Below are 57,671 nucleotides of genomic sequence, written 5' to 3'. Positions count from 1 at the left end.
GAATGTTAGTCGAATCTGGCTGATAGCATGCATGGAAAGAAAGGTTCGTTAGTTGAGCTGAATACAGTGGTGGGGGCGGCCCCAGAGCTTTTCAACCCCGACTGCTTGGTCACCTTGACTATCGGCAAATCAGTGTTACAACCAATAGAGCCCACGGTGGGTAAAAAAGGTCCGCACGGCCAACCCCATTTCAGGGTTGATGCGGATTAACTGGATGATACTCCAGTGATGGAGTCTGTTGCAGAGGGATATGAGCATGGCTAGCGGTAAGGTCAAGTGGTTCAACAATGCCAAGGGATATGGCTTCATCAACGAGGACGGCAAGGACGAAGATCTCTTTGCCCACTACTCGGCCATTAAAATGGACGGCTACAAGACCTTGAAAGCAGGCCAACCCGTGAATTTCGAGATCATCCAGGGCCCCAAAGGCCTGCATGCGATCAACATCGACTCAGCTACAGTAAAGGCCAATGCGCCCGCGCCTGCGACGACCGTCCAGCACGAGCGCGTGTTGAGCTGATACCACCAAACTCAGAGACATAAAAAAACCGGCCGACTCATCATTTGAGTCGGCCGGTTTTTTTATTTAATGCAAATCAGCTTACATGTGCGAGATCAGCGCATCGCCGAACGCGGAAGAAGACAGCAGTTTGGCGCCCTCCATCAGACGTTCGAAGTCATAGGTCACGGTCTTGGCCGAGATTGCGCCGTTGGTGCCCTTGATGATCAGGTCGGCCGCTTCGGTCCAGCCCATGTGACGCAGCATCATTTCAGCAGACAGAATCAGCGAACCCGGGTTTACCTGATCCTTGCCGGCGTACTTCGGTGCAGTGCCGTGGGTGGCTTCGAACATCGCCACGGTGTCGGACAGGTTGGCACCTGGCGCAATACCGATACCACCCACCTCAGCCGCCAGGGCGTCGGACAGGTAGTCGCCGTTCAGGTTCAGGGTCGCGATAACATCGTATTCAGCCGGGCGCAGCAGGATCTGCTGGAGCATGGCGTCGGCGATGGCATCCTTGACGATGACGTTCTTGCCGGTTTTCGGGTTCTTGAACTGCATCCACGGGCCGCCGTCGAGCAGGGTTGCGCCAAATTCTTCAGCGGCCACTTCGTAGGCCCATTCCTTGAAGGCACCTTCGGTGAACTTCATGATGTTGCCTTTGTGGACGATGGTCAGCGAATCGCGATCATTGTCGACAACGTATTGCAGGGCCTTGCGTGCCAGACGCTTGGTGCCTTCCAGGGAAACCGGTTTGATGCCGATACCGCAGTTCTGGTCGAAACGGATCTTGGTAACGCCCATTTCTTCTTTAAGGAACTTGATGACCTTGGTCGCCTCCGGCGAACCGGCCTTCCATTCGATACCGGCGTAGATGTCTTCCGAGTTCTCGCGGAAGATCGTCATGTCGACGTCGCCAGGCTTCTTGACCGGGCTCGGCACGCCTTCGAACCAGCGCACCGGGCGCAGGCACACATAAAGGTCGAGTTGCTGACGCAGAGCAACGTTGAGGGAACGGATACCGCCACCGACCGGCGTGGTCAGCGGGCCCTTGATGGAAACCACGTAATCTTTGACTGCGTCCAGAGTTTCCTGAGGCAGCCAGGTGTCCTGATCGTAAACCTGAGTCGCTTTTTCCCCGGCGTAGACTTCCATCCAGGAAATTTTGCGCTCGCCGCCGTAAGCCTTCTTAACAGCAGCATCGACAACCTTGATCATGACCGGGCTGATATCAACGCCGATACCATCACCTTCAATGAAAGGGATGATCGGGTTGTTAGGAACATTGAGAGAATGGTCTGCATTGACGGTGATTTTGTCGCCGACTGCTGGAACCTGAATCTTCTTGTATCCCATGCTGAACTCCATTGTTTGGATTGAACATCTGGCTTCGTCCGAGCGTACCCCAGTTAAATCGGCACGCAAACCCTATGTTCCATCCATCTGCCGCAAAGCTGCACAGTTCGCGACGTACAAGTCTGAAAGCAAAGGGAAAAGCGCCAAACTCAAGCACGGTGGACGACTCTACGCCGCACGCACGCCTGCGACCTTTAGACCAATGGACGATATTCGTTGCATATGAACCATCGGCAGATTGCCAGCTACCTATGTATAATGCCGCCGCTGACCGCAGGGTCACGCAGGCGAAGCTCCTGCTTCTGGATAAAAAGCTACGAGACTTTACGCCCGATAAGCTGGACTGTTACCGCAGTCCACCCGCTTGACGCTCGACTGATGCACCCAACATCACCGCGAAGAAACCTCGACATTCGGCTCATGGATGACTTTGAACGAACGCGCTTACCCGGCGCCCCTCGAGTTTCTGCGCACGCTTTAGCAAAGAAGAGAGTTAATCCGAATATGCCCAACCGCTCGAAGATCATCTATACCTTCACCGACGAAGCCCCAGCCCTCGCCACCTATTCACTGTTGCCTATCGTAGAGGCCTTCACCGCCTCCGCTGATATCGCCGTGGAAACCCGCGATATCTCTCTTGCAGGGCGCATCCTGGCCAGCTTCCCCGAGCAATTGGGTAATAAAGCCGTAGCCGACCACCTCGCCGAACTGGGCGCGCTGGCCGTCACGCCTGAAGCCAACATCATCAAGCTGCCGAACATCAGCGCTTCGGTTCCGCAACTGCAGGCCGCGATCAAAGAGCTGCAAGCCCAGGGCTATGCACTGCCGGACTACCCGGAAACCGTCACCAGCGACGCCGACAAGGACGCCAAGTCCCGTTACGACAAGATCAAGGGCAGCGCGGTAAACCCGGTTCTGCGCGAAGGCAACTCCGATCGTCGCGCACCGCTGTCGGTCAAGAACTACGCTCGCAAGCACCCGCACAAAATGGGCGCCTGGGCAAAAGACTCCAAGTCTCACGTTGCCCACATGAGCACCGGCGATTTCTACGGCAGCGAAAAAGCCGCCCTGATCGACGCCGCTGACGCCGTGAAAATCGAACTGATCGCTCAAGACGGCACCACCACCGTCCTGAAAGAAAAAACCACCGTGCAAGCCGGTGAGATCCTCGATTGCGCCGTGATGAGCAAAAATGCCCTGCGCAGCTTCATCGCCGCTGAAATCGAAGACGCCAAGCAAAAAGGCGTACTGCTGTCGGTTCACCTGAAAGCCACCATGATGAAGGTTTCCGACCCGATCATGTTCGGCCAGATCGTTGCCGAGTTCTATAAAGACGCCCTGGCCAAGCACGCTGACGTGCTGGCACAGATCGGCTTCAACCTGAACAACGGCATCGGCGACCTGTACGCCCGTATCAAGGCGTTGCCTGCCGAGCAGCAAGCCGCGATCGAAGCGGACATCCAGGCGGTCTACGCGGTTCGTCCGTCGCTGGCGATGGTCAACTCCGACAAAGGCATCACCAACCTGCACGTGCCGAGCGACGTCATCGTCGACGCCTCGATGCCAGCCATGATCCGTGACTCCGGCAAGATGTGGGGCACCGATGGCCAGTTGCACGACACCAAGGCCGTGATCCCGGATCGCTGCTACGCCACCATCTACCAGGCGGTGATCGAAGACTGCAAGCAACACGGCGCCTTCGACCCAACCACCATGGGCAGCGTGCCAAACGTTGGCCTGATGGCGAAAAAAGCCGAAGAGTACGGCTCCCACGACAAGACCTTCCAGATCAAGGCAAACGGCGTGGTTCGCGTTTCCGACAGCGCTGGTCGCACTCTGCTGGAGCAACCGGTTGAAGCCGGCGACATCTTCCGCATGTGCCAGACCAAAGACGCGCCGATCCAGGACTGGGTCAAACTGGCGGTCAACCGTGCTCGCGCAAGCGCAACGCCGGCGATTTTCTGGCTGGACCCAATGCGCGCCCACGACGGCGTAGTGATCGAGAAAGTTCAGGCTTACCTGAAGGATCACGACACGTCCGGCCTGGACATCCGCATCATGTCGCCAGTCGACGCGATGACCTTCACCCTGGCCCGCACTCGCGAAGGCAAGGACACCATCTCGGTGACCGGCAACGTACTGCGCGACTACCTGACTGACCTGTTCCCGATCATGGAACTGGGCACCAGCGCCAAGATGCTGTCGATCGTTCCGCTGATGAATGGCGGCGGCCTGTTCGAAACCGGCGCTGGCGGCTCGGCACCGAAGCACGTTCAACAGTTGCTGGAAGAAAACTTCCTGCGCTGGGATTCCCTGGGTGAGTTCCTGGCCCTGGCCGCCTCCCTTGAGCACCTGGGTGTTACTTACAACAACCCTAAGGCGCTGGTGCTGGCCAAGACCCTGGATCAGGCCACCGGCCAGTTCCTGGACAACAACAAGTCGCCATCGCGCAAAGTCGGCAACATCGACAACCGCGGCAGCCACTTCTACCTGGCGCTGTACTGGGCTCAGGCCCTGGCCGCCCAGACTGAAGACGCAGCGCTGCAAGCGCAGTTCAGCCAACTGGCAAAAACACTGACCGAGAACGAGGCAACCATCGTTGCCGAGCTCAACGCCGTTCAGGGCAAGCCAGTCGACATCGGCGGTTACTACCACGCCGACGCCGAGCTGATCAGCAAGGCCATGCGCCCAAGCAACACCTTCAACGCGGCGATTGCTGCGCTGGTTTAAGGTTGTAAGGGAACACCAGARACCCCGGCCCGCGCCGGGGTTTCTGTTTTTGCCCTTCACATAACTCCAACACGAACACCGGACCAATGTGGGAGCGAGCCTGCTCGCGATAGCGGTTTATCATTCAACACTGATGTCGACTGACCCGCTGCAATCGCGAGCAGGCTCGCTCCCACATTGTTTTTTATTCCAGCATTAGATCGAGGAGACCTCATGGATTGGCTACCCCACATCACCGTCGCCACCATTGTCGAAGACAATGGCCGCTTCCTGATGGTCGAAGAACTCAAGGCCGGACGCGCGGTGCTCAATCAACCGGCCGGGCACCTGGACCCGAACGAGACGCTGACCGAAGCCGCCATCCGCGAAACCCTCGAAGAAACCGGCTGGGACGTTGAAGCCACCGGCGTAGTAGGCATCTATCTGTACACCGCTCCAAGCAACGGCGTGACTTACCAACGCGTGTGTTTTGCCGCCAAAGCAGTGAAGCACCACCCCGATTATCAACTCGACGACGGCATCGTCGGCGCAAAATGGCTGACCCGCAACGAACTCCTTGCACAACGCGACCACTGGCGCAGCGAGCTGATTATTCGCTGTATCGACGATTACCTGAGCGGTAAACTCTTCAGTCTCGAACTGATCCGCCCTTCTCTTTAGCCTTGCAGGCTCGGGCCTGATAGAATCGCGTCCTTTTTCAAGACACTCATTAAATCCCTATGCGTGATCCAGCCCCTTCTGACACACAAAAGAAGCGCGTCATTGTCGGCATGTCCGGCGGCGTGGACTCTTCCGTTTCTGCCCTACTGCTGATCGAGCAGGGTTATCAGGTGGAAGGCCTGTTCATGAAGAACTGGGAAGAGGACGACGGAACGGACTACTGCACCGCCATGGACGATCTGGCGGACGCTCAGGCCGTGTGCGACAAGATTGGCATCAAGCTGCACACCGCCAACTTCGCCGCCGAGTACTGGGACAACGTGTTCGAGCACTTCCTGGCTGAGTACAAGGCCGGCCGTACGCCGAACCCGGACATCCTGTGCAACCGTGAAATCAAGTTCAAGGCGTTCCTCGACTACGCCATGATGCTCGGCGCCGACCTGATTGCCACCGGCCATTACGTGCGCCGTCGCGACATCGATGGCCGCACCGAATTGCTCAAAGGCCTGGACCCGAACAAGGACCAGAGCTACTTCTTGCACGCCGTGGGTGGCGAACAGATCGCCAAGACCCTGTTCCCGGTCGGCGAACTGGAAAAACCCGAAGTTCGCGCGATTGCCGAGAAACACGCCCTGGCCACCGCGAAGAAGAAAGATTCCACCGGTATCTGCTTTATCGGTGAGCGACGCTTCAGCGACTTCCTCAAGCAATACCTGCCGGCACAGCCAGGCGAGATCAAGACCACCGAAGGCAAAGTGATCGGCCGCCACCATGGCCTGATGTACCACACCATCGGCCAGCGCCAGGGCCTGGGCATCGGCGGTTTGAAAGATGCCGGCGACGAGCCATGGTACGTGCTGATCAAGGACCTGGAACGCAACGAGCTGATCGTTGGCCAGGGCAATAATCACCCTACGCTGTTCTCCCGCGCCCTGCTTGCCTCGGACATCTACTGGGTCAACCCGGTCGACCTGAGCTCGCCACGCAAACTCACGGCGAAAGTACGCTATCGCCAGTGCGACCAGCCTTGCACCCTGGAAAAAACCGCCAACGGCTACCGCGCCACCTTCGATGACCCGCAGCGCGCGGTCACCCCAGGTCAATCGGTGGTGTTTTACGACGGTGAAGTCTGCCTCGGTGGCGGTGTCATCGAAGTCGCCGAACCCTGGAGCAGCAAGGATTCGTGCGCATGAGCCCGACTCAGGAACAACTGATAGCGCTCGGCGGTGTGTTTCTCGCCGCCGTGCTGGTCGACAAGATAGCCAAGACCGGGCAGGTCAGCGAAGCCGGCCTGACCTGCATGCTTGGCAGCTTGTTGATCATCGACCCCAAGGACACGCTGGAGGTCTACGGCGGCGACGATATCAATCTGCGCGAAGGTTATCGCGCGTTGATCGGCGCCCTCGAACGCGATCCGAGCACCCTGCAGCGCGAACCCCTGCGCTATGCCCTGTCGATGCTCGGTCTCGAGCGGCAACTGGCCAAGCGTGGCGACATGCTTGAAGTAATCGGCAAGCGCTTGCCGCAGATTCAGTCCCAGGTCGAGCATTTCGGCCCGGCCCATGAAAACGTGATCGCCGCCTGTGGCGCGCTGTATCAGGACACCTTGAGTACCCTGCGCCAACGCATTCAGGTGCACGGCGACATGCGCAACCTGCAGCAGCCAAGCAACGCCTCGAAGATCCGCGCCCTGTTGCTGGCCGGTATCCGTTCGGCGCGCTTGTGGCGGCAGCTGGGCGGTCATCGCTGGCAGTTGGTGATCAGTCGCCGCAAACTGCTCAAAGAGCTTTATCCGCTGATGCACAGCAGCTGAACTGCGCCTGTAATACTGATTTTTAGCCTGTAACGCGTAAGACGCTGGTCAGTTGGCAACGGACCAGCGGAACTTTTTCATGTATGATACGCGCCCCATTTCGTTGCCCGACTGTCCGAGAACACCCCATGCAGCTCTCTTCGCTCACTGCGGTTTCCCCTGTTGACGGCCGCTACGCCGGCAAAACCCAGGCCCTGCGCCCAATTTTCAGCGAATACGGTCTGATCCGTGCTCGTGTCCTGGTTGAAGTGCGCTGGCTCCAGCGCCTGGCCGCTCACCCTGCCATCAGCGAAGTTCCGGCGTTCTCCGCCGAAGCTAACGCCGTGCTGAACACCCTGGCGGAAAACTTCTCTCTGGAACACGCCGAGCGCGTCAAAGAGATCGAGCGCACCACCAACCACGACGTTAAAGCCATTGAGTACCTGCTCAAGGAACAAGCTGCCAAGCTGCCTGAGCTGGCCAACGTCAGTGAATTCATCCACTTTGCCTGCACCAGCGAGGACATCAACAACCTGTCCCACGCCCTGATGCTGCGTGAAGGCCGTGATGACGTGATGCTGCCGCTGATGCGCCAGACCGCCGAAGCCATCCGCGAGTTGGCCATCCGCTTCGCCGACGTGCCGATGCTGTCGCGCACCCACGGTCAGCCGGCTTCGCCGACTACCCTGGGCAAAGAACTGGCGAACGTGGTTTACCGTCTGGAGCGCCAGATCGCTCAAGTCGCTGCCGTACCGCTGCTGGGCAAGATCAACGGCGCCGTCGGCAACTACAACGCCCACCTGTCGGCTTACCCTGAGATCGACTGGGAAGCCAACGCCCGCGCCTTCATCGAAGACGAGCTGGGCCTGGGCTTCAACCCGTACACCACGCAGATCGAACCGCACGACTACATCGCCGAGCTGTTCGACGCGATCGCGCGCTTCAACACCATTCTGATCGACTTCGATCGCGATATCTGGGGCTACATCTCCCTGGGCTACTTCAAGCAGCGCACCATTGCCGGCGAAATCGGTTCCTCGACCATGCCGCACAAGGTCAACCCGATCGACTTCGAAAACTCCGAAGGCAACCTGGGCATCGCCAACGCACTGTTCCAGCACCTGGCGAGCAAACTGCCGATCTCCCGCTGRCAGCGCGACCTGACCGACTCCACCGTACTGCGCAACCTCGGTGTCGGCTTCGCCCACAGCGTGATCGCGTACGAAGCAAGTCTCAAGGGAATCAGCAAGTTAGAGCTCAATGTTCAGAAGATTGCTGCAGACCTGGACGCGTGCTGGGAAGTTCTGGCCGAGCCGATCCAGACCGTGATGCGTCGCTACAACATTGAAAACCCGTACGAAAAGCTGAAAGAACTGACGCGCGGCAAGGGCATCAGCCCTGAAGCGTTGCAGACTTTCATCGATGCACTGGACATGCCTGCCGAAGCCAAGGCCGAGCTGAAAAAGCTCACCCCGGCCAACTACATCGGCAACGCCGTGGCACAAGCCAAACGCATCTGATCGACCGCTTGACCCTTTGAGACGCCCGGCAGCGCCGGGCGTTTTTATTCCCGTCTGAAAAGTGCTTTTTTTCAATAGGTTACACATGAATCCTGATACTCCTCTTCAACTTCTGGGCGGCATCACGGCACGGGAATTCCTGCGCGACTACTGGCAGAAAAAACCGCTGTTGATCCGCCAGGCGATCCCTGACTTCGAAAGCCCGATCGACGCCGACGAACTGGCCGGTCTGGCGCTGGAAGAAGAAGTCGAATCGCGCCTGGTCATCGAACACGGCGAGCGCCCTTGGGAACTGCGTCGCGGCCCGTTCGCCGAAGACGAATTCAGCAAGCTGCCAGAGCGCGAGTGGACCCTGCTGGTGCAGGCTGTCGACCAGTTCGTGCCGGAAGTCGCCGAGCTGCTGGAAAACTTCCGCTTCCTGCCGAGCTGGCGCATCGACGACGTGATGATCAGCTTTGCCGCCCCGGGTGGCAGTGTCGGTCCGCACTTCGACAACTACGACGTGTTCCTGCTGCAAGGCCACGGCAAGCGCAACTGGAAAATCGGCCAGATGTGCGATTCCGACAGTCCGCTGCTGCAACATGCCGACCTGCGCATCCTCGCCGACTTCGAAGCCACCGACGAGTGGACCCTGGAACCGGGCGACATGCTGTACCTGCCACCGCGCCTTGCCCACTGCGGTGTGGCCGTCGATGACTGCATGACCTACTCGGTCGGTTTCCGCGCCCCAAGCGCCGCCGAAGTGCTGACCCACTTCACCGACTTCCTCAGCCAGTTCCTGCCTGACGAAGAGCGCTACACCGATGCCGACGCACAGCCAGCGATCGACCCGCACCAGATCCAGCACGATGCGCTCGACCGCTTGAAAAGCCTGCTGGCCGAGCACATGAGCGACGAGCGCCTGTTGCTGACCTGGTTCGGCCAGTTCATGACCGAGCCACGCTACCCGGAATTGGTGGTTGGCCCGGAACTGGAAGAAGACGACCTGCTGAGCAGCCTTGAACAAGGCGCTGTGCTGATTCGCAACCCAAGCGCGCGCCTGGCCTGGTCCGAAGTCGACGACGACCTGCTGCTGTTCGCCAGCGGCCAGAGCCGTTATCTGCCGGGCAAACTGCGCGAACTGCTGAAAATGATTTGCGCCGCCGATGCGCTGCACGTCGACAACCTTGGCCAATGGCTGAGCGATGAAGACGGCCGCAGCCTGCTGTGCGAACTGGTCAAGCAAGGTAGCCTGGGATTTGCCGATGAATAAGATTCACGTACGTGTCGCAGACTGGCAAAAGGACAACGCCGAGATCCGGCGCATTCGTGAAACGGTGTTCATCGCCGAGCAATCCGTTCCACCTGAACTGGAATGGGATGCCGACGACGCGAGCGCCGTGCATTTCCTCGCCTTCGAAGGCGACTTTCCGATTGGCACCGCCCGCCTGCTGCCCGATGGTCACATCGGTCGGGTGTCGGTACTCAAGGACTGGCGCGGCCTGAAGGTCGGCGACAAGCTGATGCAAGCGGTGATCGGTGAAGCCGAGAAGCGCGGGCTCAAGCAGCAGATGCTCAGCGCGCAGGTGCAGGCCACGGCGTTCTATGAGCGCCTGGGCTTTACCGTGGTCAGTGAAGAGTTCCTGGAAGCAGGGATTCCTCACGTGGACATGGTGCGTCATTCGGCTTGAGACCTAGGCGCGGCCATCGCGAGCAGGCTCGCTCCCACAGGGATTACGCCGAACCTGTGGGAGCGAGCCTGCTCGCGATGAGGCCCGACAGAACACCACAAAACGCCTCGACATTTTCCGATGTCGGGGCGTTTTGCTGTCTACGATTCAACTTGCCCCATCGCAGGCCGACAAACTGGCAAACTCAAGCCTTTGATCGCGGAGATAACGGACATGTCCCTACGCACCCTGCTCACCACGCTGCTGCTGACCTGCAGTTTTTCGGTCGTCGCTGCTACCGAGGTGGTGCAGCTCAACAATCGCACCAGCGCCGACCTGCTGCCGGTGGCGCAGAATTTTATCGGCAGGGACGGCAAGGTCAGCGCCTACGGCAACCAACTGATCGTCAACGCCGAACCCGACAAAATCAACGAACTCAAAGCCCTGATCGCACAGCTCGACACCGCACCCAAGCGCCTGCTGATCACGGTCGACACCAACGAAAACAACCAGCAAAACAACGCCGATCGGCAAACGCAGATCATCACTTACAGCACCGATAGTCGTGAAGGCGGCATCCAGCAGGTCCAGACCAGCGAAGGTACGCCCGCCCTGATCCAGATCGGCCAGAGCGTGCCGCTGACCACCACCCAGACCGACACCTACACCAGCCTGCCAAACCAGATAAACACCTCCCGCCAGCCCCAGGCCAATACCTCCGGCCAATCGCAAAACCCGCTCAACAACTACGCTCACCAGCAAAACCAGACCCAATACCGCAACGTCACCCAGGGTTTCTATGTCACCACCAGCGTCACTGGAGACATCGTACACCTGGCAATCAGTACCAACCGTGACCGGATGAGCCAGGAACGTCCCGATGTAGTGAACGTGCAAAGTACCGACACAACCGTCAGCGGTCGCCTGGGCGAGTGGATCACTCTGGCTGGCGTCAACCGCCAGACTCAAGCCGATAAACAGGCTATGAGCCGCAGCTACTCTACTCAGGGGCGGGATGACATGACGTTGCGAGTCAAAGTCGACACCTTGGACTAGCACACCAAAAACTGACTGATTAGTCGTATTAGACTAAAGATGTAGTGCTTGAAAAATAGCACTACAAAACGTTTGACGAGCCAAAAAAGCGAAGGCATGATGGCCTCGCTCCCGCTAATCAGGGGCCCTGGCAAGGGCCTTCGGGTCGCGCTCTAACCTTACCGACCTGAGCCGATTCGTGTCTGTACCGCCCACAAGGTGTGTTTGACGAGGTTGCGACTGGAACGAAGTTGTCCCGAGGGACGGAAGCGTAATAGGTAGCCCGGCAACACACTGATGATCGTATAAAGGCCCACGACGCCCGAATGCGCCCGCCAGTTCGCCCTTACCTGCTCAGCTTTCATCCTCGAGCCCATCGTTCATCCCGTCGCCTTCCCCGCCAGACCCGACTTGACCGCCTAAGCTTCTGGTCAGCGAGCAGCCATCTACGCCCTATTTGAATGTGCGTATCTGGCAACAGGAATTTTCCACCTGACCTATGCGACGAGGTTTATCTCCATGGCACTGACACGCGAACAGCAAATTGCAGCCCTTGAAAAAGACTGGGCTGAAAACCCGCGCTGGAAAGGCGTGACACGCACTTACTCCGCTGCTGACGTCGTCCGTCTGCGTGGCTCGGTTCAACCTGAGCACACCTTTGCAAAAATGGGCGCCGAGAAGCTCTGGAACCTGGTTACCCAGGGTGCCAAGCCAGCGTTCCGCCCCGAGAAAGATTTCGTCAACTGCATGGGCGCCCTGACCGGCGGCCAGGCGGTACAACAAGTTAAAGCCGGTATCCAGGCGATCTACCTGTCGGGCTGGCAGGTTGCTGCAGACAACAACTCTGCAGAATCGATGTACCCGGACCAGTCGCTGTACCCGGTCGATTCCGTACCGACCGTGGTCAAGCGCATCAACAACTCGTTCCGTCGCGCCGACCAGATCCAGTGGAAAGCCGGCAAGAACCCGGGCGACGAAGGCTACATCGACTACTTCGCACCGATCGTTGCCGACGCTGAAGCCGGTTTCGGTGGCGTTCTGAACGCCTACGAGCTGATGAAGAGCATGATCGAAGCAGGCGCTGCCGGCGTTCACTTCGAAGACCAACTGGCTTCCGTGAAAAAATGCGGCCACATGGGCGGCAAGGTACTGGTTCCAACCCAGGAAGCCATTCAGAAGCTGATCGCAGCTCGTCTGGCAGCCGACGTTGCCGGTACTCCGACCATCATCCTGGCCCGTACCGACGCTAACGCTGCTGATTTGCTGACGTCCGACTGCGACCCGTACGACCAGCCATTCGTGACTGGCGAACGCACCCAGGAAGGCTTCTACAAAGTACGTGCCGGCCTCGACCAGGCTATCGCTCGCGGCCTGGCCTACGCGCCGTACGCCGACCTGATCTGGTGCGAAACCGCCAAACCGGACCTGGACGAAGCCCGTCGTTTCGCTGAAGCGATCAAAAAGGAATACCCGGACCAACTGCTGTCGTACAACTGCTCGCCTTCCTTCAACTGGAAGAAAAACCTGGACGACGCGACCATCGCCAAGTTCCAGCGCGAATTGTCCGCCATGGGCTACAAGCACCAGTTCATCACCCTGGCCGGCATTCACAACATGTGGCACAGCATGTTCAACCTGGCGCACGACTACGCCCGCAACGACATGACTGCCTACGTGAAGCTGCAAGAGCAGGAGTTCGCTGACGCGGCCAAGGGTTACACCTTCGTGGCGCACCAGCAGGAAGTGGGCACTGGCTACTTCGACGACATGACCACCGTGATTCAGGGCGGCTCGTCTTCGGTGACTGCACTGACCGGCTCCACCGAAGAAGAACAGTTCCACTGATCCGCTTCACCTGAGCAAACGGCCCTTCCGGACCAGCTAAAAAACTAACCGGTATGCCGCACATCTGACGCCCCGACTGGTTCGGGGCGTTTTTTTGCCCGCAATTTGAAAGGAGCCCCCCCCTGTGGGAGCGAGCCTGCTCGCGATAGCGGCCTTCCAGTCGATACTGTGCTGCCTGACAATCCGCCATCGCGAGCAGGCTCGCTCCCACAAGGGATGATGGCGAACAGAGGGAAACATTGATCCAGGGCGGTATTTCGATCGGCAAAACAGGGTAAAACGGCCCCGCGCGCTACTTGCAGTAGCCGGTATGTAAGCGCAACTTTCCAGCCACCACCCCGACTAACAGTTCAAAAACCACTACAAACAATATTGATTATCATTTGGCGTGATTCATGTTCGTTACAACACGCACAAAACATTATTGACAAAACCCCGGCTAATGCCCGCAATGCATGGGCTGCAGGCCTTTTGAGGTGCGCTATGTCCTTATTCTTATAAATAATTTCGCTACAGGAATTTTACTTGCACGGTGTTGTGCCATAAAATCACCGCGATTGATTGCTGCGACATATCGTCACTGCTTTATTTCTTTTCAAGCTCAGAGACCTTTGCTCTCTGTTAAGGATTACCAGCATGCCCGAAGCGACAGGACTCATGGCCCACAACTGGGGCTTTGCCATTTTCCTTCTGGGTGTCGGCGGCCTGTGCGCCTTCATGCTCGGCGTCTCCAGCCTCCTCGGGTCAAAAGCCTGGGGCCGCAGCAAAAACGAACCGTTCGAGTCCGGCATGCTACCTACCGGTGGCGCCCGCTTGCGGCTCTCAGCCAAATTCTATCTGGTCGCGATGCTGTTCGTGATCTTCGATATCGAAGCCCTATTTCTCTTTGCCTGGTCTGTGTCCGTCCGCGAAAGCGGCTGGACCGGATTCGTCGAAGCTCTCGTTTTCATAGCAATTCTGTTGGCAGGTCTTGTCTACCTATTTCGAGTGGGCGCCCTTGATTGGGCTCCGGCAGCTCGTCATAAGCGGCAGGCGAAGCTGAAACAATGAGGCTTTGGCGATGCAATACAATCTCACCAGGATCGACCCCGATGCTCCTAACGAGCAGTATCCGATCGGCGCACGGGAAACCGTCTCCGATCCGTTAGAAGATCAAGTTCACAAAAACATTTTCATGGGCAAGCTCGAAGACGTGCTTAACGGCACGATCAACTGGGGGCGTAAGAACTCCCTGTGGCCGTATAACTTCGGTCTTTCGTGCTGCTACGTGGAAATGACCACCGCCTTCACGGCGCCCCACGACATCGCGCGCTTTGGCGCCGAGGTTATCCGGGCATCGCCGCGTCAAGCGGATTTCATGGTTATTGCCGGAACCTGCTTCATCAAGATGGCGCCGATCATTCAGCGTCTCTACGAGCAGATGCTCGAGCCGAAGTGGGTTATCTCCATGGGTTCGTGCGCCAACTCCGGTGGCATGTACGACATCTACTCCGTCGTTCAAGGGGTGGACAAGTTCCTGCCCGTGGACGTCTACGTGCCTGGCTGCCCGCCCCGCCCTGAAGCTTTTCTGCAAGGCTTGATGCTGTTGCAGGAGTCGATTGGCCAGGAGCGTCGCCCACTTTCCTGGGTCGTTGGCGATCAAGGCGTTTACCGCGCCGAGATGCCTTCGCAAAAGGAACAGCGCCGCGAACAGCGTATTCAGGTAACCAACCTGCGCAGCCCCGACGAAGTCTGATCCAGATCTGTTCTTACAAAGAAACGAGAAACTGGCTTCATTCTTTACGTTGACCGAAAGCGATAAAAAAACCATGACTACAGGCAGTGCTCTGTACATCCCGCCTTACAAGGCAGACGACCAGGATGTGGTCGTCGAATTGAACAACCGTTTTGGCCCTGAGGCGTTCAGCGCCCAGGCCACCCGCACCGGCATGCCGGTGCTTTGGGTTGCCCGTGCCAAACTCGTCGAAGTCCTGACCTTCCTGCGCAACCTGCCCAAGCCGTACGTCATGCTCTATGACCTGCACGGCGTGGACGAGCGTCTGCGCACCAAGCGCCAGGGCTTGCCGAGCGGTGCCGACTTCACTGTGTTCTATCACTTGATGTCGATCGAACGTAATAGTGACGTAATGATCAAGGTCGCCTTGTCCGAGAGCGACCTCAGCGTGCCGACCGTGACCGGTATCTGGCCGAACGCCAACTGGTACGAGCGTGAAGTGTGGGACATGTACGGCATCAACTTTGCCGGCCACCCGCACCTGACCCGCATCATGATGCCGCCGACCTGGGAAGGTCACCCGCTGCGCAAGGACTTCCCGGCCCGTGCCACCGAGTTCGACCCGTTCAGCCTGACGCTGGCCAAGCATCAGCTTGAAGAAGAAGCTGCGCGCTTCAAGCCTGAAGACTGGGGCATGAAGCGTTCCGGCGCCAACGAGGACTACATGTTCCTCAACCTGGGTCCGAACCACCCTTCCGCTCACGGTGCGTTCCGCATCATCCTGCAACTGGACGGCGAAGAGATCGTCGACTGCGTGCCGGACGTTGGCTACCACCACCGTGGTGCCGAGAAGATGGCCGAGCGTCAGTCCTGGCACAGCTTCATCCCGTACACCGACCGTATCGACTACCTCGGCGGCGTGATGAACAACCTGCCGTACGTGCTCTCGGTCGAGAAGCTCGCCGGTATCAAGGTGCCTGAGAAGGTCGACGTCATCCGCATCATGATGGCCGAGTTCTTCCGGATCACCAGCCACCTGCTGTTCCTGGGGACGTACATCCAGGACGTCGGCGCCATGACCCCGGTGTTCTTCACCTTCACCGACCGCCAGAAGGCGTACACGGTGATCGAAGCCATCACCGGTTTCCGCCTGCACCCGGCCTGGTACCGCATCGGTGGCGTCGCCCACGACCTGCCGCGCGGCTGGCAAAAACTGGTCAAGGACTTCGTCGAGTGGATGCCAAAGCGTCTGGACGAATACCAGAAAGCCGCACTGGACAACAGCATCCTGCGTGGCCGGACCATCGGCGTCGCCGCCTACAACACCAAAGAGGCCCTGGAATGGGGCGTCACTGGTGCAGGCTTGCGTTCGACCGGTTGCAATTTCGACCTGCGTAAAGCCCGTCCATACTCCGGCTACGAGAACTTCGAATTCGAAGTACCGCTGGCGGCCAATGGCGATGCCTATGATCGTTGCATCGTGCGCGTGGAAGAAATGCGCCAGAGCATCAAGATCATCGACCAGTGCCTGCGCAACATGCCGGAAGGCCCGTACAAGGCGGATCACCCGCTGACCACGCCGCCGCCGAAAGAGCGCACGCTGCAGCACATCGAGACCTTGATCACGCACTTCCTGCAAGTTTCGTGGGGCCCGGTCATGCCGGCCAACGAATCCTTCCAGATGATCGAAGCGACCAAGGGCATCAACAGTTATTACCTGACGAGCGATGGCGGCACCATGAGCTACCGCACCCGGATTCGCACCCCAAGCTTCCCGCATCTGCAGCAGATCCCTTCGGTGATCAAAGGCAGCATGGTCGCGGACTTGATCGCGTACCTGGGTAGTATCGACTTCGTTATGGCCGACGTGGACCGCTAAGCATGAATAGCACGCTTATCCAGACAGACCGTTTCGCCCTGAGCGAAACCGAGCGCTCGGCCATCGAGCACGAGCTGCATCACTACGAAGACCCGCGCGCGGCGTCGATCGAAGCCCTGAAGATCGTCCAGAAGGAACGTGGCTGGGTGCCTGACGGCGCGCTCTACGCCATCGGCGAAATCCTCGGCATCCCGGCCAGCGACGTTGAAGGCGTGGCGACGTTCTATAGCCAGATCTTCCGTCAGCCAGTCGGTCGTCACATCATTCGCGTCTGCGACAGCATGGTCTGCTACATCGGTGGCCACGAGTCGGTGGTCAGCGAAATCCAGAGCAAGCTGGGCATCGGCCTGGGTCAAACCACCGCCGACGGTCGTTTCACCCTGCTGCCGGTCTGCTGCCTCGGCAACTGCGACAAGGCGCCGGCGTTGATGATCGACGACGACACATTCGGTGATGTGCAGCCTGCTGGCGTTGCCAAATTGCTCGAGGGCTACGTATGACCCTGACTTCCTTCGGCCCTGCCAACCGCATCAAGCGCAGCGCAGAGACCCACCCGCTGACCTGGCGTCTGCGTGACGACGGCGAGGCTGTCTGGCTCGACGAGTACCAGGCCAAGAACGGCTACGCGGCAGCGCGCAAAGCCTTCGCCGACATGTCCCAGGACGATATCGTCCAGACCGTCAAGGACTCCGGCCTCAAGGGTCGCGGCGGCGCGGGCTTCCCCACTGGCGTGAAGTGGGGCCTGATGCCCAAAGACGAATCCATGAACATCCGCTACCTGCTGTGCAACGCGGATGAAATGGAACCCAACACCTGGAAAGACCGCATGCTGATGGAGCAACTGCCCCATCTGCTGATCGAAGGCATGCTGATCAGTGCCCGCGCACTGAAAACCTACCGTGGCTACATCTTCCTGCGTGGCGAATACACCACCGCCGCCAAGCACCTGAACCGTGCCGTGGAAGAAGCCAAGGCTGCGGGCCTGCTGGGCAAGAACATCCTGGGCAGCGGTTTCGATTTCGAACTGTTCGTCCATACCGGCGCCGGGCGTTACATCTGCGGTGAAGAAACCGCACTGATCAACTCCCTCGAAGGCCGCCGCGCCAACCCGCGCTCCAAGCCGCCCTTCCCTGCCGCCGTTGGCGTATGGGGCAAGCCGACCTGCGTGAACAACGTCGAAACGCTGTGCAACGTGCCGGCGATCATCGGCGACGGCGTGGACTGGTACAAATCCCTCGCTCGCGAAGGCAGTGAAGACCATGGCACCAAGCTGATGGGCTTCTCCGGCAAAGTGAAGAACCCCGGCCTGTGGGAGCTGCCGTTCGGCGTCCCTGCGCGCGAGCTGTTCGAAGACTACGCCGGCGGCATGCGCGACGGTTACAAGCTCAAGTGCTGGCAGCCAGGCGGCGCCGGTACCGGCTTCCTGTTGCCGGAACACCTGGACGCACAAATGTACGCCGGCGGCATCGCCAAAGTGGGCACCCGTATGGGTACCGGCCTGGCCATGGCGGTGGACGACAGCGTCAACATGGTGTCCCTGCTGCGCAACATGGAAGAGTTCTTCGCCCGTGAGTCGTGCGGTTTCTGCACCCCGTGCCGTGACGGTTTGCCGTGGAGCGTCAAGCTCCTGCGCGCCATCGAGAACGGTGAAGGGCAAGCCGGCGACATCGAGACCCTGCTGGGTCTGGTCGGTTTCCTCGGCCCAGGCAAGACCTTCTGTGCTCACGCACCGGGTGCCGTGGAGCCATTGGGCAGCGCAATCAAATACTTCCGTCCAGAGTTCGAAGCCGGCATCGCGCCTACCAGCAGCGTCGCCGTCCCGCCTCTGGCAAAGCCGATCCTGGTCGGCGCTTAACGCTTTAAAAAAGGCGAACGGTCCGTGCCGTTCGCCTTTCGTCCGATGACGCCTTTTCAGGCTGTTTGGATTTGGACGGATAACAAGATTCCATTAGCCACGCCCGCTGACACCGGGCCAACGAAGAACTTTGAACCATGGCCACTATCCACGTAGACGGCAAAGAGCTCGAAGTCGATGGGGCAGACAACCTGTTACAGGCATGTCTGTCGCTAGGCCTCGATATCCCTTATTTCTGCTGGCACCCCGCCCTCGGCAGCGTTGGCGCTTGCCGCCAGTGCGCCGTCAAGCAGTACACCGACGAGAACGACAAGCGTGGTCGTATCGTCATGTCCTGCATGACCCCTGCGACCGACGGCAGCTGGATCTCCATTGACGACGAAGAAGCCAAAGTGTTCCGCGCAAGCGTCGTCGAATGGCTGATGACCAACCACCCGCACGACTGCCCCGTGTGCGAGGAAGGCGGTCACTGCCACCTGCAAGACATGACGGTAATGACCGGCCACAACGAGCGCCGTTACCGCTTCACCAAGCGTACCCACCAGAACCAGCAACTGGGCCCGTTCATTTCCCACGAAATGAACCGCTGCATCGCCTGCTATCGCTGCGTACGTTTCTATAAAGACTACGCCGGCGGTACTGACCTCGGTGTATTCGGCGCCCACGACAACGTGTACTTCGGTCGCGTTGAAGACGGCACCCTCGAAAGCGAGTTCTCCGGCAACCTCACCGAGGTCTGCCCGACCGGTGTATTCACCGACAAGACTCACTCCGAGCGCTACAACCGTAAATGGGACATGCAGTTCTCGCCGAGCATCTGCCATGGCTGCTCCAGCGGTTGCAACATCAGCCCGGGTGAGCGTTACGGCGAACTGCGTCGCATCGAAAACCGCTTCAACGGTTCGGTGAACCAGTACTTCCTTTGCGACCGTGGCCGTTTCGGCTATGGCTACGTCAACCGCGAAGATCGCCCACGTCAGCCACTGCTGGCCAACGGCGCCAAGCTGAGCCTCGACGAAGCGCTGGATAAAGCCGCTGATTTGCTGCGCGGTCGCAACATCGTTGGTATCGGTTCGCCGCGTGCCAGCCTTGAAAGCAACTACGCCCTGCGCGAACTGGTCGGTGCCGAGCACTTCTACTCGGGTATCGAAGCTTCCGAGCTTGAGCGTATTCGCCTGGTCATGCAGGTGCTGAAAGACAGCCCGCTGCCGATCCCGAACATGCGCGACGTCGAAGACCACGACGCGATTTTCGTCCTCGGTGAAGACCTGACCCAGACCGCTGCGCGCATGGCCCTGGCCCTGCGTCAATCGGTCAAGGGCAAAGCCGAAGACATGGCCGACGCCATGCGCGTTCAGCCTTGGCTCGACGCCGCGGTGAAAAACATCGGTCAGCACGCGCTGAACCCGCTGTTTATCGCAAGCCTGGCCGAAACCAAGCTCGACGACGTGGCTGAAGAATGCGTTCACGCCGCTCCAGACGACCTGGCACGTATCGGTTTCGCCGTGGCTCACGCCCTCGACGCCAGCGCCCCGGCCGTTGAAGGCCTGGACAGCGAAGCTCTCGAACTGGCTCAACGCATCGCCAACGCCCTGCTCGCGGCCAAGCGTCCGCTGATCATCGCCGGTACTTCGCTGGGCTCCAAAGCGCTGATCGAAGCGGCGGCGAACATCGCCAAAGCCCTGAAGCTGCGCGAGAAGAACGGTTCCATCAGCCTGATCGTGCCAGAGGCCAACAGCCTCGGCCTGGCCATGCTCGGCGGCGAATCGGTCGATGCAGCCCTGCAAGCGGTGATCGACGGTAAAGCCGACGCCATCGTGGTGCTGGAAAACGATCTGTACACCCGTACCGACAAAGCCAAGGTCGATGCAGCCCTGACCGCCGCCAAAGTGGTGATCGTTGCCGACCATCAGAAAACCGCTACCAGCGATCGCGCGCACCTGGTTCTGCCAGCCGCCAGCTTCGCTGAAGGCGACGGTACGCTGGTCAGCCAGGAAGGCCGCGCCCAGCGCTTCTTCCAGGTCTTCGACCCGACTTACCTCGATGCAAGCATCCTGGTTCACGAAGGCTGGCGCTGGCTGCATGCCCTGCGCGCGACCCTGCTGAACCAGCCGATCGACTGGACCCAACTGGACCACGTCACCGCGGCCTGCGCGTCGAGCACCCCACAACTGGCCGGTATCGTCAACGCTGCGCCGTCCGCTTCGTTCCGGATCAAAGGCCTGAAACTGGCCCGCGAACCGCTGCGTTACAGTGGCCGGACCGCGATGCGTGCCGACATCAGCGTGCACGAGCCGCGTACCTCCCAGGACAACGACACCGCGTTCTCGTTCTCCATGGAAGGTTACTCGGGCTCCGTCGAACCGCGTCAGCAAGTGCCATTCGCCTGGTCGCCGGGCTGGAACTCGCCGCAAGCCTGGAACAAGTTCCAGGACGAAGTCGGTGGTCATCTGCGTGCCGGTGATCCGGGTGCTCGCCTGATCGAAAGCCAGGGCGATTCACTGAACTGGTTCGCCAGTGTTCCGCGTGCGTTCAACCCGGCCCAGGGCACCTGGCAGGTTGTGCCGTTCTATCACCTGTTCGGCAGCGAAGAGAACTCTTCGAAAGCCGCTCCGGTCCAGGAACGCATTCCAGCCGCTTATGTGTCGCTGGCCAAGTCCGAAGCCGATCGCCTGGGCGTCAATGACGGTGCCATGCTGAGCTTGAACGTTGCCGGCCAGACCCTGCGTCTGCCGCTGCGCATCAACGAAGAACTGGGCGCTGGCCTGGTGGCGCTGCCTGCGGGTATCGCCGGCATTCCACCGGCAATCTTTGGCAAATCCGTTGACGGTCTGCAGGAGGCAGCGCAATGACCTTGTTCACTCCTGAAGTGATCGACATCATCATCGCGGTGCTCAAGGCCATCGTGATCCTGCTCGCCGTGGTGGTCTGCGGCGCGCTGTTGAGCTGGGTCGAGCGTCGTTTGCTCGCCCTCTGGCAGGACCGTTACGGTCCGAACCGCGTCGGCCCGTTCGGCGCGTTCCAGATTGCAGCCGACATGATCAAGATGTTCTTCAAGGAAGACTGGACGCCGCCGTTTGCCGACAAGGTGATCTTCACCCTGGCGCCGGTCGTGGCCATGAGCGCCTTGCTGATTGCCTTCGCGATCATCCCGATCACCCCGACCTGGGGTGTCGCGGACCTGAACATCGGTATCCTGTTCTTCTTCGCCATGGCCGGTCTGTCGGTCTACGCGGTGTTGTTCGCCGGCTGGTCGAGTAACAACAAGTTCGCCCTGCTGGGCAGCTTGCGGGCCTCGGCACAAACCGTGTCGTACGAAGTGTTCATGGGCCTGTCGCTGATGGGCATCGTGATCCAGGTCGGCTCGTTCAACATGCGCGACATCGTTGACTACCAGGCGCAGCACCTGTGGTTCGTCATTCCGCAGATCTTCGGTTTCCTGACCTTCTTCATTGCCGGCGTCGCCGTGACTCACCGTCACCCGTTCGACCAGCCGGAAGCGGAGCAGGAACTGGCCGACGGTTACCACATTGAATATGCCGGCATGAAATGGGGCATGTTCTTCGTCGGCGAGTACATCGGCATCGTGTTGATTTCGGCGCTGCTGGTAACCTTGTTCTTCGGTGGCTGGCACGGTCCGTTCGGCATTCTGCCGCAGATCCCGTTCATCTGGTTCGCACTGAAAACCGCGTTCTTCATCATGTTCTTCATCCTGCTGCGCGCCTCGATTCCGCGCCCACGGTATGACCAAGTGATGGACTTCAGCTGGAAGTTCTGCCTGCCGCTGACCCTCGTCAACATGCTGGTGACCGCTGCGATCGTGTTGCTCAACACGCCCGCCATCGCGGCTCAGTGAGGATAGAGAATCATGAAGTATATTTTTGACATCGTGCATGGCTTCTTCACCCAGCTTCGCAGCCTGGTGATGATTTTCGGCCATGCCTTCCGCAAGCGCGACACGCTGCAATATCCGGAAGAGGCGGTGTACCTGCCGCCGCGCTTTCGTGGACGTATCGTCCTGACCCGCGACCCCGATGGTGAAGAGCGCTGCGTTGCCTGCAACCTCTGCGCCGTGGCATGCCCGGTCGGTTGCATCTCGCTGCAGAAAGCCGAAACCGAAGACGGTCGCTGGTACCCGGAGTTTTTCCGTATCAACTTCTCGCGCTGCATTTTCTGTGGCCTCTGCGAGGAAGCCTGCCCGACCACCGCGATCCAGCTGACACCGGATTTCGAAATGGCCGAGTTCAAGCGTCAGGACCTGGTTTACGAGAAAGAAGATCTGCTGATCTCCGGCCCCGGCAAAAACCCTGACTACAACTTCTATCGTGTTGCAGGTATGGCCATTGCTGGCAAGCCGAAAGGCTCCGCGCAGAATGAAGCCGAACCGATCAACGTGAAGAGCTTGCTGCCTTAAGGAAGAAAGATGGAATTCGCTTTCTATTTCGCGTCAGGAGTTGCCGTTGTGTCCACGCTTCGCGTGATCACCAACACCAATCCTGTACACGCCCTGCTCTACCTGATTATTTCGCTGCTCGCCGTGGCGATGACCTTTTTCAGCCTCGGTGCGCCATTTGCCGGTGTACTGGAAGTGATCGCCTACGCCGGCGCCATCATGGTGCTGTTCGTGTTCGTGGTGATGATGCTGAACCTCGGCCCCGCCTCGGTTCAGCAAGAACGCGTCTGGCTCAAGCCCGGTATCTGGGCGGGTCCGGTGGTACTGGCTGCGCTGCTGCTGGCTGAACTGCTGTATGTGCTGTTCAGCCATTCCAGCGGCACCGGCGTCGGCCACACCACCGTAGACGCCAAGGCCGTGGGCATCAGCCTGTTCGGTCCTTATCTGCTGGTGGTCGAACTCGCCTCGATGCTGCTGCTCGCCGCAGCCGTCACGGCGTTCCACTTGGGCCGCAACGAGGCGAAGGAGTAACTTTATGCCTGCTATCCCTCTCGAGCATGGTCTGGCGGTTGCCGGCATCCTGTTCTGCCTCGGTCTGGTTGGCCTGATGGTCCGCCGCAACATTCTCTTCGTGCTGATGAGCCTGGAGGTCATGATGAATGCCTCCGCACTGGCGTTCATCGTTGCCGGTAGCCGTTGGGGCCAGCCGGATGGACAGATCATGTTCATCCTGGTGATCAGCCTGGCCGCCGCCGAGGCCAGCATTGGCCTGGCGATTCTGTTGCAGCTGCATCGCCGCTTCCACACTCTCGATATCGACGCTGCCAGCGAGATGCGCGGATGAACCTTCTCTATCTGACTTTCGTATTCCCCCTGATCGGTTTCCTGCTGCTGTCGTTCTCACGCGGCCGCCTCTCGGAAAACCTCTCGGCGCTGATCGGCGTCGGCTCCGTCGGCCTCTCGGCGATCGTTGCTGCCTACGTCATCTGGCAGTTCAACGTCGCGCCGCCTGAAGGCGGTCACGTCACCCAGGTGTTGTGGCAGTGGATGTCGGTCGGCGACTTCAAGCCGAACTTCGCCCTGTACCTGGATGGCCTGTCCGTGACCATGCTCGGTGTGGTCGTCGGCGTGGGCTTCCTGATCCACCTGTTCGCGTCCTGGTACATGCGCGGTGAAGACGGTTACTCGCGCTTCTTCGCGTACACCAACCTGTTTATCGCCAGCATGCTGTTCCTGGTGCTGGGCGATAATCTGTTGTTCCTGTACTTCGGTTGGGAAGGCGTGGGCCTGTGCAGCTACCTGTTGATCGGTTTCTACTACAGCAACCGCAACAACGGTAACGCCGCACTCAAAGCCTTCATCGTCACCCGTATCGGCGACGTGTTCATGGCCATCGGCCTGTTCATCCTGTTCCAGCAGTTGGGCACGCTGAACATTCAAGAGCTGCTGGTCAAAGCGCCTGAGCACTTCAAGACCGGTGACTTCTGGATCGTCATGGCGACCCTGATGCTGCTGGGCGGCGCTGTCGGTAAATCCGCGCAACTGCCGCTGCAAACCTGGCTGGCGGATGCGATGGCCGGTCCTACCCCGGTTTCGGCACTGATCCACGCCGCGACCATGGTGACCGCCGGTGTCTACCTGATCGCCCGTACCCACGGTCTGTTTGCGTTGGCGCCGGATATCCTGCACCTGGTCGGCATCGTCGGCGGTGTGACCCTGGTGCTCGCCGGTTTCGCAGCCCTGGTCCAGACCGACATCAAGCGTATCCTCGCCTACTCGACCATGAGCCAGATCGGCTACATGTTCCTGGCGCTGGGCGTGGGTGCCTGGGAAGGCGCGATCTTCCACCTGATGACCCACGCGTTCTTCAAGGCCCTGTTGTTCCTTGCTTCCGGTTCGGTGATCGTTGCCTGCCACCACGAGCAGAACATCTTCAAGATGGGCGGTCTGTGGAAGAAACTGCCACTGGCCTACGCCAGCTTCATCGTCGGCGGTGCGGCCCTTGCGGCCCTGCCACTGGTGACCGCAGGTTTCTACTCGAAAGACGAAATCCTCTGGGAAGCCTTCGCCAGCGGCAACCACGGTCTGCTCTATGCAGGTCTGGTGGGTGCCTTCATGACGTCGCTGTACACCTTCCGCCTGATCTTCATCGCGTTCCACGGTGAAGTGAAGACCGAAGCCCACGCCGGTCACGGCATCGCTCACTGGCTGCCACTGTCGGTGCTGATCGTACTGTCGACCGCCATTGGCGCGATGATCGTTCCGCCACTGCACGGCGTACTGCCAGAAAGCGTTGGGCATGCCGGCGGCGAAGCCAAGCACAGCCTGGAACTGGTCTCGGGTGCTATCGCCCTGTCCGGTATCCTGCTGGCCGCGCTGCTGTTCCTCGGCAAGCGCAGCTTCGTCACCGCCATCGCCAACAGCGGTATCGGCCGTTTGCTCTCGGCCTGGTGGTTCGCCGCCTGGGGCTTCGACTGGATCTACGACAAACTGTTCGTCAAGCCGTACCTTGCGATCAGCCACATGCTGCGCAAAGACCCGTTCGACCAAACCATCGGTTTGATCCCGCGGATGGCCAAAGGGGGTCACAACTCCCTGAGCCGTACCGAAACTGGTCAACTGCGTTGGTACGCCGCCTCGATGGCTGCTGGTGCCGTGCTGGTTATCGGCGCTGTCGTGCTGGTAGCGGTCTGATATGAACCTTGCGAACTTGCGAAAGGAAACGAGCCCGTCATGATTTTGCCATGGCTAATCCTGATCCCCTTCATCGGCGGCCTGCTGTGCTGGATGGGTGAGCGCTTCGGCGCTACCCTCCCCCGCTGGATTGCGCTGATCACCATGTCCCTGCTGCTGTCCCTCGGCCTCTGGCTGTGGGCCCACGGTGACTATTCATTTGCTCCGGCGCCTGGCGCCGATCCGACCTGGGCGCTTGAGTTCAAGCATGTCTGGATCCAGCGCTTCGGCATCAACGTGCACCTGGCCCTCGACGGCCTGTCGCTGTTGATGATCATGCTGACCGGTCTGCTGGGTGTCCTCTCGGTACTCTGCTCGTGGAAAGAGATCCAGCGTCACGTTGGCTTCTTCCACCTGAACCTGATGTGGATCCTGGGCGGTGTTGTCGGCGTGTTCCTGGCCCTCGACCTGTTCATGTTCTTCTTCTTCTGGGAAATGATGCTGGTGCCGATGTACTTCCTCATCGCGCTCTGGGGTCACAGTTCTTCGGACGGCAAGAAAACCCGGATCTACGCGGCGACCAAGTTCTTCATCTTCACCCAGGCCAGCGGCCTGATCATGCTGGTGGCGATCCTGGGTCTGGTACTGGTCAACTTCAACAGCACGGGCGTGATTACCTTCAACTACGCCGACCTGTTGAAAACCAAGATGTCGCTGACCACCGAGTACGTTCTGATGCTTGGCTTCTTCATCGCCTTCGCGGTGAAGCTGCCGGTGGTGCCGTTCCACTCCTGGCTGCCGGATGCTCACGCACAGGCACCGACTGCGGGTTCCGTTGACCTGGCCGGTATTCTGCTGAAGACCGCTGCGTACGGTCTGCTGCGTTTCGCCCTGCCGCTGTTCCCGAATGCGTCGGCCGAGTTCGCGCCGTTCGCCATGGCCCTGGGCCTGGTCGGGATCTTCTACGGTGCGTTCCTGGCGTTCGCCCAGACCGACATCAAGCGTCTGGTTGCGTACTCCAGCGTTTCGCACATGGGCTTCGTGTTGATCGGCATCTACTCCGGCAGCCAGTTGGCCCTGCAAGGCGCAGTGATCCAGATGCTCGCGCACGGCCTGTCGGCAGCGGCACTCTTTATCCTCTGCGGCCAGCTCTACGAGCGCACCCACACTCGCGACATGCGCGAGATGGGCGGCCTGTGGTCGAAGATCGCCTACCTGCCTGCCATCAGCCTGTTCTTCGCTGCAGCTTCGCTGGGCTTGCCAGTGACCGGTAACTTCGTCGGTGAGTTCCTGATCCTGATCGGCACCTTTGCCAGCGCGCCGTGGGTCACCGTGATCGCGACTGCCGGCCTGGTGTTCGGTTCGGTCTACTCGCTGATCATGATTCACCGTGCCTACTTCGGTCCGTCCAAATCGGACGCCGTGCTGCATGGCATGGATACTCGCGAAATGATCATGGTGGTTGGACTGGCGGCACTGCTGATTTACATCGGCGTCTACCCGCAACCGTTCCTCGATACCTCTGCCGCGACGATGCATGGCGTGCAGCAATGGTTCGGTACCGCCTTCACTCAACTCGCTTCGGCCCGGTAAGAGCGCTATGGACTTTACGATTCAACACTTTATCGCGCTTGCGCCATTGTTGATCACCAGCGCCACGATCATCGTGGTGATGCTGGCGATCGCCTGGCGTCGCAACCACTCGCAGACCTTCCTGCTGTCGGTCGCGGGTCTGAACCTGGCCTTGCTGTCGATCCTGCCAGCCCTGAAAGTCGCGCCTCTGGCCGTGACTCCACTGCTGCAAATCGACAGCTTTGCCTGCCTGTACATGGCGCTGATCCTGGTCGCCACCCTCGCTTGCGTCACTCTCGCCCATGCCTACCTCGGCGAAGGCGGTACGGGTTACCCGGGCAACCGTGAAGAACTGTACCTGCTGATCCTGATGGCTGCCGCCGGTGGCCTGGTTCTGGTCAGCGCGCAGCACCTGGCCGGCTTGTTCGTCGGTCTGGAACTGCTCTCGGTACCGGTCTACGGTCTGGTGGCCTATGCCTTCTTCAACAAGCGCTCTCTGGAAGCCGGCATCAAGTACATGGTGCTGTCGGCAGCCGGTTCTGCGTTCCTGTTGTTCGGTATGGCCCTGCTCTACGCCGAAGCTGGCACCCTGAGCTTCAGCGGCATCGGTCACGCCCTTGCGGCCACTGGCCTGCCAAGCCCGCTGGCGCAGATGGGCCTGGGCATGATGCTGATCGGCCTGGCGTTCAAACTGTCGCTGGTACCGTTCCACCTCTGGACGCCGGACGTCTACGAAGGTGCCCCGGCACCGGTTGCAGCGTTCTTGGCCACTGCCTCGAAAGTTGCCGTGTTCGCGGTCATGGTGCGTCTGTTCCAGATCTCGCCAGTGGCCAGCAGCGGTGTGTTGAGCACCGTGCTGACCGTGATCGCGATCGCCTCGATCCTGTTCGGTAACCTGTTGGCACTGACCCAGAGCAACCTCAAGCGTCTGCTGGGTTACTCGTCCATCGCGCACTTCGGTTACCTGCTGATCGCCCTGGTGGCAAGCAAGGGTCTGGCGATGGAAGCCATCGGCGTGTACCTGGTCACCTACGTGATCACCAGCCTCGGTGCTTTCGGCGTGATCACCCTGATGTCCTCGCCGTACAAAGGCCGTGACGCTGACGCACTGTACGAGTACCGCGGCCTGTTCTGGCGTCGTCCGTACCTGACCGCCGTTCTGACCGTGATGATGTTGTCACTGGCCGGCATCCCGCTGACCGCAGGCTTCATCGGCAAGTTCTACATCATCGCCACCGGTGTCGAGTCTCACCAATGGTGGCTGGTCGGCTCCCTGGTACTGGGCAGCGCCATCGGCGTCTTCTACTACCTGCGCGTCATGGTCACCCTGTACCTGATCGAACCAAACCTGCGTCGCGTCGACGCCCAACTGCACTGGGAACAAAAGGCAGGCGGCGTGATGCTGCTGGCCATCGCAGTGCTGGCGTTCTTCCTCGGCCTGTACCCACAGCCGTTGCTGGCACTGGTTCAGCAAACTGGCCTGGCGGGTTGATCGCTTAAGCGATACGCAGCAGAAAACACAAACGGCACCTTCGGGTGCCGTTTTTGCGTCTGGGGGACTGCTCTCCCCTTTCTCGGAATATGCCTGCAAAGAGACCGGTGGCAGCTGACATCCGGCTGATGCAACCGAGCGCTAAGGTGAGTGACGGGCTATCAGGAGCATTCAATGAAACGGGATATTTTTTCAGACGTGGTCGAAGGTTTTAAATTCCTGGCGACTGAGCAACAACGCAATACTCTGGTAAGGGGAGCTCCTGAATCTCCGCCGCCTTCAAAAACCACTACAGGGAAATCCTCAGGACGGCGCATCGGCGCTATGAAAGGCAAACTGACCCTGCCTGATGGCTTTTACGCGCCACTGCCGGACGAGATACAAGATGCATTTGAAGGGACCCTCGAATGAGGATCTCATTCGATACGCCTATTCTGTTTTACTGATCGTTCCCATGCTCCGCGGGGGAATGCAGCCCGTGACGCTCCGCGTCACATGCCGAAGCGGACGCAGAGCGTCCATTGAGGCGTTCCCACGCTGAGCATGGGAACAATCCAAATGGCCCCATCGCGAGCAGGCTCGCTCCCACAGTTAATCGCAGGTGTGCACAAATAGTGTGCTCACAGTAGATCCCCTGTGGGAGCAGCCGGGCGGCGTTCCGCCTGCTCGCGATAGCGTCAGCCCAGACACCACTGCACCTGTTCCCTGCTCATAAACAAAAACCCGCACAAGGCGGGTTTTGTTTTTAGCTCAAGCAGGCTTTAGTCAGCCAGGCGCCAGGTCGTGCCGCCCTTGCCGTCTTCCAGTACCACGCCCATGGCGGTGAGCTGGTCGCGGATGCGGTCCGACTCGGCCCAGTCCTTGTTGGCACGGGCGGTCAGGCGCGCCTGAATCAGCGCCTCGACTTCTGCTGCATCAACCCGGCCTTCAGCGCCGGCTTGCAGGAAGTCATCGGCTTCAAGCTGCAACACACCGAGCACGCTGGCCAGTTCTTTCAGGCGTGCCGCCAGACCTGCCGCTGCATTCAGATCGCTCTCACGCAGACGGTTGATCTCGCGCACCATCTCGAACAGCATCGCGCAGGCTTCCGGCGTGCCGAAGTCGTCGTTCATCACCTGGGTGAAACGTTCGACAAAGGCTTCGCCACCGGCGGCCGGGACCGTCGGCAAACCTTTCAGCGCGTGGTAGAAACGCTCCAGAGCGCCTTTGGCGTCCTTGAGGTTGTCTTCCGAGTAGTTGATCGCGCTGCGGTAGTGGCTCGATACCAGCAGGTAACGCACGACTTCCGGGTGGTACTTGTCGAGCACGTCGCGAATGGTGAAGAAGTTGTTCAAGGACTTGGACATCTTCTCGCCATTGATGCGAATCATCCCGCAATGCATCCACGCGTTGGCGTAGGTCTTGCCGGTGGCCGCTTCGCTCTGGGCGATTTCGTTTTCGTGGTGCGGGAACTCGAGGTCGCTGCCGCCGCCATGAATATCGAAGGTCTCACCGAGGCAGCAGGTCGACATCACCGAGCACTCGATGTGCCAGCCCGGACGCCCGGCGCCCCATGGCGATTCCCAGCTCGGTTCACCCGGCTTGGCGGCTTTCCACAAGACGAAGTCCAGCGGGTCCTGTTTCGACTCGTCGACTTCGATACGGGCGCCGATGCGCAGGTCTTCGATTTTCTTGCGCGACAGCTTGCCGTAGCCCATGAACTTCGCGACGCGGTAGTACACGTCGCCGTTACCCGGCGCGTAAGCGTAGCCCTTGTCGATCAGAGTCTGGATCATCGCGTGCATGCCGGCAATGTGGGCGGTGGCGCGCGGTTCCATGTCCGGCTTGAGGATGTTCAAGCGCGACTCGTCTTCGTGCATCGCCGCGATCATGCGCTCGGTCAACGCTTCGAACGACTCGCCGTTTTCACGGGCGCGGTTGATGATCTTGTCGTCGATGTCGGTGATGTTGCGCACGTAGGTCAGGTCATAACCGCTGAACCGCAACCAGCGGGTCACCAGGTCGAACGCGACCATGCTGCGGCCGTGGCCCAGGTGGCAGTAGTCGTACACGGTCATCCCGCAGACGTACATGCGCACCTTGTTGCCATCCAGCGGCTTGAAGACTTCTTTGCTCTTGGTGAGCGTGTTGTAGATCGTAAGCACGACTATTCCTTAAGACTTGATCACTGGCCCCACGAATCACGCAGGGTCACGGTACGGTTGAATACCGGAGCGCCCGGTTTCGAGTCCTTGATATCCGCAACGAAGTAACCTTCGCGCTCGAACTGGAAACGGTCTTCCGGCTGTGCGTTGCCCAACGAGGGTTCAGCACGACAACCGGTGAGGACTTGCAGTGAGTCAGGGTTGATGTTGTCCAGGAAACTGGCGCTGTCTTCGGCCTTCTCCGGGTTCGGAGAACGGAACAGGCGATCGTACAGACGCACTTCGCACTCGACGCTGGCCGCGGCCGGCACCCAGTGGATCACGCCTTTGACCTTGCGGCCTTCAGGGTTCTTGCCCAGGGTTTCAGGGTCATACGAGCAACGCAGTTCGACGATGTTGCCATCGGCGTCCTTGATCGCTTCGTCGGCACGGATCACATAGCTGCCGCGCAGACGCACTTCACCGGCTGGCTCCAGGCGCTTGTAGCCTTTCGGCGGCTCTTCCATGAAGTCTTCACGGTCGATGTAGATCTCACGGGCGAATGGCAGAACGCGCACACCCATGTCTTCTTTCGGATGGCAAGCCAGTTCGAGGTTCTCGACCTGGCCTTCCGGGTAGTTGGTGATCACGACTTTCAGCGGACGCAGTACGCACATGGCGCGCGGGGCGCTGTGGTCAAGGTCGTCACGGATGCTGAATTCGAGCATGCCGAAGTCGACCACGCCGTCGGAACGGTTGGTGCCGATCATTTCGCAGAAGTTGCGGATCGATTTCGGCGTGTAGCCACGGCGACGGAAACCCGACAGCGTGGACATGCGCGGATCGTCCCAGCCATTGACGTGCTTTTCATCGACCAGTTGCTTGAGCTTGCGCTTGCTGGTGATGGTGTAGTTCAGGTTCAGACGGCTGAACTCGTACTGACGCGGGTGCGCCGGTACTGGCAGGTTGTCGAGGAACCAGTCGTACAGCGGACGATGGCTTTCGAACTCCAGGGTGCAGATCGAATGGGTGATGCCTTCGATGGCGTCCGACTGACCGTGGGTGAAGTCATAGTTCGGGTAAATGCACCACTTGTCACCGGTCTGGTGGTGATGGGCATGACGAATGCGGTACATGATCGGGTCGCGCAGGTTCATGTTCGGCGAGGCCATGTCGATCTTGGCCCGCAGCACGCGTGCGCCGTCCTTGAACTCGCCGGCCTTCATGCGGGCGAACAGGTCGAGGTTTTCCTCAACCGAGCGCTCGCGGAACGGACTGTTCTTGCCTGGCTCGGTCAGGCTGCCGCGGTATTCCTTGGCTTGTTCAGGGGTCAGGTCGTCGACGTAGGCCTTGCCCGCCTTGATCAGCTCGACCGCCCACGCGTGCAACTGGTCGAAATACTGCGAGGCATAGCGCACTTCACCGGACCACTCAAAGCCCAGCCACTTGACGTCGCTTTCGATAGCGTCGATGTATTCCTGGTCTTCCTTGGCCGGGTTGGTGTCGTCGAAACGCAGGTGCGTCACGCCACCGAATTCCTGGGCCAGGCCGAAGTTCACACAGATCGACTTGGCGTGACCGATGTGCAGGTAGCCGTTGGGCTCAGGCGGGAAACGGGTGACGATCTGCGTGTGCTTACCCGAGTCCAGGTCTGCCTGGATGATCGGCCGCAGGAAGTTGACCGGCACGGCAGGGCCAGTCTTGGAATTCGAGGTAGGGTCGACAGTGGGCTTGCTCATAGGATCCTTGAACGTACAAGTGCGTGGCCTTCATGGAGGCCTGACAAAACAAAGCCGCTATCATAGCCGATGCGGTCAAGCGCCTGACAGAGCAGGCCCTAAAACAGGTGCGTTTAATGCACCTGATTTGAAAAACAGCCTCGAAATTCGCGGCCATCGCGCTAAACTGCCCACCTTGGTGATTTTTCGCCAGACAGGTATGGGCTCGCACGCGTCACGCAGCGCCCCGAAAGCCACGAATTCCTTGAATAGAGTAGTAATCATGACTCAAGTCAAACTGACCACCAACCACGGCGACATCGTCCTGGAACTGAACGCCGAGAAAGCCCCGATCACCGTGGCCAACTTCATCGAGTATGTTAAGGCCGGCCACTACGAAAACACCATTTTCCACCGTGTTATCGGCAACTTCATGATCCAGGGTGGCGGTTTCGAGCCAGGCATGAAGGAAAAGAAAGACAAGCGCCCAAGCATCCAGAACGAAGCTGACAACGGTCTTTCCAACGACAAGTACACCGTCGCCATGGCTCGCACCATGGAGCCGCATTCGGCTTCCGCGCAGTTCTTCATCAACGTCGCCGACAACAGCTTCCTCAACCACAGCGGCAAGAACGTTCAGGGCTGGGGTTATGCCGTGTTCGGTAAAGTGACCGCCGGTACTGACGTTGTCGACAAGATCAAAGGTGTTTCGACCACCATGAAGTCCGGCCACCAGGACGTACCAGCAGACGACGTGATCATCGAGAAAGCCGAGATCATTGAGTGATATTGCTGATTTCAGATTTACATCTGGAAGAGGAACGCCCGGACATTACCCGGGCGTTTCTGGATTTGCTCGCCACCCGCGCCCGTTCGGCGCAAGCGTTGTACATTCTCGGCGACTTTTTCGAGGTGTGGATTGGCGACGACGCCATGAGCCCCTTCCAACGCTCCATCTGCCAGGCCCTGCGCGAACTTAGCGACAGCGGCACGGCGATATTCCTGATGCACGGCAATCGTGACTTCCTGCTCGGCAAGGCCTTCTGCAAAGCAGCCGGCTGCACCCTGCTCAAGGACCCGAGTGTCGTGCAACTTGCAGGTGAGCCGGTGCTGTTGATGCACGGCGACAGCCTGTGTACCCGCGACGAAAGCTACATGAAACTGCGCCGTTATCTGCGCAACCCCGTCAGCTTGTTCATCCTGCGCCATCTGCCGCTGCGCACCCGCCGCAAACTGGCGCGCAAGCTGCGCAGCGAAAGCCGCGCGCAAACCCGGATGAAAGCCAACGACATCGTCGATGTGACCCCCGAGGAAATCCCGCGGATCATGCAGCAGTACGGGGTGAAAACCCTGATCCACGGCCACACCCACCGCCCCGCCATCCACAAATTGCAGATTGGCGAGCAAGCGGCCAAGCGCATTGTGCTGGGGGATTGGGATCGCCAGGGGTGGGCGTTGCAAGTGGATGACCAGGGGTTTCAGCTGGCGGCGTTTGATTTTGTGAACCCACAGCTGGCGTTGCCAGGTAGCTGACCGGCCCGAAAACACCACAACTCAGCCCGTAGCAGCTGTCGAGCCCGCGAGGCTGCGTTCGGCTGCGCAGCAGTCGTAAAACCTGTGATCGCGGTTCAACAGAACAACCGCGGGTACCGGACTGCGACTGCTGCGCAGTCGAACGCAGCCTCGCAAGCTCGACAGCTGCTACGTCCCCTCATTCCCCCTTATCAATGCCCACTCGCCTCCGGCCCCGCCTTCGCTGCAAACGGCGGCTTGGCCAGCCACACCAGCAGAATCAAGCCCATAAAGCCCCAACCCAACAGCGTGAAGTAATCCACGGTGGAGAGCATGTACGCCTGGCTGGTCAGCAGGTGATCGAGCTGCGCATACGCCGGATTGCCCGCCCCGCCCAAGGTATTCAAGGTATCGCGGGTCGTCGGGTCGAAGGTGCTGAGGCTTTCGCTCAGGTAAGCGTGATGCTGATCGGCGCGACGAATCCAGATCCAGGTGGTCAGCGAGGCCGCAAAGCTGCCGCCCAGGGTCCGCAGGAATGTCGCCAGGCCCGCGCCGTCGGCGATCTGATGCGGTGGCAGGTCCGACATCAGAATGCTCAGGGTCGGCATGAAGAACAGCGCCACACCAATCCCCATGAACAGTTGCACCAGCGCCACGTGCTGGACGTCCACCTCATTGGTGAAGCCGGCGCGCATGAAGCAGCTCAGGCCGATTGCCAGGAACGCCAGCCCGGCCAGCAGTCGCAGGTCGAACCGGTGCGCGTACTTGCCGACAAAAGGCGACATCAGCACCGGCAGAATCCCGATCGGCGCCACCGCCAAACCGGCCCAGGTCGCGGTGTAGCCCATCTGGGTCTGCAGCCACTGCGGCAGAATCAGGTTGATGCCAAAGAACCCGGCGTAACCCAGGACCAACACGATGGTGCCGATGCGGAAGTTGCGATAGGCAAACAGCCGCAGATTCACCACCGGGTGCTTGTCGGTCATCTCCCAGATCACGAACACGGCCAGCGCAATCGCCGAAATAGCCGCACCGATAATGATGAAGTTCGACTCGAACCAGTCCAGATCATTGCCTTTGTCGAGGATGATCTGCAGCGCGCCGACACCAATGATCAGGGTCAGCAGACCTATGTAGTCCATCGGCTGGCGACTGATCACCACCGGACGTTCCTTGAGCTGCTGCTTGACCACCATCACCGCGAACACGCCAATCGGCACGTTGATGAAGAAAATCCACGGCCAGCTGTAACTGTCGGTAATCCAGCCACCGAGTATGGGGCCGGCAATCGGCGCCACCACCGTGACCATCGCCAGCAATGCCAAGGCCATCCCCCGTTTCGCTGGCGGATAAACTGCGATCAGCAGCGTCTGGGTCATTGGGTACAACGGCCCGGCCACCAATCCTTGCACCACCCGGAAGCCGACCAGCTCGGGCATCGAGGTCGAGATACCGCAGAGGAACGACGCCAGCACGAACAGGATGGTCGCCCACAGAAACAGCTTCACTTCACCAAAACGCCGACTCAGCCAACCGGTCAGCGGCAGCGCGATGGCGTTGCTCACGGCGAACGAGGTGATGACCCAGGTGCCCTGCTCCGAACTCACGCCCAGGTTGCCGGAAATAGTCGGCAAGGCCACGTTGGCGATGGTGGTGTCGAGCACCTGCATGAAGGTCGCCAGCGACAGGCCAATGGTGCTGAGCACCAGGCTGGGCGGCTTGAAAGACGCGTTAGTACTCATCGCGAATCCTTTGAAACGAGGCAGTCGCTGCGACCGTTACGGCCGCAGCTGGGGGATTGGCGAATCAGCGTTGAGCGGTTTTGGCCGCCAGTGAGCTGTTGTCGTGGATCAAGCGGGTGATCATCGCGTCGGCCTCGGCCAACTGACGGTCGTAGATGTTGGTGCTGAACGAAGCCTTTTGTGGCGATTGCTGCGCCAGCACCGGACCGCTCTGGTCATGCAGGTTGACGTTGACCATCGTCGACAGGCCAACACGCAACGGATGGGCGGCCAGTTGCTCGGCGTTGATGTGAATCCGCACCGGCACCCGCTGAACGATCTTGATCCAGTTACCGGTGGCGTTTTGCGCCGGCAGCAAGGCAAACGCGCTACCGGTCCCGGCGCCCAGGCTGTCGATGGTGCCGTTGTATTTCACTTCGCTGCCATAGAGGTCGGCTTCGATGTCCACGGGCTGACCGATGCGCATATCACGCAACTGGGTTTCCTTGAAGTTGGCGTCGATCCACAGTTGATTCAGCGGGATCACCGCCATCAGCGCAGTCCCCGGCTGGACCCGTTGGCCCAGCTGGACGGTGCGCTTGGCCACATAACCGGTGACCGGCGCGATCAGTGTGCTGCGGGCGTTGGCCAGGTAAGCCTGACGCACTTGCGCGGCAGCGGCCTGGACGTCCGGGTGAGACGAAACCACCGTGTCATCGACCAGCGCGCTGGTGGTGGCGAGTTGCTGCTGAGCATTGGCCAGGGCGTTCTGCGCCGAGGTCAGGTCGTCCCGTGCGTGGGACAATTCTTCCTGGGAGATTGCCCCGCCCGCCGCCAGATTCTTCCGGCGATTGAAGTTGTCCTGAGCCTTCTGCACTTCGGCTTTTTGGGCGTTGACCTGGGCTTTCATGCCGTCAACGTTACTGTACAGGCCGCGCACCTGGCGCACGGTGCGGCCCAGATTGGCTTGCGCACTTTGCAGGCCAACTTGCGCGTCGTTCGGGTCGAAGTTGACCAGCACCTGACCTTCGTGGACCAGATCGCCATCGTCTGCACCGATGCTGACAACCGTGCCGGTGACCAGTGGCGTGATTTCCACCACGTTGCCGTTGACGTAGGCATCGTCGGTGCTTTCGCTCCAGCGTCCGTAGAGTTCGTGCCAGCCCCAGACACCGAGGCAACCAACAATCACCAAGACCGTCAGCACCAGCAGCATGAATTTACGTTTGCCTGGATTGCCCGCGTCTTGGGCGCTTTCAGGCGTTGGGTTGTTTTCGATAGTGGCCATGACAAGTACCTTGAATTATTGATTCAGCGTGGCAGGCGCTGGGGATGGGCTGGCCGCGGCCAGGGTGTCGGCTTGAAACCCGCCGCCCAGTGCCTGCATCAGTTGAATCGACAGATCGATCTGCTCGGCATTCAGGTTCGCCAACTGACGTTGGGCCTGGAGCAATTGCTGCTCGATGCTGAGCACGTCCAGGTAGTTACCGATGCCGGAACCGTAACGCTGGACCACCGTGTTGTATGAATCCTGGGCAATGTCGGTGGCGTGTTGCTGTGCACCGATCTGCCGACCGATGTCACGCAACTGGGAAATCGCGTCGCTGACATCCCCCAAGGCCTTCACCAGCGTCTTGTTGTACTGCGCGACAGCGAGGTCGTAGTCGGCGTCGCGGGCATCGAGGTTGGCGCGCAAGCGGCCGCCATCGAAGATCGGCAACGACACGGTGGGCATAATGTTGAAGAAGCGACTCGCCGAGCCGAACAGGGCGTCACCCAACAACGATTCGGTGCCGGCGGCTGCGCTCAGGTTGAGGTTCGGGTAGAACTTTGTCTTGCCGGCGTCGATGCTTTTGCTCGCCGCCTCGACCCGCCAGCGTGCGGCGATCAGGTCCGGGCGACGACCGAGCAATTCAGCCGGCAACGTCGACGGCAGCGCCACGGCGCTGGCCTGAAGGATTTTCGGCCGGGCAATCTCATTACCGCGATCCGGGCCTTTGCCGAGCAGCACGGCCAGGGCGATTTTCGCGCTCTGCAGGGTCTTTTCAGCGTCGATCAACGTCGCTTCGGAACTGGCTTCCAGGCTTTCGGTTTGCTGGTACTGGTATTGACTGTCGATACCGGAGCTCAGCCGGCGCTTGCTCAGATCGAGCATTTGCCGGGTGCGCTTGAGGTCGTCTTTAGCCAGGTCATGAACGATATGGGCCTGCCCCAGGTTGCTGTAGGCGCGGGCGACATCGGCCGACAAGGTCAGTTGTGCGGCTTGCTGATCGACTTCAGCCGCGCGGGCCTGGCCCAGCGCCGCTTCCCAGTTGGCACGCTGACCGCCCCAGAGGTCGAAGGTGTAATTGAAGCTGGCGCCGATACTGCGCACCGTGGCGTAGTTACCGCCCGCTCCGGTCGGGTCCTTGTCACGCGCCAGACGCGAGCGGCTGACGCTGGCGCTGGCATCGAGAGTCGGCATCCGTGCGGCATCGGCGGCATAAGCAGCGGCGCTGGCCTGGTGGGCCCGGGCGTCGGCGATCTGCATGTCCGGGCTGTCGTGCAGGGCTTCGCGAATCAGGCCGTCGAGCTGCGGGTCGCCAAGGCTTTTCCACCAGTCGCTTTTTGGCCAGGCCGCGGGCGACAGGGTGACACCGTTGAGCGACTGCCCGGCCTTGAGGTTTTTCGCATCGAGGCTCACGCCTTGGGTGTTCAGGCCGCTGTAGCTGGCACACCCGGCCAGGCTCATGGCCAACAGCACCAGGCTGACGCGAGTGCGCAAGGATTTACTGCTCATTTGTCACCTACCCGCAGCAAGGTGATCGAGTCACCGGCCGCCAGCAAAATTTTCTTCAGTATCTGCTCCAGGGTTTTCAACTCTTCTGGCGTGATGGCGCCTGCCAGTTCGTTCATCGCCTCGGCACCGATGTGCGGCAGGCGGTCGGCCAGTTTCTGGCCTTCTTCGGTCAGCACCAGTTGCACCTGACGGCGGTCGCCTTCGCTGCGTTGGCGGGAAAGAAAACCCTTCTGTTCCAGACGATCGAGCATGCGGGTCATCGAACCGCTGTCCAGTGACAGGTGCCGGCACAGCTCGGCCGGTGTATCGACACCAAACTGGGCCATGATGATCAGCACTTTGAACTGCGCGGCGGTGATGCCATGGGGTTCCATGTGCGTATCGATGATCCGGTCCTTGAGCAGCGCGGCGCGCCCGAGCAAGAGACCGAGATGGCAATTGTGAAAATCGTCTGGTTTGAAATGCTTCATCTGACCACCCGTTAGCTGCCTAGGCAGCGAATGTATGTCGAGATATTACTGCCTAGGCAGCGAATGTCAACGTAATAGTTAGGTAGCTTTGTAATTAGCTGATAAATGGCGAGGAGAGGCGCTTCGGATCGACGACCATGGCGCGGCCATCGCGAGCAGGCTCGCTCCCACAGGTTCAGCGTGATCCCTGTGGGAGCGAGCCTGCTCGCGATGAGAGCGACTCGGTGTATTTGGAAGAACGGGGGCTTAGAAATCCCGCTTGTAGAAGATGTCCAGCGAACTGGCGATGCCGCTGGCGGCTTCCAGGTAGACCATTTTGCTCAGCTTGTAGCGCAAGGCGATGGTGTTGGCCGGTTCGAATACGCCGACGCCATAACGCAAACTGAGTTTTTCGGAGAGGTTGCCGCTGGCCACCACGCTGGTGGTGGTGCCGCTGCCCTGGGTGTCGAGCTGGAAGTCCTGGATGCCCAGATCCTTGGCCAGACTGCCGGTCAGATCGGAACTGCCCATCAAGCCCAGTCCCAGTGCGGCTTGAGCGAGCATGTTGTTGTCTTCGCCGTTGCTGCTCAGCGGACGCCCGAGCACCAGATAGGACAACGCCTGTTCCTGGCTCATCGCCGGCTCCGAGAAGATCTGCGTGGTCGGCTGCTCGGCGCTGCCGCTCAGGCGAATACCGGCGATCACGTCGCCTGTCTGGCGCACCGCTTCGATGTCCAGATACGGCTGATCGATGGGCCCGGCGAACAGCAGCCGCGCACGCCGTACCGTCAGGCGCTGGCCGTATGCGCGATAACGGCCATCGTTGAGCCAGAGCTCGCCGCGGGTGTCCATGTTGTCACCGATGTGCACATGACCTTGCAGGTTCGCCGTCAGGCCGAACCCGGTAAAGCTGAGCTTGTCCTCACCGACCGCCACATCGATGTCCATTGCCATGGCCATCGGCGGTTTGCCCGCTTCGGTCTGTTGGCCGACGAGCACCGTGTCATCGGAGACCTTGACCGTCGACGGCGGCAACTCACGCACGGTGATCTCGCCCTTGGGCACCTGCACCTTGCCGACAATCGCCAGTTTGTCGTTGTTGACCGAGATTTTCAGGTCCGGCGCCACTTCCAGCACGGCGTACGGCTCGACCGTGACCGGCAGTTGCGTGCCTTTGAGGCTCAGGTCCACCACCAACGCCTGGCCCCAGGCAATATGCCCGCTCAAGCTGCCCTGYCCGGCCTTGCCGCTTTTCCAGCCGCCGTTGAGCTGCACGCTCTCGCCGGTAATCTGCGCCTGAAGCTGCAACGCCTCGAAACGCGTCGGCAATTGCGGCCCGGAGATTTCACCGTCGCTGAGGGTCAGGTTGCCATTGACCTGCGGCGCCAGCAGCCCGCCCGACAAACTGCCGCTGCCATTCAAGCGCCCGGTGAGTTTCTCGACCATCGGCACAAACGGTCGCGCCACCGACAGGTCCAGACCGCTCAGACGGAACGAACCGCTCAAGGGCTTGTTCTTGGGCAGCGGATTGATCTGCGCCTGCACCATCAGCTCGCCCAACTTGCCACCGGTAAAGTCGAGCTGCGTGTCGATGCGTTTCGGGGTCAGGGTGCTGGTCAGTTTCAGCGTCTGGTAAGGGAAATCCAGCCACTGATCCTTTTCCTTCATGCGCAGCGTACCGCCGCTGGCATCGACCATGATCTGGCCTTTCGGGCCGCTGGCCGGCAGGTCGAGTTGCACGTCGGCATTGAGCTTGCCGTGCCAGGCAAAATCTTTCGGCAGCCATTGCGCGAGGCTGTCGATCGGAAACTGCTTGAGGTGGTAACGCAGTTTCGGCTCGGGCATCAGCCGCTGGTCTTCGCCGCACAGGCTGGCCTGCCCGGACATCCAGCAATGGGCGCCGAAGGTCAGCTTGCCGTCGGCCAGGCGTTCGATTCTTGCCGGATTTTGCAGCTTCCAGTCCTGGCCGCCAGCCTGAATGTCGCCACTGGCCAAACGGCCGCGCCAATTGCCTTTATCCAGATTGCCATCCAGCCCCAGCGCCAGTTTCAGTTGCGGACCTAGCAGGTCCAGTTGCAGCTTCTGGTTTTTGATATCGCCCTGGCCGCTGGCGGTCAGCGTGCCCAGTTGAGTGTCGCCGGCCTGAATGCCGCTGCCCTTGAGGTCGATCTTCGCCCGTTGCGCGCTGTCGAGACTCGCATCAAGGTTCAGGCTTTGCAGGCGATTGTCGTCGAACGCCAACTGCACGCCTTGCAGGCTGAGTTTGCCTTGCGGTGCCTTGAGGTTGCCGGCGACGTCGACCCGACCGTTGAGCTGACCGCGCAACTGCGGCCAGAGCTGGCCGAGACGTGGTGCCTTGATGTCGATCTGGCCGGCGAGTTTCTGTTGCAGACTGCCGCTGCCATCGATGCGGTTATCGCCCAGACGAATGTGCAGCGCGCTGAGGTTCCAGCGCTCACCCGCGCCATCGGCCTTGGCTTGCAAGACGGCCGGCTGACCGCGCAGCTTGCCCTTGAGGTCGAGATCGGCGTTGAGGCTCAGTTGTTCGTTTTTCATTTCACCCTTGCTGCGCAACGGACCGGCGAGGGTCCCCGGCAGCTCCGCCAGCCAGTACGCCGGGTTGATCGCCGACAAATCCAGCGCAGTATCCCAGGCAATGCCATCGGCGAACTGCAGGTTCAAATGCCCTTCGGCCTTGCCCTGCCCGGCCGCCAGTTTGAATTCCGGCAGGAAGATTTTCGTCAGGTCGCCGCTGAACGGACTGCTCAGGCTGAACGCTCCGGCCGGACCATCCAGCGCCGCCTTGAAGTTGCCCAGGTAGTTGCCGTCGCGGTAGGACACTTGACCATTGAAGCTGCGCAGCGCCACCTGGGGTTCGCCGATCAGCGGGTACAACCGATGCCACGGGAAGTCCAGCCAATCGATTTTCGCCTCGGCACTGAGGCCCTCGGACCAATCGAGTTGCCCGCTCAGCTTGAGGTTTTGCGTGTCGCTGGCGCTCAGATCAAGCCCGGCGATCTGCGCCCCTTTGGCGTCGACCTTGCCTTGCAGCAGCAACGCGACCGGGCCCTGCTCCGCTGGCAATGTCGCTTTGCCGAGCAACTGATAACCGCTTTTCAGGTCACCGTTGCCGGTCAGTTCCAGCTGATTGAGCTGCAAGGTGTCCGGCAAATCCGCGCTGGCCTTGAAGCCATCGGCGGTAATCCGCACCTTGGCCGGCAGGTTTTCCACCAGCGGTTGCAACTCACCCGTCAGTTGACCTTGCAGGTAACCGCTGCTGTCGGCGTTGAGGTTCAGGGTTTTCAACAAATCGCCGTCGACTTTCAGCGCCAGCGCCCACGGTGCTTTACCCGGTGCCGGCAAGGTCAGCTTGCCTTCGGCGCTGAGCGGCCAGTTGCCGGTTGGTTGCAGCAGCCCGGACAAATCCAGGCTGAGGTCGTCGCGTTGCAGATGTACGGAGTCGATCTGCAAGCCCTTGGCCGTCCAGTGCGCGGCCAGTTGCAGGTCTTTGAGCTGCTCGCTGCCGTTGAGCAACAGGCTGCCGATCTGCACCTCGCCCAACTGGATCGCCACCGGCAATTTCAACTCGGGCAGGCTGATCGGCCCGCTGCTGGCTTCGCTGCTCGAGGCAAATTGCAGCATGACTTGCTCAGCCTTCAATTGCTCGATGCACAGGGTCATGCGCAGCAGGCACAGTGGCGACCAGGCGAACAATGGCTTGTTCAGCTCGACCCGACTGCCCGTTTGCTGCCAGAGCAAGTGATCGGCACTCCATTGGCCGCCCAGGCGACCCTGGAAATTCTCCACGCTCAAACCCGGCACCTGGCCCAGCGTCCAACGGCTGCCCGCTTGTGTACCGAGCAAGGCGCCGATGCTCAGCAACAGCAACGCCACCAGCGAGAGCATCGCCAGCAGCGCTATTTTCAAACCACGCTTCACAGCTCAGGCCCCATGGAAAAGTGCAAACGAATACCACCGGGATCATCCAGCGCATGGGCCAGGTCGAGGCGGATCGGCCCGACCGGCGAAACCCAGCGCACGCCGACGCCGACCCCGGTCTTGAGGCTCGGCAGGTCCAGCGTGTTAAACGAGTTACCCTGATCGACAAAGGTTGCGATCCGCCATTTCTCGGCGATGGAATATTGATACTCGACGCTGCCAGCCACCATGTAACGCCCACCCACGCGGGCACCGTCGGAGTTTACCGGTGACAGACTCTGGTAGTCGTAACCGCGCACGCTCTGATCGCCACCGGCGAAGAAGCGCAATGATGGCGGAATGGTTTGATAACCATTGGTGGCACTGCCACCTAACTGTGCACGAGCGAGGAACCGATGATTGTCCCACACCGTGGTGATGCCTTTGACCAATGCAGTGCCATACACCACGTTATTGTCCGAACCCAACCCTTGCTTGGCCACCTTGCTCTCGAACTGCAAGCGGTAACCGTTGTGCGGGTCGATGCGGTTGTCACTGCGCAGATAGGAATAACTGATGCCGGGCATCAACAAGGTACTCAGGCCCGAATCGTCGCCCAGGCGATACTCCTCGCGCTGCCATTTCAACGAGATCACCCGCTGCCAGCCGCTGGGCAATTTGCTGTGCCATTCAGGGCCTACGGTCAGCAATTTGCTCAGGCTGTCGGTGTTGGCCAGTTCTTCATTTTGATAACCACCGGCAAAGCGCAGTTTGTCGGTGAGTGGCGGGTCCAGTGGCACGTCGTACCAGAGGCCGACGTTCTGCCGTGGCGCCGAGACTTCCGCTTCCCAGCCATAACTGTGGCCTTCAGCGTTGACCCAGTGCCGGGTCCAGTTGGCCTTGGCCCGTGGCCCGACGTCCGTCGAAAAGCCCAGACCCAGGCCCATGGTGCGTGGTTTGCGCGTGTCGAGTTTGACCGCCACCGGAATCACATCGTTGGCCGCCGCGGTCGGCGCGGCATCCACCCGCACCGCGTCGAAGTAGCCGCTCGATTGCAACGCCTGATTGAGTTCAGCGATCAGTTCGGAGTCATACGGCGCCCCGCTCTTGAACGGCACCATACGTTGCAGCAGGTCTTCGTCGAACGGCGTATCGCCGGTAAAATTGACTTTGCCCAAGGCATAACGCGGGCCACTGTCGTAAATCAGTTCGATGTCCGCAACACCGGCCCGAGGGTCGACCAACAGTTTCTGGCTGGTAAAGCGCCCGCTGAAAAAGCCGAAGCGCGAAGCCTGATTCTGGATCAGCCGCTTGGCGTCTTCGTAATGGCCGTGATTAAGCACAGCACCGGATTTGAGCAAGTCGCTCTTGGGTACACGAAAGGATTTGAGGCTGGCGGCCGGGCCGTCGACACGAATGGTCACGTTGCGCAAATGCACCGGTTCGCCGGGGTCGATGTTCAACACCAATGTTGGCGACTTTCCGTTTTTGACTTCGCTTTCTATATGGGGCTGGTAGTAACCCAAGGCCTGGGCGGCCTTGCGGGCCTGCTCTTCGGCGCCACGACGAAAGCGCAACAAGGCATCCTCATCGCGATCGCCGAGGCTGCCGATATAGCCCTCTATATTGGCCTTCAGTTCATCGTTGGACGGTTTGATCCTGACGTCCAATTCACTTTGCGCCAGGGCCGCTACGCTGCTGAACAGCACGAGCAAACCGCTGGTAAATCTTCCTGGAAACTTCATAAGCGGGGATGCTATCACGAGCGTAGGGGCGTGATAGAGCGAACAATCTGAACAATAATTCGATCTCAACCCGTTGCGCTGTGCAGCACCTGCGGATTGGCATGGAAAAACACGTGTTCGAGAACAGGCCCTACAGCGACCTCGCCAATCTCTTCATAACCCTGCCGCTTATAGAACTCCAGATAACGCGGATTTCCGGTGTCGAGTACTACACCTTGGGAATGCTCGTCGACGGCGCACCAGTTATGCACGGCTGTAAGCAACTGCTCACCAAAGTGCCGGCCTTGAAATTCCGGATGAATCCCCAGCAACGGCAGAACATGCACCGAGTCCGATGGCAGGCAGGCCGCCACCGCCGCGTGATACTCCAGATAACGTCGGGTGCAACGCAACCCGGTGCTCAGTACCATCTTCAGGCGCCAGGCCCAGCTCTCGGTGATGCCCAGACGACGTTGCGGTGGCGCGATCAGTGCAATGCCGATCAGCCGGTCATTGATCAGCAGACCGATCGCCGGCAATTCCTGCACAAAATGTTGTTCGACCAGCTCCCGTATCGTGGCCCGGACCCGGTGTTCATAGCCAGGACGCTCGGCCTCGAACAGGTACTTGAAGACCGGCTCATGTCGATAGGCGTGGTACAGCAAGGAGCGAGCTTCGTGCGAATAGCCACTGTCGAGCCGGTGGACATCAGCGATGGCAGTTGAGGTTTCAGGCATGACGGTCTATCTCCCCCGTTGAAATACACTGCAGGACTGCCACGTAGCAGCTGCCGAGCCTGCGAGGCTGCGTTCGAGGACGAAGTCCTCGCAGATCCTGGATCGACGTTTTACCTGGACAAACGCGCTGCCTGATTCAACGACTGCTTCGCAGCCGAACGCAGGCTCGGCAGCTGCTACAAGTGTTAATACGAACCCGGTGCAACGGTGATCGTTCCCACATTAAAGGACATTAGCAGTGCATCTGCCCTACTGCCACGCTGGCTCCCTTCCTACATGTCAGCTAGCATCGCACTTTTGCCAGGACTGCCGACCATGAAGATCGTCTCGTTCAACATCAATGGCCTGCGCGCCCGCCCCCATCAACTGGCGGCACTGATCGAGAAGCACCAGCCGGACGTCATCGGCTTGCAGGAAACCAAGGTCGATGACGTCCAGTTCCCGCTCGCCGAGCTTGAGGCGCTGGGTTATCACGTGAGCTTCCACGGCCAGAAAGGTCATTACGGCGTCGCCCTTATGTCGCGCCAGGCACCGCTCGCGTTGCACAAAGGCTTTGCCAGCGATGAAGAAGACGCCCAGCGCCGCTTCATCTGGGGCACGTTCGCCGATGCCAACGGCGTACCGGTGACGATCATGAACGGCTATTTCCCACAGGGTGAAAGCCGCGACCACCCGACCAAGTTCCCGGCCAAGGAGCGCTTCTACAACGACTTGCAGACGCTGCTCGAAACCCAGTTCAGCAATGACCAGCCGCTGGTGGTGATGGGTGATGTGAACATTTCCCCGGAAGACTGCGACATCGGCATCGGCCCGGACAACATGAAGCGCTGGCTGAAAACCGGCAAATGCAGCTTCTTGCCGGAAGAGCGCGAGTGGATGGCCCGTTTGAAGAACTGGGGCCTGGTGGACAGCTTCCGCCACCTGAACCCGGACGTGACAGATCGCTTCAGCTGGTTCGACTACCGCAGCCGCGGCTTTGAAGACGAGCCCAAGCGCGGCCTGCGCATCGACTTGATCCTCGCCTCCCAAGGGCTGCTGCCACGGGTCAAGGCCGCCGGTGTCGACTACGAACTGCGCGGCATGGAAAAACCTTCGGACCATGCGCCGATCTGGCTTGAGCTGAGCTGATTTCCAGAGATCAACACAAACTAATGTGGGAGCGAGCCTGCTCGCGATAGCAATCTGTCAGTCACTTTAAATGTGACAGGCATTGCCTCATCGCGAGCAGACGAACGTCGCCCGGCTCTTCCCACAGTTAACATCGTCATATTTCAGCAACCTTTCTGTCTTATTCTCCCGACACTTCCTGTGACCTTAAAAGGTGTCGGCTCGATGCTGCGCGTCCTGTTACCGCTGCTGCTCTGCGGTTTGCTTCCTCTCTCTGCCACCGCCGCTGCGCTGCCGATACCCGAGCGTGGGCCTGCCCTGCGCATTCAAGGCTCCAACACCATCGGTGCGGACCTGGGCCCGGCGCTGGTCAAAGGGTTGTTGCTGGAACAAGGGCTGCTGAAGGTCCATAGCGAAGTCTCGGACAGAGATAACGAGCAGCAGATTGTCGGCCAGACGGCCCAAGGTCGGCGGGTGGTCGTGGACATCGCCGCCCACGGCTCGAGCACCGGGTTCGCCGCACTGAAAAACGCCAGCTCCGATCTTGCAGCGTCTTCGCGTCCGATCAAGGACCGCGAACTGGTCGACCTCGAAACCCTCGGCGACCTGAAAAGCCCGAACGCCGAGCAAGTCATCGCCATCGACGGCCTGGCAATCATCCTGCATCCGAAAAACCCACTGACCCAGCTGAACACCGAACAACTGGCGCGGATTTTCAGCGGTGAAGTGAAAACCTGGGAAGAACTCGGCGGCACCGGTGGCCCTGTAAACCTCTACGCCCGGGATGACCATTCGGGCACCTATGACACCTTCAAGGAACTGGTCCTGAGCCATCGCGGGAAAACGCTGGCCGGTTCGGCAAAGCGCTTCGAATCCAGCGAGCAGCTGTCCGATGCGGTCAGCCAGGACCCGCAAGGCATCGGCTTCATCGGTTTGCCTTACGTGCGTCAGGCCAAGGCCGTGGCGATTGTCGATGGCGACTCGCAACCCATGTTGCCGCTCAACAGCCTGATCGCCACCGAGGACTATCCGCTGTCGCGTCGGTTGTATTTCTATTTACCAGCCAATGGCCAGAATCCCTGGGCCAACGCATTGGTGACATTCGCCCAGAGCAGTAAGGGTCAGGCAATTGTCGCCGCCAGTGGTTTTATTGCGCAGACCGTGCAAGCCATGAACGTCGCGCCGAACCCGCAGATGCCCGACGGCTACCGGGCAATCATCGAACACGCAAAACGACTCAGCGTGAATTTTCGCTTCGAAGAAGGCAGCGCCAGCCTGGACAACAAGGCCCGGCAGGACCTGTCGCGGGTGCTCGATTATTTAAAGCAGCACGACAAGCTGAACAAACAGGTGACACTGGTTGGCTTCGGCGATGCCAAGACCGATTCGCAGCGGGCCGCCCTGCTATCGAGGCTACGTGCCATGGCCGTGCGCCGCGAGTTGGTGAAAAGTGGTGTGGTGTTTCGCGAGATTCGTGGCTTCGGAGCCGAAATGCCGGTGGCGGCCAACAGTGCCGATGAAGGACGGATCAAGAATCGCCGGGTGGAAGTCTGGGTCTACTGACAGCCGCGCTCACTCTGGCGATTCAGGCTTGCGCAATAAATAGGTGTCCATGATCCAGCCGTTGGCCAACCGTGCAGCTTTCCTGACCCGCGTTATCTCTTGCGCAACGTCTTTGAGCTTGCCGGAAATGAGAATTTCATCCGGCGTGCCAAGGTAGGCGCCCCAGTAAATCTGCTGCTCCTGATCGGCCACCTGCCGGTAGGAATCTTCTGCATCGAGCATCACCACCAGGCTGTCAGCCTCGCTGACCTGGCCCGCAGCCAGTCGGCGGCCGGTGGTGATTTCAACCGAGCGCCCAATCCGGTTCAACGGCACCTTGTGCCGCGCCGCCAAGGCCTGGACGCTGCTGATGCCGGGAATCACCTCAAAGTTGAAGGTACAACGACCGGAATCGAGGATCGCCTGCAAGATCCGCAGGGTGCTGTCATACAACGCCGGATCGCCCCACACCAGAAACGCCGCACACTCGTCGTCCGTCATCTCTTCGTTGATCAAGCGCTCGAAGATCTGTTGCTTGTCGCGGTTCAGATCGACAACGCTGGCGTTGTAGTCCACATCGCCACGCACCCGCTCGGGGCTGTGGGCCTCGACGAAGCGATAAGCCGGATCGGTGATATAGCGCTCGCAGATTTCCCGCCGCAGGTCGATCAGCGTGTCCTTGCTCTGCCCCTTGTCCATCAGAAAGAACACATCGACCCGGTTCAGCGCATTGACCGCCTGCATCGTGATGTATTCGGGATTGCCGGCACCGATGCCAATGACCAGTAGCTGCTTCATGAATGCTTCACCTTGCTGTGCGTCATTGAGTCCAACGGCTTATCCGTGGAAAACGCGCCAGTTTCCTACACGAATTAAAGCACTAGCGTACAACATCAAGCGAAACCCACGCAGGCCTTGTCGGACAAGACTTTCGCCCCACTTCAGTGCTTTTCAGGCACATGGAAAAATTCACTAGACATGTAGCATAAATTACATAAATACTGATTTAACGGATTATGAAATAAAAGCAACACACCCCTCTAGCAGGAGCTCGGATGCCCTCACTCAGAGACCGGATCACCGATCCCGGCCTGGACCTCACACCGTCGGAACGCAAAGTCATACGTGCATTGCTGGACCAGTACCCGCGTAACGGGCTGGGCCCGATGTCGCGCCTGGCCGAGCATGCCGGCGTCAGCGATCCGACCATCGTGCGCCTGGTGAAAAAGCTCGGCTTCGGTGGCTATGCCGATTTCCAGGACGCGCTCCTCAGCGACATGGATCATCGACTGCGCTCGCCCAGCGCGCTGTTGCAACCGCGTTCGCACCTCAAGCAAGACGATGCCTGGACCCATTATCTGGCGGACAGTCACCGTGCCCTGCTCGACACCCAGGCCCTGACCCAACCCGAAGATGTGCGCATTCTGGTGGAGTGGCTGCTGGATACACGGCATCAGGTGCATTGCTTCGGCGGACGCTTCAGCAGTTTCCTCGCCCACTACCTGCTTAATCATTTGCGCTTGTTGCGTGCGGGCTGCTTTGCCCTGGAAGACAACGCGCAACTGCCTGATCGGCTGTTCGATGTGCAACGCCAGGATGTGGTGTTGCTGTTCGACTATCGACGCTATCAATCCCAGGCACTGCGCGTCGCCAGCGCGGCCAGGAACCGGCATGCGCGCGTCGTGCTGTTCACCGATATCTACGCCTCGCCGCTGCGCGAGATGGCCGATCTGGTGATCACTGCGCCCGTAGAGTCGGCGTCGGCCTTCGACACCCTGGTGCCGGCGCTGGCCCAGGTCGAAGCCTTGATTGCCTGCCTGACGCTGCGTTGCCCCGATCTTGCCGAGCGGCTCGAAGGCATCGATGCACTACGAAGCGATTTCACCACTCACCTGCTGGAGGAAAAATAAGGATGTTTATGCTCCCCCATCACTCGCCCCGCGACCTGCCGTTTGTCACCGACCACACCGCGCTGCTGTTGGTGGACATGCAACGCGCCTGGCTTGAGCCGCAGTTCGACCCGCATCTGCAAGGGCCTGACGCCAGGTATTTCCTCGAGCGCACCCGCCAGCAGGTGATTCCCAACCAGCTCAGGCTGTTGGCCGCCGTGCGCACGGCTCGGCAGAACGTTCTGCACACGCTCATCGAAAGCCTCACCGCCGACGGTCGCGACCGCTCGCTGGACCACAAGCTGTCGGACATGCACCTGCCAAAAGGCAGCCCGCACGCCGCCATCATTGAAGAGCTGACACCGGTCGAAAACGAAATCGTCTTGCCCAAGACCTCCTCCGGGGTCTTCAACTCGACCAACATCGACTACGTGTTGCGCAATCTGCAAACCCGCCACCTGATCATCGCCGGCATCGTCACCGACCAGTGTGTCGACATGGCGGTGCGCGATGCGGCTGATCGCGGCTATCTGGTAACACTGGTAGAAGACGCCTGCGCGACCTACACCGAGCAACGCCATCTGGCGTGCCTGAATGCGATCGAGGGCTATTGCTGGATCACCGACACCCAAACCGTGGTCGACCGTTTGCAGGCGTTGCAGGCATGAGCCGCGCTAACAGCAGTGAGCCCCTGACGCCTGTGGCAATGACCACCATCGTCACCACGGACCTGATCGGCGTGACCCGCGGCCGGTCGTTTCCGACCGATGAACTCGAACACTACAAGACCGCCGGTTGCGGTTGGGTCCCGGCCAATAGCGCGCTGACCCCGCAAGACATCATCGCCTCCAGCAACCCATGGGGCGCCTACGGCGACTTGCGGCTGATCCCCGACCTGGCCAGTCGCGTGACGGTCGGCAACGGTCCCGATGCCAGCGCGCCGGCCCTGGATTTCATCCATGGCGACATTTGCGAAACCGATGGCCGCCCATGGGCTGCCTGCCCGCGGACGCTGCTGCGCAACGAAGTACAGCGTTACCACGATGAACTGGGGCTGCAGATCACGTCGGCCTTCGAGCACGAATTCAACCTCACCACCGGCAGCGCCCAGGCCGAGCATCTGGCGTTTTCGCTGGAAGCCCAGCGTCAGGGCGCGGCGTTCGGCGGCTGGCTGCTCAGCGCCCTGCGCGCAGGTGGGGTCGAGCCGGAAATGTTCCTGCCCGAATATGGCAAACACCAATACGAAATCACCTGCCGGCCGACCCTGGGTGTCGCGGCGGCCGACCGCGCGGTCAACGTGCGCGAGATCACCCGTGAGATCGCCCGGCAAATGGGCCTGAACCTGAGCTTTGCACCCAAGACCTCGGAACACGCGGTGTGCAATGGCGTGCACCTGCACCTGAGCCTGCACGACCTGTCCGGCGATCCGGTGTTGTATGACGCCGGGACTGCGAATGGCCTGTCGACCCTCGGCCAGCACTGGTCCGCAGGCGTGTTGCACTACTTGCCGGCCCTCTGCGCATTGACTGCGCCGACACCGATTTCCTATGAGCGCCTGCAACCGCATCACTGGAGCGCATCGTACGCGTGCCTGGGCCAACGCAACCGCGAAGCCTCGCTGCGGATCTGCCCGACCGTGAGCCTGGGCGGCAAATCCGAGGCCGCGCAATACAACCTCGAATTCCGCGCCATGGACGCCACGGCCTCGCCTCATCTGGCGATGGCCGCCGTGCTGATTGCCGGCCGACTGGGCATCGAACAACGCCTGGCGTTGAACGCGATCACCGATGAAGTCCCGGATTCGCTGAACGAAGAACAACGCCAGCGCCGCGGCATCGTCGCCCTGCCCGCGTCACTCGCGCAGGCCCTGAGCCACTTGCGGGGCAGCGAAGCCTTGCTTGAAGCCTTGCCAAGCGCCTTGCTCGACACTTACTTCGCCGTCAAAACCGAGGAACTCGCCTTGACCCAACACCTGTCGCCCACCCAACTCTGTGAGCACTATGCACGTCTCTACTGAGTCCGCCGAGTTCGGGCTCTACACCGAGCCGGCTTACAGCCTGAGCCGGGAAGCGTCCGAGCACCCGCTGATTCTGGTGTGTGAACATGCCAGCCGCTACATCCCGACGGCCTTGAACGATTTGGGGTTGAGCAGCGAGGCCGCGCACGAGCACATTGCCTGGGACATCGGCGCGCTGGCGCTCGCCGAAAGCCTGTCCAAAGCCCTCGGCGCAACCCTGCTGGTGGCCAACTACTCGCGCCTGCTGATCGACCTCAACCGTCCGTTGCAGGCGCCGGACAGCATCCCGGCCAAGAGCGAAATTTACCCGGTGCCGGGCAATCAGAACCTCGACGAAACGACCCGCGACTACCGCCGCGAGTGCCTGTTCAGGCCGTTTCACACACGCCTTGGCGAACTGATCGATGCCCGCGTGGCCGAGGGCCTCACCGTGCGGGTGGTGGGTATTCACAGCTTCACGCCGATCTACTTCGGCCAGCCTCGAGCGCTGGAAGCCGGCGTGCTGTATGGGCAGGCCGAGGAGTATGCGAACCGGCTGATCGACGGGTTGGCCAGGCATCCATTGCGGGTCGCCGGCAACCAGCCCTACAAAATCAATCCGGCCGCCGACATGACGGTGCCGGTTCACGGCGACGCCCGTGGCATCGACTCGGTGCTGATCGAGGTGCGCAACGACCTGTTGCGCAATCGGCTGGCGGTCCAGACCTGGAGCGATTATCTGGCACCACTGCTGTAGAGCCACGGCCTCAAGCGAACCGTTTCAAGCTGAAAAAACATGGATGGTTGTACCGGTAAAACAACGATAACAAACGCTGTAGCGTGTTTTTACCTGCCTGTTTCAAACACATTGCCATAGTGGCTTACAAGGAGAACGGCTTCATGGAAATAGAAGAATTCGGCTACAAGCAAGAGTTGAAACGCAGCCTGTCGCTGACCGATCTGGTGGTTTACGGGATGATTTTCATGATCCCCATCGCCCCGTTCGGCGTATACGGCTACGTCAACCAGGAGGCGCCCGGCATGGTGCCGCTGGCCTACATCATCGGCATGGTGGCGATGCTGTTCACCGCCTTGAGTTACGGCAGCATGGCGCGGGCCTTCCCGATCGCCGGCTCGGTCTACTCCTATGCTCAACGCGGGCTGCACCCGCATGTCGGCTTTATCGCCGGCTGGCTGATGCTGCTCGACTACCTGCTGATCCCGCCGCTGCTCTACGTGTATGCGGCGATGGCATTGAATCACCTGTACCCGGACATTCCCAAGGTCGGTTTCATCCTCGCCTTCCTGGTCAGTGCGACCTTCGTCAACCTGCGGGGAATCACCTTTACCGCACGGATGAACATCATCTTTCTGCTGGCACAACTGGTGGTGCTGGGAATCTTCCTGTTCTACGCCTGGACCGCCTTGCACGGTGGCGCCGGCAACGGCCAGCTGACCCTGGCGCCGCTGTACAACCCTGAACACTTCAACTTCGCGTTGCTGATGCAAGCGGTGTCGATTGCGGTGTTGTCGTTCTTAGGCTTCGATGCGATTTCGACCCTGGCCGAAGAGATCAAGGGCGATCCAGGCCGCAGCGTCGGCAAAGCCGCGTTGATCACGCTGGTGGTCATGGGGGTGATTTTCGTCGTGCAGACCTGGATTGCCACGGACCTGGCCGCCGGCATGGGCTTCAAGTCCGCCGATACCGCATTCTATGAAATCGCCGAAATCGCTGCCGGCAGCTGGCTGGCGACTGTCACCGGTGTAGCCACGGCACTGGCCTGGGGCGTGGCGGTGGCGATCACCTCGCAAGCCGCGGTATCGCGCTTGCTATTTGGCATGGCACGCGACGGCAAACTGCCCAAAGTACTGGCCAAAGTCCATCCGAAACACAACACCCCGTACATCAGCATTTACCTGGTGGCGGTGCTGTCGCTGCTGATCTGCTACCTGTTCATCAACTCGGTGGACACCCTGACTTCATTGGTGAACTTCGGGGCTTTGAGCGGCTTCATGCTGCTGCACCTGACGGTGATCAACTACTACTGGCGTCGGCAGAAGTCCGGCCAGTTGATCCGTCACCTGGTTTGCCCGGTGATCGGCTTCATCATCGTCAGCGCCATCCTTTACAACATGGGTGTCGATGCGCAAAAGCTCGGCGGTATCTGGATTGCAGCAGGCCTGGTCTATCTGTTTTTCCTCAACAGAATCGGCGCCAGCGCTGTATTGCCGGACCCTTCCAACAGTTAGAAAAGGTCAGTACTTAAAACGTCGAGCGGTCGCTGACAAGGATTAGCCGACCGCCGTTGTAGTGCGTGGAAACCGACAGTGATAGTCAAGCCTGATGCCCGGTATCAGGCCCTTTGATACAGGAGTGCATCCATGCTGGCCTTACGCCCAGTTCAGTTATCCGACCTGACTCAGTTGCAACAACTTGCGCGTGACAGCCTGGTGGGTGTCACCTCGTTGCCAGACGACACCGAGCGCCTGCGTCAGAAGATTCTCGCATCCTGCGCATCGTTTGCCAGTGACGTGAAGAGCCAGGGTCCGGAGAACTATTTCTTCGTGCTGGAAGATCTGGCCGGTCAACGGCTGCTGGGCTGTTCGGAAGTCCTCGCGACCGCCGGTTTCAACGAGCCCTTCTACAGCCTGCGCAATCGCCCGTTCACCAGTGAGTCGCGCGAGCTGAACATTCATCACGGGGTGCCGGCGCTGTCGTTATGCCAGGACCTCAGCGCCCATACCTTGCTGCGCGGTTTTCACATCAACACCGAGCTTGAACGCACGCCCTCCTCGGAAATGCTTTCACGGGCCCGACTGATGTTCATCGCCGCCCATCCGCAACGCTTTTCCGACGCCGTGATTACCGAAATCGTCGGCTACAGCAGCGACGCGGGTGAATCGCCATTCTGGGATGCACTGGGCAAGCACTTTTTCGACCTGCCCTACGTCGAGGCCGAACGTCTCTGCGGCTTGCAGAACCGAAGCTTTCTCGCCGAATTGATGCCGCACTACCCGATCTACGTGCCGATGCTGCCGCAAAGCGCTCAGGCGTGTATTGGCCGGATTCATCCGGATGGCCAGGAAGCCTTCGATATCCTTGAACGTGAGGGCTTCGAGACCAACAGCTACATCGACCTCTTCGACGGTGGGCCAACACTGTTTGCACGCACCCCAAGCATTCGTTCGATCGCCCAGACCCGCACGGCCGTTGCCCGCTTGAGTTCACACAGCGGCGGCAAGACGCCGTACCTGCTGAGCAATGATTCTTTGGAAAACTACCGGGCGATTGTCGCCGAACTGGACTGGAGCGCAGACGAACCCGTCCTGCTCGACGCCACTCAGCTTGACGCCTTGCAACTGGACAATGGCGGCCCGATTCGGCTGATTGCGCTATGAAGCAGGTCTTCCGCACTCAAGGAGCTCCATCATGATCGTGCGCCCGGTTCAAATGACCGACCTGCCCGCGTTACTGGCGCTGGCACGCAGCGCCGGCCCGGGGTTCACTTCGCTGCCGGCCAACGAAGAACGTCTGACCCTGCGCGTACGCTGGGCGCAGCGGACCTTTGCCGGTCAGGTTGAGCGGGCCGACGCCGACTACCTGTTCGTGCTCGAAGACGACGATCAGCGGGTGATCGGCGTCAGCGCCCTGGCAGGTGCCGTCGGGCTGCGCGAGCCCTGGTACAACTACCGCGTCGGATTGACGGTCAACACCTCGGCAGACCTGGGAATCCGTCGACAAATCCCGACCTTGTTCCTCAACAACGAAATGACCGGCCAATCGGAAATCTGCTCGTTGTTCCTGCGCCCGGATCAGCGCCAGGGCCATAACGGCCGCCTGCTGTCAGTCGCGCGATTGCTGTTTGTCGCCGAGTTCCCGCACCTGTTCGGCGAAAAACTGATCGCCGAACTGCGCGGCAGCGCCGACGAGCACGGGTGCTCGCCGTTCTGGGACAGCCTGGGTCGACATTTTTTCAAAATGGATTTCAGCCACGCCGATCACCTGTCCGGGCTCGGCAACAAGTCGTTCATCGCCGAGCTGATGCCACGTCAGCCGCTGTATACCTGCCTGCTCACCGAGCAAGCCCAGGCGGTGATCGGCAAGGCCCACCAAAACGCCGAACCGGCGCGCAGAATCCTCTGCAACGAAGGCTTTGCCCATAAGGGTTACATCGACATCTTCGACGGCGGCCCGGTCATCGAAGCCCAGGTCTCGAAAATCCGTGCCGTGCGCAACAGCCAGTCGCTGGACCTGATGGTCGGCACACCTGACGACAACGCGCCGCTCTGGCTGATCCATAACCAGCGCCTGGAAAACTGCCGGATCACCGCCGCCCGCGCCCGACTGGTCGGCAACAGCTTGCTGGTCGATCGCCTGACCGCCAAGCGCCTGCAATTGCAAGCAGGCAGCTCCGTGCGTGCCGTGCCGTTGCTCAAGCAACAACGGCAAGCAGTTGCCGCATAACGTGCCAGACAAACAGCAAAAAACCCGCACATGGCGGGCTTTCTGCTTGATGGGGTCAAATCCTTTTGTCAGTTCAATCTGCGCTTCAGGATGTGAGTAATTCGTGAAAAGCCTGTCGCAGGATCGAGAAAAAGACAGACTGCACTGAACACTCTATTTAACTGATGCCGAAACCGGTTCTGGCAACCGCCGCCCAAGCACATCCAGCAGATCACAACCGTCACGCAACGGAATGGCGCACAGCAAGGCGAAATCGTTGAGGATCACCGAATCGCTGGCAATCTCCCCGCGCATGGCCAGGTTCTCCAGCACTTGAGTCACCGCACGAATGCGATAACGGGCAGCGTCGAGCAGGATATCGAGTGGTGCGTGGGTGTCGACGAACAGGGTCGGCATGTCGGAGCAGTTGCTGGTGAGGGCCATGTAGCGGTTGGAAGGATGGGAGGTTGGCGGGACGTAGGGGGGATTGGGGGTGTAGGTGTTCATTTTTGAAGCCTCTAGTAGGTATGGAAGCTGCCATCGGCCTTCCTACAGGCTTGGGTGGCAGCTATACGCGGGGTAGGAATACCGAGTACCAGAGAAACTCGACCACGCCGAAGCGTGCCCGCGCATAGCCGCCGCAGCTGATCTTACGGGCACACAGTAACGGCCGCAAATCAGGTGTCGACGCTTACGCGTCTCTCATGGTTTTGAAGGGTTCCTACACCCTGTCACTGAATGTGCAGTGACACCTGAAGCCTATCGATGAAGCCCAATTCACGCCAGTTCATGGACACCGCTATAACGTGCGGGAAATCTCCGACGAGCTTGCCTAAAAACATCACTGCCTGAGCCACCGCTCATCGCAGCATCGGACTCTACACAACATTGAAATGCCACGCAGGACTACGCCCGTAGCAGCTGTCGAGCCTGCGAGGCTGCGTTCGGCCGCGCAGCGGTCGTAAAACCAGACACCGCTTTCGTTCGGGAAAACCGTGTTCCCAGGATTTGCGAGGACTTCGTCCTCGAACGCAGCCTCGCAGGCTCGACAGCTGCTACGGACATCACCCACCCAAAATAAAGTAGCGCCCCCCAACCACTCAACAGGCCGAGCGTTAGCTCGCCTGCCGCTGTTGATCTTGATCCACCCGCCCCTWTCGGGAGGCCGAGTGGAGGTGTTCATCAGGGGGYGGGCGCGCAGCGCCGTACGGCGCAGCCGGACACATCGAGAGGAGGTCGTCGCGAAGCAGACCGTAGGCGATGCCCCCTGATGGACACCGGAGTGAGGGAACGCCGAGCCTAGGCGAGGTGCCGKACGCTTGGGGCGAGCGTTTTTTTGCTTTGC

General features: G+C 60.0%; 48 protein-coding genes (1 of these 48 running past the window's edge). 35 read left to right on the top strand and 13 right to left on the bottom strand.

The features are described from left to right. Window positions 1-33: the start of an ATP-dependent Clp protease adapter ClpS gene (gene clpS, locus AC1DHT_RS18225; protein WP_015094394.1), read on the bottom strand. The gene continues 330 nt to the left of window position 1, outside the view; 33 of the gene's 363 nt are visible here — the first part of the coding sequence; the start codon lies at window positions 31-33; its stop codon lies off the left edge, out of view. A 223-nt stretch (window positions 34-256) separates the two neighbouring features. Here clpS and cspD point away from each other — a divergent pair, with 223 nt between their 5' ends. After that, window positions 257-520, top strand: coding sequence for a cold shock domain-containing protein CspD (gene cspD / locus AC1DHT_RS18220; protein ID WP_427537192.1), 264 nt, complete (start codon window positions 257-259; stop codon window positions 518-520). Window positions 521-601: 81 nt separating this feature from the next. Here the strand turns inward: cspD and icd are convergent, their stop codons facing one another. Next, on the bottom strand, window positions 602-1,858 hold the full coding sequence (icd, locus tag AC1DHT_RS18215) for an NADP-dependent isocitrate dehydrogenase (protein WP_054597846.1): 1,257 nt from the start codon (window positions 1,856-1,858) through the stop codon (window positions 602-604). A gap of 504 nt (window positions 1,859-2,362) precedes the next feature. On the opposite strand from icd, the gene AC1DHT_RS18210 reads away from it, so the two are divergent. The 23 genes from AC1DHT_RS18210 to AC1DHT_RS18100 all read left to right on the top strand — a co-directional run bounded on the left by AC1DHT_RS18210 (window position 2,363) and on the right by AC1DHT_RS18100 (window position 29,078). Next, entirely contained in the window at window positions 2,363-4,588 is a 2,226-nt protein-coding gene (locus tag AC1DHT_RS18210; RefSeq protein WP_427537196.1) for an NADP-dependent isocitrate dehydrogenase, read from the top strand. A 213-nt stretch (window positions 4,589-4,801) separates the two neighbouring features. Continuing rightward, window positions 4,802-5,248: an NUDIX hydrolase gene (locus AC1DHT_RS18205; RefSeq protein WP_427537199.1), complete on the top strand. Its 447-nt coding sequence runs from the start codon at window positions 4,802-4,804 to the stop codon at window positions 5,246-5,248. 59 nt (window positions 5,249-5,307) lie between these two features. Continuing rightward, window positions 5,308-6,441: a tRNA 2-thiouridine(34) synthase MnmA gene (mnmA, locus tag AC1DHT_RS18200; RefSeq protein ID WP_427537202.1), complete on the top strand. Its 1,134-nt coding sequence runs from the start codon at window positions 5,308-5,310 to the stop codon at window positions 6,439-6,441. Next, entirely contained in the window at window positions 6,438-7,061 is a 624-nt protein-coding gene (gene hflD, locus AC1DHT_RS18195; protein WP_019689830.1) for a high frequency lysogenization protein HflD, read from the top strand. The genes mnmA and hflD overlap by 4 nt, the downstream gene beginning before the upstream one ends. Window positions 7,062-7,189: 128 nt before the next feature. Then, complete coding sequence (gene purB, locus AC1DHT_RS18190; protein ID WP_477761425.1) at window positions 7,190-8,560, top strand: adenylosuccinate lyase; 1,371 nt, start codon at window positions 7,190-7,192, stop codon at window positions 8,558-8,560. 85 nt (window positions 8,561-8,645) lie between these two features. Next, complete coding sequence (locus AC1DHT_RS18185; RefSeq protein WP_427547274.1) at window positions 8,646-9,812, top strand: ribosomal protein uL16 3-hydroxylase; 1,167 nt, start codon at window positions 8,646-8,648, stop codon at window positions 9,810-9,812. After that, a complete protein-coding gene (locus AC1DHT_RS18180) occupies window positions 9,805-10,230 on the top strand; it encodes a GNAT family N-acetyltransferase (protein ID WP_427547277.1) in 426 nt (141 codons plus the stop codon). Before AC1DHT_RS18185 ends, AC1DHT_RS18180 begins: the two co-directional genes overlap by 8 nt. Before the next feature lie 213 nt (window positions 10,231-10,443). Then, window positions 10,444-11,265 (top strand): secretin N-terminal domain-containing protein, encoded by an 822-nt coding sequence (locus AC1DHT_RS18175; RefSeq protein ID WP_442114571.1) that lies wholly within the window; start codon window positions 10,444-10,446, stop codon window positions 11,263-11,265. Window positions 11,266-11,763: 498 nt separating this feature from the next. Further along, on the top strand, window positions 11,764-13,089 hold the full coding sequence (aceA, locus tag AC1DHT_RS18170) for an isocitrate lyase (protein WP_054597855.1): 1,326 nt from the start codon (window positions 11,764-11,766) through the stop codon (window positions 13,087-13,089). A gap of 636 nt (window positions 13,090-13,725) precedes the next feature. Then, window positions 13,726-14,139, top strand: a complete 414-nt coding sequence (locus tag AC1DHT_RS18165) for an NADH-quinone oxidoreductase subunit A (RefSeq protein ID WP_019689824.1) — start codon at window positions 13,726-13,728, stop codon at window positions 14,137-14,139. A gap of 10 nt (window positions 14,140-14,149) precedes the next feature. Further along, window positions 14,150-14,824 (top strand): NuoB/complex I 20 kDa subunit family protein, encoded by a 675-nt coding sequence (locus tag AC1DHT_RS18160; RefSeq protein WP_019689823.1) that lies wholly within the window; start codon window positions 14,150-14,152, stop codon window positions 14,822-14,824. A gap of 73 nt (window positions 14,825-14,897) precedes the next feature. Then, the gene (gene nuoC / locus AC1DHT_RS18155) at window positions 14,898-16,682 is read left to right on the top strand and encodes an NADH-quinone oxidoreductase subunit C/D (protein ID WP_427547414.1); all 1,785 of its coding nucleotides are present in this window, start codon (window positions 14,898-14,900) and stop codon (window positions 16,680-16,682) included. A 2-nt stretch (window positions 16,683-16,684) separates the two neighbouring features. Continuing rightward, entirely contained in the window at window positions 16,685-17,182 is a 498-nt protein-coding gene (gene nuoE, locus AC1DHT_RS18150) for an NADH-quinone oxidoreductase subunit NuoE (RefSeq protein WP_007970445.1), read from the top strand. Then, complete coding sequence (gene nuoF / locus AC1DHT_RS18145; protein WP_429538572.1) at window positions 17,179-18,537, top strand: NADH-quinone oxidoreductase subunit NuoF; 1,359 nt, start codon at window positions 17,179-17,181, stop codon at window positions 18,535-18,537. Before nuoE ends, nuoF begins: the two co-directional genes overlap by 4 nt. Window positions 18,538-18,674: 137 nt before the next feature. After that, window positions 18,675-21,389 carry an NADH-quinone oxidoreductase subunit NuoG gene (nuoG, locus tag AC1DHT_RS18140; protein ID WP_427547088.1) on the top strand — a complete coding sequence of 905 codons (2,715 nt, stop codon included), beginning with the start codon at window positions 18,675-18,677 and terminating at the stop codon, window positions 21,387-21,389. Continuing rightward, window positions 21,386-22,393 (top strand): NADH-quinone oxidoreductase subunit NuoH, encoded by a 1,008-nt coding sequence (gene nuoH, locus AC1DHT_RS18135; RefSeq protein ID WP_019689819.1) that lies wholly within the window; start codon window positions 21,386-21,388, stop codon window positions 22,391-22,393. The genes nuoG and nuoH overlap by 4 nt, the downstream gene beginning before the upstream one ends. Before the next feature lie 12 nt (window positions 22,394-22,405). Next, the gene (gene nuoI / locus AC1DHT_RS18130; RefSeq protein ID WP_218570730.1) at window positions 22,406-22,951 is read left to right on the top strand and encodes an NADH-quinone oxidoreductase subunit NuoI; all 546 of its coding nucleotides are present in this window, start codon (window positions 22,406-22,408) and stop codon (window positions 22,949-22,951) included. A gap of 9 nt (window positions 22,952-22,960) precedes the next feature. Beyond that, window positions 22,961-23,461: an NADH-quinone oxidoreductase subunit J gene (nuoJ, locus tag AC1DHT_RS18125; protein WP_019689817.1), complete on the top strand. Its 501-nt coding sequence runs from the start codon at window positions 22,961-22,963 to the stop codon at window positions 23,459-23,461. Between the two features lie 4 nt (window positions 23,462-23,465). Further along, window positions 23,466-23,774 (top strand): NADH-quinone oxidoreductase subunit NuoK, encoded by a 309-nt coding sequence (nuoK, locus tag AC1DHT_RS18120; RefSeq protein WP_054597859.1) that lies wholly within the window; start codon window positions 23,466-23,468, stop codon window positions 23,772-23,774. Continuing rightward, window positions 23,771-25,624: an NADH-quinone oxidoreductase subunit L gene (nuoL, locus tag AC1DHT_RS18115; protein ID WP_427547085.1), complete on the top strand. Its 1,854-nt coding sequence runs from the start codon at window positions 23,771-23,773 to the stop codon at window positions 25,622-25,624. Before nuoK ends, nuoL begins: the two co-directional genes overlap by 4 nt. Window positions 25,625-25,663: 39 nt before the next feature. Further along, entirely contained in the window at window positions 25,664-27,196 is a 1,533-nt protein-coding gene (gene nuoM, locus AC1DHT_RS18110) for an NADH-quinone oxidoreductase subunit M (RefSeq protein ID WP_429538571.1), read from the top strand. A 7-nt stretch (window positions 27,197-27,203) separates the two neighbouring features. Further along, window positions 27,204-28,667: an NADH-quinone oxidoreductase subunit NuoN gene (gene nuoN / locus AC1DHT_RS18105; protein WP_019689813.1), complete on the top strand. Its 1,464-nt coding sequence runs from the start codon at window positions 27,204-27,206 to the stop codon at window positions 28,665-28,667. 174 nt (window positions 28,668-28,841) lie between these two features. Continuing rightward, window positions 28,842-29,078: a hypothetical protein gene (locus AC1DHT_RS18100; RefSeq protein ID WP_427547079.1), complete on the top strand. Its 237-nt coding sequence runs from the start codon at window positions 28,842-28,844 to the stop codon at window positions 29,076-29,078. 350 nt (window positions 29,079-29,428) lie between these two features. Here the strand turns inward: AC1DHT_RS18100 and cysS are convergent, their stop codons facing one another. Continuing rightward, complete coding sequence (cysS, locus tag AC1DHT_RS18095) at window positions 29,429-30,811, bottom strand: cysteine--tRNA ligase (protein WP_442114570.1); 1,383 nt, start codon at window positions 30,809-30,811, stop codon at window positions 29,429-29,431. Window positions 30,812-30,831: 20 nt separating this feature from the next. Beyond that, a complete protein-coding gene (locus AC1DHT_RS18090; RefSeq protein ID WP_427527351.1) occupies window positions 30,832-32,529 on the bottom strand; it encodes a glutamine--tRNA ligase/YqeY domain fusion protein in 1,698 nt (565 codons plus the stop codon). Between the two features lie 262 nt (window positions 32,530-32,791). Between AC1DHT_RS18090 and AC1DHT_RS18085 the strand changes: the two genes are divergently transcribed. Together AC1DHT_RS18085 and AC1DHT_RS18080 are read left to right on the top strand one after the other, a co-directional pair. Beyond that, the gene (locus AC1DHT_RS18085; protein WP_019689807.1) at window positions 32,792-33,295 is read left to right on the top strand and encodes a peptidylprolyl isomerase; all 504 of its coding nucleotides are present in this window, start codon (window positions 32,792-32,794) and stop codon (window positions 33,293-33,295) included. After that, on the top strand, window positions 33,292-34,041 hold the full coding sequence (locus tag AC1DHT_RS18080; RefSeq protein ID WP_427546518.1) for a UDP-2,3-diacylglucosamine diphosphatase: 750 nt from the start codon (window positions 33,292-33,294) through the stop codon (window positions 34,039-34,041). The genes AC1DHT_RS18085 and AC1DHT_RS18080 overlap by 4 nt, the downstream gene beginning before the upstream one ends. Before the next feature lie 191 nt (window positions 34,042-34,232). On the opposite strand, the gene AC1DHT_RS18075 is transcribed toward AC1DHT_RS18080, so the two are convergent. The 7 genes from AC1DHT_RS18075 to AC1DHT_RS18045 all read right to left on the bottom strand — a co-directional run bounded on the left by AC1DHT_RS18075 (window position 34,233) and on the right by AC1DHT_RS18045 (window position 45,348). Beyond that, window positions 34,233-35,762 (bottom strand): DHA2 family efflux MFS transporter permease subunit, encoded by a 1,530-nt coding sequence (locus AC1DHT_RS18075; RefSeq protein WP_429538569.1) that lies wholly within the window; start codon window positions 35,760-35,762, stop codon window positions 34,233-34,235. Between the two features lie 64 nt (window positions 35,763-35,826). After that, a complete protein-coding gene (locus tag AC1DHT_RS18070; RefSeq protein ID WP_429538568.1) occupies window positions 35,827-37,029 on the bottom strand; it encodes an HlyD family efflux transporter periplasmic adaptor subunit in 1,203 nt (400 codons plus the stop codon). Window positions 37,030-37,044: 15 nt separating this feature from the next. Next, window positions 37,045-38,520 carry an efflux transporter outer membrane subunit gene (locus AC1DHT_RS18065; protein WP_427546526.1) on the bottom strand — a complete coding sequence of 492 codons (1,476 nt, stop codon included), beginning with the start codon at window positions 38,518-38,520 and terminating at the stop codon, window positions 37,045-37,047. Then, window positions 38,517-38,990: a MarR family winged helix-turn-helix transcriptional regulator gene (locus AC1DHT_RS18060; RefSeq protein ID WP_427527361.1), complete on the bottom strand. Its 474-nt coding sequence runs from the start codon at window positions 38,988-38,990 to the stop codon at window positions 38,517-38,519. Before AC1DHT_RS18060 ends, AC1DHT_RS18065 begins: the two co-directional genes overlap by 4 nt. Window positions 38,991-39,236: 246 nt before the next feature. Next, the gene (locus tag AC1DHT_RS18055; RefSeq protein WP_427546529.1) at window positions 39,237-42,908 is read right to left on the bottom strand and encodes a translocation/assembly module TamB domain-containing protein; all 3,672 of its coding nucleotides are present in this window, start codon (window positions 42,906-42,908) and stop codon (window positions 39,237-39,239) included. Next, a complete protein-coding gene (locus AC1DHT_RS18050; RefSeq protein WP_427546532.1) occupies window positions 42,905-44,632 on the bottom strand; it encodes an autotransporter assembly complex protein TamA in 1,728 nt (575 codons plus the stop codon). The genes AC1DHT_RS18055 and AC1DHT_RS18050 overlap by 4 nt, the downstream gene beginning before the upstream one ends. A gap of 65 nt (window positions 44,633-44,697) precedes the next feature. Next, window positions 44,698-45,348 (bottom strand): GNAT family N-acetyltransferase, encoded by a 651-nt coding sequence (locus AC1DHT_RS18045; protein WP_427546535.1) that lies wholly within the window; start codon window positions 45,346-45,348, stop codon window positions 44,698-44,700. 315 nt (window positions 45,349-45,663) lie between these two features. Here AC1DHT_RS18045 and xthA point away from each other — a divergent pair, with 315 nt between their 5' ends. Next, complete coding sequence (gene xthA, locus AC1DHT_RS18040; RefSeq protein WP_103317224.1) at window positions 45,664-46,476, top strand: exodeoxyribonuclease III; 813 nt, start codon at window positions 45,664-45,666, stop codon at window positions 46,474-46,476. A gap of 204 nt (window positions 46,477-46,680) precedes the next feature. Then, window positions 46,681-48,018, top strand: a complete 1,338-nt coding sequence (locus AC1DHT_RS18035; protein ID WP_427546538.1) for a substrate-binding domain-containing protein — start codon at window positions 46,681-46,683, stop codon at window positions 48,016-48,018. A 9-nt stretch (window positions 48,019-48,027) separates the two neighbouring features. Here the strand turns inward: AC1DHT_RS18035 and cobF are convergent, their stop codons facing one another. Further along, window positions 48,028-48,795 carry a precorrin-6A synthase (deacetylating) gene (cobF, locus tag AC1DHT_RS18030; RefSeq protein ID WP_427546541.1) on the bottom strand — a complete coding sequence of 256 codons (768 nt, stop codon included), beginning with the start codon at window positions 48,793-48,795 and terminating at the stop codon, window positions 48,028-48,030. Window positions 48,796-49,052: 257 nt separating this feature from the next. Here cobF and AC1DHT_RS18025 point away from each other — a divergent pair, with 257 nt between their 5' ends. The 7 genes from AC1DHT_RS18025 (at window position 49,053) to astA (ending at window position 56,347) form a co-directional block, all read left to right on the top strand. Beyond that, window positions 49,053-49,907, top strand: a complete 855-nt coding sequence (locus AC1DHT_RS18025; RefSeq protein WP_427546544.1) for a MurR/RpiR family transcriptional regulator — start codon at window positions 49,053-49,055, stop codon at window positions 49,905-49,907. A 2-nt stretch (window positions 49,908-49,909) separates the two neighbouring features. Continuing rightward, window positions 49,910-50,554: a cysteine hydrolase family protein gene (locus AC1DHT_RS18020; protein WP_427546547.1), complete on the top strand. Its 645-nt coding sequence runs from the start codon at window positions 49,910-49,912 to the stop codon at window positions 50,552-50,554. Beyond that, window positions 50,551-51,903, top strand: a complete 1,353-nt coding sequence (locus AC1DHT_RS18015) for a type I glutamate--ammonia ligase (RefSeq protein ID WP_427546550.1) — start codon at window positions 50,551-50,553, stop codon at window positions 51,901-51,903. Before AC1DHT_RS18020 ends, AC1DHT_RS18015 begins: the two co-directional genes overlap by 4 nt. Beyond that, window positions 51,887-52,639, top strand: coding sequence for an N-formylglutamate amidohydrolase (locus tag AC1DHT_RS18010; protein ID WP_427546553.1), 753 nt, complete (start codon window positions 51,887-51,889; stop codon window positions 52,637-52,639). The genes AC1DHT_RS18015 and AC1DHT_RS18010 overlap by 17 nt, the downstream gene beginning before the upstream one ends. A gap of 143 nt (window positions 52,640-52,782) precedes the next feature. After that, complete coding sequence (locus AC1DHT_RS18005) at window positions 52,783-54,132, top strand: APC family permease (RefSeq protein ID WP_427527380.1); 1,350 nt, start codon at window positions 52,783-52,785, stop codon at window positions 54,130-54,132. 132 nt (window positions 54,133-54,264) lie between these two features. Beyond that, complete coding sequence (locus tag AC1DHT_RS18000; protein WP_427546555.1) at window positions 54,265-55,281, top strand: arginine N-succinyltransferase; 1,017 nt, start codon at window positions 54,265-54,267, stop codon at window positions 55,279-55,281. A gap of 31 nt (window positions 55,282-55,312) precedes the next feature. Next, the gene (gene astA / locus AC1DHT_RS17995; RefSeq protein WP_427546558.1) at window positions 55,313-56,347 is read left to right on the top strand and encodes an arginine N-succinyltransferase; all 1,035 of its coding nucleotides are present in this window, start codon (window positions 55,313-55,315) and stop codon (window positions 56,345-56,347) included. Between the two features lie 153 nt (window positions 56,348-56,500). On the opposite strand, the gene AC1DHT_RS17990 is transcribed toward astA, so the two are convergent. After that, complete coding sequence (locus tag AC1DHT_RS17990) at window positions 56,501-56,833, bottom strand: hypothetical protein (protein WP_054597882.1); 333 nt, start codon at window positions 56,831-56,833, stop codon at window positions 56,501-56,503. Window positions 56,834-57,671 lie beyond the last annotated feature (838 nt).

The sequence above is a fragment of the Pseudomonas sp. 05N432 genome (genome assembly GCF_056396945.1).
The sequence above is the reverse complement of the archived record's forward strand: the minus strand, read 5'-3'. Positions and strand labels throughout refer to the sequence as shown.

What these genes read in the sequence shown, in the direction of transcription:
- nuoI (WP_218570730.1), top strand. Translation starts at nt 22,406, where the DNA reads ATGAAGTATATTTTTGACATCGTGCATGGCTTCTTCACCCAGCTTCGC.
- nuoM (WP_429538571.1), top strand. Translation starts at nt 25,664, where the DNA reads ATGATTTTGCCATGGCTAATCCTGATCCCCTTCATCGGCGGCCTGCTG.
- AC1DHT_RS18065 (WP_427546526.1), bottom strand. Translation starts at nt 38,520, where the DNA reads ATGAGCAGTAAATCCTTGCGCACTCGCGTCAGCCTGGTGCTGTTGGCC.
- AC1DHT_RS18035 (WP_427546538.1), top strand. Translation starts at nt 46,681, where the DNA reads ATGCTGCGCGTCCTGTTACCGCTGCTGCTCTGCGGTTTGCTTCCTCTC.
- AC1DHT_RS18160 (WP_019689823.1), top strand. Translation starts at nt 14,150, where the DNA reads ATGCAATACAATCTCACCAGGATCGACCCCGATGCTCCTAACGAGCAG.
- AC1DHT_RS18050 (WP_427546532.1), bottom strand. Translation starts at nt 44,632, where the DNA reads ATGAAGTTTCCAGGAAGATTTACCAGCGGTTTGCTCGTGCTGTTCAGC.
- AC1DHT_RS18075 (WP_429538569.1), bottom strand. Translation starts at nt 35,762, where the DNA reads ATGAGTACTAACGCGTCTTTCAAGCCGCCCAGCCTGGTGCTCAGCACC.
- AC1DHT_RS18100 (WP_427547079.1), top strand. Translation starts at nt 28,842, where the DNA reads ATGAAACGGGATATTTTTTCAGACGTGGTCGAAGGTTTTAAATTCCTG.
- xthA (WP_103317224.1), top strand. Translation starts at nt 45,664, where the DNA reads ATGAAGATCGTCTCGTTCAACATCAATGGCCTGCGCGCCCGCCCCCAT.
- AC1DHT_RS18020 (WP_427546547.1), top strand. Translation starts at nt 49,910, where the DNA reads ATGTTTATGCTCCCCCATCACTCGCCCCGCGACCTGCCGTTTGTCACC.
- nuoE (WP_007970445.1), top strand. Translation starts at nt 16,685, where the DNA reads ATGAATAGCACGCTTATCCAGACAGACCGTTTCGCCCTGAGCGAAACC.
- nuoN (WP_019689813.1), top strand. Translation starts at nt 27,204, where the DNA reads ATGGACTTTACGATTCAACACTTTATCGCGCTTGCGCCATTGTTGATC.
- nuoJ (WP_019689817.1), top strand. Translation starts at nt 22,961, where the DNA reads ATGGAATTCGCTTTCTATTTCGCGTCAGGAGTTGCCGTTGTGTCCACG.
- AC1DHT_RS18060 (WP_427527361.1), bottom strand. Translation starts at nt 38,990, where the DNA reads ATGAAGCATTTCAAACCAGACGATTTTCACAATTGCCATCTCGGTCTC.
- AC1DHT_RS18015 (WP_427546550.1), top strand. Translation starts at nt 50,551, where the DNA reads ATGAGCCGCGCTAACAGCAGTGAGCCCCTGACGCCTGTGGCAATGACC.
- hflD (WP_019689830.1), top strand. Translation starts at nt 6,438, where the DNA reads ATGAGCCCGACTCAGGAACAACTGATAGCGCTCGGCGGTGTGTTTCTC.
- AC1DHT_RS18085 (WP_019689807.1), top strand. Translation starts at nt 32,792, where the DNA reads ATGACTCAAGTCAAACTGACCACCAACCACGGCGACATCGTCCTGGAA.
- nuoF (WP_429538572.1), top strand. Translation starts at nt 17,179, where the DNA reads ATGACCCTGACTTCCTTCGGCCCTGCCAACCGCATCAAGCGCAGCGCA.
- AC1DHT_RS18210 (WP_427537196.1), top strand. Translation starts at nt 2,363, where the DNA reads ATGCCCAACCGCTCGAAGATCATCTATACCTTCACCGACGAAGCCCCA.
- AC1DHT_RS18165 (WP_019689824.1), top strand. Translation starts at nt 13,726, where the DNA reads ATGCCCGAAGCGACAGGACTCATGGCCCACAACTGGGGCTTTGCCATT.
- aceA (WP_054597855.1), top strand. Translation starts at nt 11,764, where the DNA reads ATGGCACTGACACGCGAACAGCAAATTGCAGCCCTTGAAAAAGACTGG.
- AC1DHT_RS18180 (WP_427547277.1), top strand. Translation starts at nt 9,805, where the DNA reads ATGAATAAGATTCACGTACGTGTCGCAGACTGGCAAAAGGACAACGCC.
- nuoG (WP_427547088.1), top strand. Translation starts at nt 18,675, where the DNA reads ATGGCCACTATCCACGTAGACGGCAAAGAGCTCGAAGTCGATGGGGCA.
- cobF (WP_427546541.1), bottom strand. Translation starts at nt 48,795, where the DNA reads ATGAAGCAGCTACTGGTCATTGGCATCGGTGCCGGCAATCCCGAATAC.
- nuoL (WP_427547085.1), top strand. Translation starts at nt 23,771, where the DNA reads ATGAACCTTCTCTATCTGACTTTCGTATTCCCCCTGATCGGTTTCCTG.
- AC1DHT_RS18005 (WP_427527380.1), top strand. Translation starts at nt 52,783, where the DNA reads ATGGAAATAGAAGAATTCGGCTACAAGCAAGAGTTGAAACGCAGCCTG.
- AC1DHT_RS18010 (WP_427546553.1), top strand. Translation starts at nt 51,887, where the DNA reads ATGCACGTCTCTACTGAGTCCGCCGAGTTCGGGCTCTACACCGAGCCG.
- AC1DHT_RS18070 (WP_429538568.1), bottom strand. Translation starts at nt 37,029, where the DNA reads ATGGCCACTATCGAAAACAACCCAACGCCTGAAAGCGCCCAAGACGCG.
- icd (WP_054597846.1), bottom strand. Translation starts at nt 1,858, where the DNA reads ATGGGATACAAGAAGATTCAGGTTCCAGCAGTCGGCGACAAAATCACC.
- cspD (WP_427537192.1), top strand. Translation starts at nt 257, where the DNA reads ATGGCTAGCGGTAAGGTCAAGTGGTTCAACAATGCCAAGGGATATGGC.
- nuoH (WP_019689819.1), top strand. Translation starts at nt 21,386, where the DNA reads ATGACCTTGTTCACTCCTGAAGTGATCGACATCATCATCGCGGTGCTC.
- AC1DHT_RS18045 (WP_427546535.1), bottom strand. Translation starts at nt 45,348, where the DNA reads ATGCCTGAAACCTCAACTGCCATCGCTGATGTCCACCGGCTCGACAGT.
- AC1DHT_RS17990 (WP_054597882.1), bottom strand. Translation starts at nt 56,833, where the DNA reads ATGAACACCTACACCCCCAATCCCCCCTACGTCCCGCCAACCTCCCAT.
- astA (WP_427546558.1), top strand. Translation starts at nt 55,313, where the DNA reads ATGATCGTGCGCCCGGTTCAAATGACCGACCTGCCCGCGTTACTGGCG.
- AC1DHT_RS18205 (WP_427537199.1), top strand. Translation starts at nt 4,802, where the DNA reads ATGGATTGGCTACCCCACATCACCGTCGCCACCATTGTCGAAGACAAT.
- AC1DHT_RS18175 (WP_442114571.1), top strand. Translation starts at nt 10,444, where the DNA reads ATGTCCCTACGCACCCTGCTCACCACGCTGCTGCTGACCTGCAGTTTT.
- nuoK (WP_054597859.1), top strand. Translation starts at nt 23,466, where the DNA reads ATGCCTGCTATCCCTCTCGAGCATGGTCTGGCGGTTGCCGGCATCCTG.
- nuoC (WP_427547414.1), top strand. Translation starts at nt 14,898, where the DNA reads ATGACTACAGGCAGTGCTCTGTACATCCCGCCTTACAAGGCAGACGAC.
- AC1DHT_RS18000 (WP_427546555.1), top strand. Translation starts at nt 54,265, where the DNA reads ATGCTGGCCTTACGCCCAGTTCAGTTATCCGACCTGACTCAGTTGCAA.
- AC1DHT_RS18025 (WP_427546544.1), top strand. Translation starts at nt 49,053, where the DNA reads ATGCCCTCACTCAGAGACCGGATCACCGATCCCGGCCTGGACCTCACA.
- mnmA (WP_427537202.1), top strand. Translation starts at nt 5,308, where the DNA reads ATGCGTGATCCAGCCCCTTCTGACACACAAAAGAAGCGCGTCATTGTC.
- AC1DHT_RS18090 (WP_427527351.1), bottom strand. Translation starts at nt 32,529, where the DNA reads ATGAGCAAGCCCACTGTCGACCCTACCTCGAATTCCAAGACTGGCCCT.
- AC1DHT_RS18185 (WP_427547274.1), top strand. Translation starts at nt 8,646, where the DNA reads ATGAATCCTGATACTCCTCTTCAACTTCTGGGCGGCATCACGGCACGG.